The organism is Terriglobia bacterium (assembly GCA_032252755.1).
Lineage (GTDB): Bacteria > Acidobacteriota > Terriglobia > Terriglobales > Acidobacteriaceae > JAVUPY01.
Genome location: JAVUPY010000071.1, coordinates 1 through 57,671, shown reverse-complemented (window position 1 = coordinate 57,671; position 57,671 = coordinate 1). Strand labels below are relative to the sequence as shown.

Annotated in this window: 49 protein-coding genes and 1 pseudogene (1 of these 50 running past the window's edge); 17 read left to right on the top strand and 33 right to left on the bottom strand. The window is 56.4% G+C overall.

Translation table 11 applies throughout. From position 1 onward, the window contains the following. The 16 genes and pseudogenes from ROO76_18395 to ROO76_18320 form a co-directional block, all read right to left on the bottom strand. Positions 1-80 carry the start of an ABC transporter ATP-binding protein gene (locus ROO76_18395; protein MDT8070140.1) on the bottom strand. Its footprint begins 829 nt before the window's first position, so only the first 80 of its 909 coding nucleotides appear in the window; its start codon is at positions 78-80; the stop codon falls past the left edge of the window. Between the two features lie 179 nt (positions 81-259). Continuing rightward, positions 260-577 carry an ATP synthase F0 subunit C gene (locus tag ROO76_18390; GenBank protein MDT8070139.1) on the bottom strand — a complete coding sequence of 106 codons (318 nt, stop codon included), beginning with the start codon at positions 575-577 and terminating at the stop codon, positions 260-262. 100 nt (positions 578-677) lie between these two features. Continuing rightward, positions 678-1,406, bottom strand: a complete 729-nt coding sequence (gene atpB, locus ROO76_18385) for a F0F1 ATP synthase subunit A (GenBank protein MDT8070138.1) — start codon at positions 1,404-1,406, stop codon at positions 678-680. A 24-nt stretch (positions 1,407-1,430) separates the two neighbouring features. Then, complete coding sequence (locus ROO76_18380) at positions 1,431-1,907, bottom strand: ATP synthase subunit I (protein ID MDT8070137.1); 477 nt, start codon at positions 1,905-1,907, stop codon at positions 1,431-1,433. Continuing rightward, the gene (locus ROO76_18375) at positions 1,891-2,112 is read right to left on the bottom strand and encodes an AtpZ/AtpI family protein (protein MDT8070136.1); all 222 of its coding nucleotides are present in this window, start codon (positions 2,110-2,112) and stop codon (positions 1,891-1,893) included. The genes ROO76_18380 and ROO76_18375 overlap by 17 nt, the downstream gene beginning before the upstream one ends. A 117-nt stretch (positions 2,113-2,229) precedes the next feature. Continuing rightward, positions 2,230-3,807 (bottom strand): NADH-quinone oxidoreductase subunit N, encoded by a 1,578-nt coding sequence (locus ROO76_18370; GenBank protein MDT8070135.1) that lies wholly within the window; start codon positions 3,805-3,807, stop codon positions 2,230-2,232. Positions 3,808-3,825: 18 nt separating this feature from the next. Further along, the gene (locus ROO76_18365; GenBank protein ID MDT8070134.1) at positions 3,826-5,460 is read right to left on the bottom strand and encodes an NADH-quinone oxidoreductase subunit M; all 1,635 of its coding nucleotides are present in this window, start codon (positions 5,458-5,460) and stop codon (positions 3,826-3,828) included. Positions 5,461-5,481: 21 nt separating this feature from the next. Further along, entirely contained in the window at positions 5,482-7,863 is a 2,382-nt protein-coding gene (gene nuoL / locus ROO76_18360; protein ID MDT8070133.1) for an NADH-quinone oxidoreductase subunit L, read from the bottom strand. Between the two features lie 110 nt (positions 7,864-7,973). Beyond that, positions 7,974-8,279: an NADH-quinone oxidoreductase subunit NuoK gene (gene nuoK, locus ROO76_18355; GenBank protein ID MDT8070132.1), complete on the bottom strand. Its 306-nt coding sequence runs from the start codon at positions 8,277-8,279 to the stop codon at positions 7,974-7,976. Positions 8,280-8,281: 2 nt separating this feature from the next. Further along, positions 8,282-8,800, bottom strand: coding sequence for an NADH-quinone oxidoreductase subunit J (locus tag ROO76_18350; GenBank protein MDT8070131.1), 519 nt, complete (start codon positions 8,798-8,800; stop codon positions 8,282-8,284). Continuing rightward, entirely contained in the window at positions 8,797-9,258 is a 462-nt protein-coding gene (locus ROO76_18345; protein MDT8070130.1) for an NADH-quinone oxidoreductase subunit I, read from the bottom strand. Before ROO76_18345 ends, ROO76_18350 begins: the two co-directional genes overlap by 4 nt. Next, positions 9,255-10,535, bottom strand: a complete 1,281-nt coding sequence (gene nuoH / locus ROO76_18340) for an NADH-quinone oxidoreductase subunit NuoH (protein MDT8070129.1) — start codon at positions 10,533-10,535, stop codon at positions 9,255-9,257. Before nuoH ends, ROO76_18345 begins: the two co-directional genes overlap by 4 nt. After that, on the bottom strand, positions 10,535-11,683 hold the full coding sequence (locus ROO76_18335) for an NADH-quinone oxidoreductase subunit D (GenBank protein MDT8070128.1): 1,149 nt from the start codon (positions 11,681-11,683) through the stop codon (positions 10,535-10,537). Before ROO76_18335 ends, nuoH begins: the two co-directional genes overlap by 1 nt. Further along, complete coding sequence (locus tag ROO76_18330; GenBank protein ID MDT8070127.1) at positions 11,680-12,396, bottom strand: NADH-quinone oxidoreductase subunit C; 717 nt, start codon at positions 12,394-12,396, stop codon at positions 11,680-11,682. Before ROO76_18330 ends, ROO76_18335 begins: the two co-directional genes overlap by 4 nt. A gap of 127 nt (positions 12,397-12,523) precedes the next feature. Continuing rightward, on the bottom strand, positions 12,524-12,880 hold the full coding sequence (gene ndhC / locus ROO76_18325; GenBank protein ID MDT8070126.1) for an NADH-quinone oxidoreductase subunit A: 357 nt from the start codon (positions 12,878-12,880) through the stop codon (positions 12,524-12,526). Positions 12,881-13,086: 206 nt separating this feature from the next. Next, positions 13,087-13,460 (bottom strand): annotated as a pseudogene (locus ROO76_18320) (GxxExxY protein). Between the two features lie 186 nt (positions 13,461-13,646). Here ROO76_18320 and lysS point away from each other — a divergent pair. The 3 genes from lysS (at position 13,647) to ROO76_18305 (ending at position 17,328) form a co-directional block, all read left to right on the top strand. Next, positions 13,647-15,209, top strand: a complete 1,563-nt coding sequence (gene lysS / locus ROO76_18315) for a lysine--tRNA ligase (protein ID MDT8070125.1) — start codon at positions 13,647-13,649, stop codon at positions 15,207-15,209. Positions 15,210-15,334: 125 nt separating this feature from the next. Next, positions 15,335-16,825, top strand: coding sequence for a pyridoxal-dependent decarboxylase (locus ROO76_18310; GenBank protein MDT8070124.1), 1,491 nt, complete (start codon positions 15,335-15,337; stop codon positions 16,823-16,825). Positions 16,826-16,962: 137 nt separating this feature from the next. Continuing rightward, positions 16,963-17,328, top strand: coding sequence for a YbjQ family protein (locus tag ROO76_18305; protein MDT8070123.1), 366 nt, complete (start codon positions 16,963-16,965; stop codon positions 17,326-17,328). Positions 17,329-17,380: 52 nt separating this feature from the next. On the opposite strand, the gene ROO76_18300 is transcribed toward ROO76_18305, so the two are convergent. Then, entirely contained in the window at positions 17,381-18,058 is a 678-nt protein-coding gene (locus tag ROO76_18300; GenBank protein ID MDT8070122.1) for an SDR family NAD(P)-dependent oxidoreductase, read from the bottom strand. 188 nt (positions 18,059-18,246) lie between these two features. Here ROO76_18300 and lpxD point away from each other — a divergent pair, with 188 nt between their 5' ends. From lpxD to ROO76_18285, 3 genes are all read left to right on the top strand, one after another. Continuing rightward, complete coding sequence (lpxD, locus tag ROO76_18295) at positions 18,247-19,257, top strand: UDP-3-O-(3-hydroxymyristoyl)glucosamine N-acyltransferase (GenBank protein MDT8070121.1); 1,011 nt, start codon at positions 18,247-18,249, stop codon at positions 19,255-19,257. Positions 19,258-19,304: 47 nt separating this feature from the next. After that, positions 19,305-20,102: a response regulator gene (locus ROO76_18290; protein ID MDT8070120.1), complete on the top strand. Its 798-nt coding sequence runs from the start codon at positions 19,305-19,307 to the stop codon at positions 20,100-20,102. A 71-nt stretch (positions 20,103-20,173) separates the two neighbouring features. Continuing rightward, complete coding sequence (locus tag ROO76_18285; protein ID MDT8070119.1) at positions 20,174-20,527, top strand: hypothetical protein; 354 nt, start codon at positions 20,174-20,176, stop codon at positions 20,525-20,527. On the opposite strand, the gene ROO76_18280 is transcribed toward ROO76_18285, so the two are convergent. From ROO76_18280 to dapF, 4 genes are read right to left on the bottom strand one after another with little or no spacing between them, the layout of a single operon-like run. Beyond that, positions 20,505-21,233, bottom strand: a complete 729-nt coding sequence (locus ROO76_18280) for a 1-acylglycerol-3-phosphate O-acyltransferase (GenBank protein ID MDT8070118.1) — start codon at positions 21,231-21,233, stop codon at positions 20,505-20,507. The two genes, ROO76_18285 and ROO76_18280, sit on opposite strands and share 23 nt — an antisense overlap. Before the next feature lie 3 nt (positions 21,234-21,236). After that, a complete protein-coding gene (mpl, locus tag ROO76_18275; protein ID MDT8070117.1) occupies positions 21,237-22,652 on the bottom strand; it encodes a UDP-N-acetylmuramate:L-alanyl-gamma-D-glutamyl-meso-diaminopimelate ligase in 1,416 nt (471 codons plus the stop codon). A 13-nt stretch (positions 22,653-22,665) separates the two neighbouring features. Beyond that, the gene (locus tag ROO76_18270; GenBank protein ID MDT8070116.1) at positions 22,666-23,619 is read right to left on the bottom strand and encodes an LD-carboxypeptidase; all 954 of its coding nucleotides are present in this window, start codon (positions 23,617-23,619) and stop codon (positions 22,666-22,668) included. After that, on the bottom strand, positions 23,616-24,419 hold the full coding sequence (dapF, locus tag ROO76_18265) for a diaminopimelate epimerase (GenBank protein MDT8070115.1): 804 nt from the start codon (positions 24,417-24,419) through the stop codon (positions 23,616-23,618). The genes ROO76_18270 and dapF overlap by 4 nt, the downstream gene beginning before the upstream one ends. 234 nt (positions 24,420-24,653) lie before the next feature. Between dapF and ROO76_18260 the strand changes: the two genes are divergently transcribed. Beyond that, a complete protein-coding gene (locus ROO76_18260) occupies positions 24,654-25,718 on the top strand; it encodes an NADH:flavin oxidoreductase/NADH oxidase (GenBank protein ID MDT8070114.1) in 1,065 nt (354 codons plus the stop codon). A gap of 44 nt (positions 25,719-25,762) precedes the next feature. On the opposite strand, the gene ROO76_18255 is transcribed toward ROO76_18260, so the two are convergent. From ROO76_18255 to ROO76_18245, 3 genes are read right to left on the bottom strand one after another with little or no spacing between them, the layout of a single operon-like run. Further along, positions 25,763-28,882, bottom strand: a complete 3,120-nt coding sequence (locus ROO76_18255; GenBank protein MDT8070113.1) for an efflux RND transporter permease subunit — start codon at positions 28,880-28,882, stop codon at positions 25,763-25,765. After that, complete coding sequence (locus tag ROO76_18250; GenBank protein MDT8070112.1) at positions 28,879-30,033, bottom strand: efflux RND transporter periplasmic adaptor subunit; 1,155 nt, start codon at positions 30,031-30,033, stop codon at positions 28,879-28,881. Before ROO76_18250 ends, ROO76_18255 begins: the two co-directional genes overlap by 4 nt. 22 nt (positions 30,034-30,055) lie before the next feature. Beyond that, positions 30,056-30,685 carry a TetR/AcrR family transcriptional regulator gene (locus tag ROO76_18245; GenBank protein ID MDT8070111.1) on the bottom strand — a complete coding sequence of 210 codons (630 nt, stop codon included), beginning with the start codon at positions 30,683-30,685 and terminating at the stop codon, positions 30,056-30,058. A gap of 274 nt (positions 30,686-30,959) precedes the next feature. Here ROO76_18245 and ROO76_18240 point away from each other — a divergent pair, with 274 nt between their 5' ends. Continuing rightward, complete coding sequence (locus tag ROO76_18240) at positions 30,960-32,294, top strand: NAD(P)/FAD-dependent oxidoreductase (protein ID MDT8070110.1); 1,335 nt, start codon at positions 30,960-30,962, stop codon at positions 32,292-32,294. A gap of 154 nt (positions 32,295-32,448) precedes the next feature. Here the strand turns inward: ROO76_18240 and ROO76_18235 are convergent, their stop codons facing one another. The 3 genes from ROO76_18235 to ROO76_18225 are packed head-to-tail and all read right to left on the bottom strand — an operon-like array spanning position 32,449 to position 38,480. After that, on the bottom strand, positions 32,449-33,408 hold the full coding sequence (locus tag ROO76_18235; GenBank protein ID MDT8070109.1) for an alpha/beta hydrolase: 960 nt from the start codon (positions 33,406-33,408) through the stop codon (positions 32,449-32,451). A gap of 33 nt (positions 33,409-33,441) precedes the next feature. Then, positions 33,442-36,705, bottom strand: a complete 3,264-nt coding sequence (locus ROO76_18230; GenBank protein ID MDT8070108.1) for a carboxypeptidase regulatory-like domain-containing protein — start codon at positions 36,703-36,705, stop codon at positions 33,442-33,444. 41 nt (positions 36,706-36,746) lie between these two features. Beyond that, complete coding sequence (locus ROO76_18225) at positions 36,747-38,480, bottom strand: tetratricopeptide repeat protein (protein ID MDT8070107.1); 1,734 nt, start codon at positions 38,478-38,480, stop codon at positions 36,747-36,749. Positions 38,481-38,664: 184 nt separating this feature from the next. On the opposite strand from ROO76_18225, the gene ROO76_18220 reads away from it, so the two are divergent. The 3 genes from ROO76_18220 to ROO76_18210 all read left to right on the top strand — a co-directional run bounded on the left by ROO76_18220 (position 38,665) and on the right by ROO76_18210 (position 41,486). Next, positions 38,665-39,897: a hypothetical protein gene (locus tag ROO76_18220; protein ID MDT8070106.1), complete on the top strand. Its 1,233-nt coding sequence runs from the start codon at positions 38,665-38,667 to the stop codon at positions 39,895-39,897. 35 nt (positions 39,898-39,932) lie between these two features. Next, positions 39,933-40,409, top strand: coding sequence for a hypothetical protein (locus ROO76_18215; protein ID MDT8070105.1), 477 nt, complete (start codon positions 39,933-39,935; stop codon positions 40,407-40,409). 597 nt (positions 40,410-41,006) lie between these two features. Continuing rightward, complete coding sequence (locus ROO76_18210) at positions 41,007-41,486, top strand: hemerythrin domain-containing protein (protein MDT8070104.1); 480 nt, start codon at positions 41,007-41,009, stop codon at positions 41,484-41,486. 449 nt (positions 41,487-41,935) lie between these two features. On the opposite strand, the gene ROO76_18205 is transcribed toward ROO76_18210, so the two are convergent. Beyond that, the gene (locus ROO76_18205; protein ID MDT8070103.1) at positions 41,936-43,996 is read right to left on the bottom strand and encodes an alkaline phosphatase family protein; all 2,061 of its coding nucleotides are present in this window, start codon (positions 43,994-43,996) and stop codon (positions 41,936-41,938) included. Between the two features lie 389 nt (positions 43,997-44,385). On the opposite strand from ROO76_18205, the gene ROO76_18200 reads away from it, so the two are divergent. Further along, the gene (locus ROO76_18200) at positions 44,386-44,796 is read left to right on the top strand and encodes a response regulator (GenBank protein MDT8070102.1); all 411 of its coding nucleotides are present in this window, start codon (positions 44,386-44,388) and stop codon (positions 44,794-44,796) included. Between the two features lie 133 nt (positions 44,797-44,929). Here ROO76_18200 and ROO76_18195 read toward each other — a convergent pair whose 3' ends face one another. From ROO76_18195 to ROO76_18175, 5 genes are all read right to left on the bottom strand, one after another. Further along, positions 44,930-45,817: a metallophosphoesterase gene (locus tag ROO76_18195; GenBank protein ID MDT8070101.1), complete on the bottom strand. Its 888-nt coding sequence runs from the start codon at positions 45,815-45,817 to the stop codon at positions 44,930-44,932. 355 nt (positions 45,818-46,172) lie between these two features. Continuing rightward, positions 46,173-46,835, bottom strand: coding sequence for a response regulator (locus tag ROO76_18190; GenBank protein ID MDT8070100.1), 663 nt, complete (start codon positions 46,833-46,835; stop codon positions 46,173-46,175). A 1,421-nt stretch (positions 46,836-48,256) separates the two neighbouring features. Further along, the gene (locus ROO76_18185) at positions 48,257-48,451 is read right to left on the bottom strand and encodes a hypothetical protein (GenBank protein MDT8070099.1); all 195 of its coding nucleotides are present in this window, start codon (positions 48,449-48,451) and stop codon (positions 48,257-48,259) included. Between the two features lie 53 nt (positions 48,452-48,504). Continuing rightward, entirely contained in the window at positions 48,505-51,684 is a 3,180-nt protein-coding gene (locus ROO76_18180) for an efflux RND transporter permease subunit (GenBank protein MDT8070098.1), read from the bottom strand. Positions 51,685-51,717: 33 nt separating this feature from the next. Next, entirely contained in the window at positions 51,718-52,956 is a 1,239-nt protein-coding gene (locus ROO76_18175; GenBank protein MDT8070097.1) for an efflux RND transporter periplasmic adaptor subunit, read from the bottom strand. 78 nt (positions 52,957-53,034) lie between these two features. Here ROO76_18175 and ROO76_18170 point away from each other — a divergent pair, with 78 nt between their 5' ends. The 5 genes from ROO76_18170 to ROO76_18150 all read left to right on the top strand — a co-directional run bounded on the left by ROO76_18170 (position 53,035) and on the right by ROO76_18150 (position 57,589). Next, a complete protein-coding gene (locus ROO76_18170; protein MDT8070096.1) occupies positions 53,035-54,150 on the top strand; it encodes a sensor histidine kinase in 1,116 nt (371 codons plus the stop codon). Next, on the top strand, positions 54,147-54,785 hold the full coding sequence (locus tag ROO76_18165) for a response regulator transcription factor (protein ID MDT8070095.1): 639 nt from the start codon (positions 54,147-54,149) through the stop codon (positions 54,783-54,785). Before ROO76_18170 ends, ROO76_18165 begins: the two co-directional genes overlap by 4 nt. Before the next feature lie 207 nt (positions 54,786-54,992). Further along, entirely contained in the window at positions 54,993-55,364 is a 372-nt protein-coding gene (locus ROO76_18160) for a cupredoxin domain-containing protein (protein ID MDT8070094.1), read from the top strand. Positions 55,365-55,696: 332 nt separating this feature from the next. Next, positions 55,697-56,464 (top strand): hypothetical protein, encoded by a 768-nt coding sequence (locus tag ROO76_18155; protein ID MDT8070093.1) that lies wholly within the window; start codon positions 55,697-55,699, stop codon positions 56,462-56,464. A 711-nt stretch (positions 56,465-57,175) separates the two neighbouring features. Further along, complete coding sequence (locus ROO76_18150; GenBank protein MDT8070092.1) at positions 57,176-57,589, top strand: hypothetical protein; 414 nt, start codon at positions 57,176-57,178, stop codon at positions 57,587-57,589. Positions 57,590-57,671 lie beyond the last annotated feature (82 nt).

Here is a 57,671-nt window from a genome sequence, read left to right as displayed (position 1 = left end):
AGCGCACGAAGACGCCGGCGACGAAAACCCACACGGTAATCCTTCGTCACGTGTTGATACAGCAACACCGGCTCAGTCATTCGAGAATAGGGGGATACCTATTAGATGTCAGAAGCGGCTGAGGGCGCCACTAGTGTGTTGTGAGAGCCCGGAACGCAGATAACTGATTTATTTAAGCAATACTTAAGCATTTTAAAGCAACCTACAGAAAACAATAGAGCCCCGGATGTTCTCCGGGGCTCTTCTTGCAAACGAGTATTTAGACAGCTGGGACCTTGAGGAAGATCATGACCCAGATGAACAGCACGAGCGACTCGACGAATGCGAGACCGAGAATGAGCGCGAGCTGAATGCCGGGGCGGGCAGCAGGGTTGCGGGCGAGGCCTTCGCAGGCCGATGAGGCGACCATTCCCTGGCCGATGGCGGCGCAGGCCACAGCAATGCCGAGACCGATCGCGGCGAGTGCCCAGCTTCCGACTCCGGTGTTACCGGCGTTGGTCGTAGCGGCGGCACCTTGTGCAAATGCAGGCATGGCGGCAAACGCGAATGCCATGACGACTAGAACGAGTTTACGCATTGGTATTTCTCTCCTATAAATCGCCGCCAGTTGGTGGTTGACGTTCCATCCTGGGGGACGGATGCCCTCACGCTGTAACGGCGGAAAACTGTACTGCTTCTTAGTGCTCGTGGGCCGTTGCCTCCGCGATGTAAACCATCGGCAGGAGGACAAAAATATAGGCCTGGACGAACGCTACCATCGCGTGCAGACCGATGAACGCGATAGGCAGACCGAGCGGAATGAGCGAGAAGAACGCCATCGTCACCATTTCGCCGGCGAACATGTTGGCGAAAAGACGGATGGTGAGCGACATTACGCGTGCCAGGTGACTGAAAATTTCAATTGGGAAAATGAGGAATGCGAGCCACCATACGGGGCCGAAGAAGTGCAGGAAGTAGCGGAACCCGTTCATCTTCAGGCCAACGACGTGGTAGTAGACCCAGCTTACGAGAGCGCAACCAAACGGAACGTAGGGAAAGCTGGTGGGCGACTCAAAGGCGGGTACAAGTCCTATCAGATTCGAGAACAGAATGAAGATTCCGAGCGCTGCGAGATAGGAGTCGTACTTCTTGTGGTGATGTCCGATGATCTCGCGTCCCTGGTCGGCAATGAAGCTGTGAATCCCCTCAAAGAGATGCTGGATGAAGTTCGGTTTGTCGACCGACAAGGTGACTCGCAGCAGGACAAAGAGCAGGAGCGCGAAGAGAAAGACAAAAATCTGCATCGCAACGAAGTTAGCGATGGGTGCCTGCGGATGCGCCACGTGAATGCCTAGCGCCGCAAGCATGCTGTTTACAGGGCCAGCGAGCAGCTGATTGAGCAGAGCTGTGAAAGGAAGCTGATGCATTTAAATCTTCAGGTAAACGGTAAATTAGAGTCCGCGTCGGAGGGCGGTGAAACCTTCGTATCCGGCCTCGAACATCATGGCCGGAACGGGCATGCACAGACCCACCAGGAAGCCCGGTAGACTCCCCGGCCAACTTAGAAATATAGCATACCCGGCCAATCCTACCAATAAGATACGGGAGATGAAGCGGAAGACGATGGCTGTTCCCTTCTCTCGCGAGTGACCCACGACGATGCGCTCGCCGAGAGCGTTTACGGCCGATACCAGGGAGTGAAAATTCCAGTAAGCGAGCGCAGCGCCCACGAAGAAGGCTAACCCGGAATGAAACCCATACACGGCGAAGCAGGCGAAGGTGCCTGCTATCCCAAGAACGAGAGTTCCGCGCGTTATCCGTTGGATCGCAGCACCGTAGAACCGTTCGGCGGGTGAGTCGGGATCTGGCGGTGGCCCCGGGGTGTCGTCTGGCGCGAAATCTGGGCCGGCTTCAGTCTTGTTCGTCATCGCTTCGCAGGGCCATACGAATCATCGAGACGAACCCGGAGATCACACCGAAGATGACCCCGGCGACAACGATCCATTTCGTGTGCAGCCAGTAGTCGAGGCCGGTGCCGACCAGGTATCCGAGCAGGACCGCGGCCGGGAGAATGAACCCAATCTCGGAGTATCGAACGAGCGTGACCAGCGGGTTCTGTTTTTCTTGGGCCATGGGGAGAGATTACCGCAGTCAGACTCAGCAGTCACCATTCAGGTGTAGAGTGGCCGAAATAGAACAAGGCGCAAGGAGTCTTTCCCGGAGACTTCCTGCGCCTTAGCTTGGGTTCTGCTATCTGACCGCCTGCGCGATGCTGGTTACGTTTCCGGCCGCGCTCAGAGACCAGTTGACGAACTGCATGAAGGCGTTCGGGAAGACACCGATTCCGATCGTCCCCAAGGCCGTTACTGCCAGGGCCGTGGTCATGCCAGGCGTGAGGTGGATGGGTTCGGCATCGGCCGCCTGCTTCATGAACATGGCGTTGGCAACGCGCATGTAGTAGTAGAGCGCGACCACCGCGTAGAGGACGCCAACGGAAGCCAGCACGTAATGCCCGGTCTCCATGAGGCTGAGGAAGATGAAGTACTTGCCCCAGAAGCCCGCCAGCGGCGGAATGCCGGCCAGCGACAGCAGGAAGAAGAGCATGAGGACGGCTTCGACCGGACGCTTGAAGTAGAGGCCCGCGATGTCGTCGATCTCGTCGCCAATTATGTTGCGCCGCCGGAGCGAGGTGATGACCGCAAACGCGCCGAGGTTCATAAAGGCGTATACGAGCAGGTAGAAGAGAATGCCGCGAATGCCCGTCTGGTTACGAATATTGTCGCTGGCAACGAGGCCGAGCAGCATGTAGCCAACGTGCGCGATGGATGAGTACGCCAGGAGGCGCTTGAGGTTGGTCTGCGTAATCGCCGCAAGGTTTCCGCCGGTGAGGGTGGCAAGCGAGACGAAAACGAGCAGCGGCATGTAGAGGCTGCGGATGGGGTAGAAGCCGAACAAGAAAACACGGAGCAGCAGCGCCCATCCGGCGGCCTTCACGGCCACAGACATAAACCCAGTGATGCTGGTCGGCGCGCCTTCGTAGGCATCCGGCGCCCACTGGTGGAACGGAACGGCGGCGATCTTGAAAAGCAGTCCGGTTGCGGTCGTCAGCAGGGCGACGATGATGATGGGATCGTGCGGATTCTGGGCGAAACGATCCTGCAGTTTTTCGGCGATCACGCCCAAGTTTGTCGAACCGGAGAGCCCGTAGAGCAGTGACAGTCCGTAGGCAAAAATGCCAGACGAGAATGCTCCCAGCAGCAGGTACTTCAGGGCGGCTTCATTCGAACGCTGATCGCGCCGCAGGAACCCGACGAGCACATAAGTCGAGATAGCCATGAGTTCCAGGCCGATGAAGAGAAGAACGATGTCGTAGCCGCTGGCCATGCACATCATGCCGACGACGGAGAACAGCATGAGGGCGTAGAACTCGCCGTGGTCCTCGCGCTCGATTTCCAGGTAACGGACGGAGATCAAGATGGCGACCGCGGTACCGAGCAGGAAGAGGTAGTAGAAGTAGATCGCGAAACGGTCGAGCGCCATTGCCGGGTGGCCGAGACTGTCGATGAAGCCCGGGAACATATTGATGACAACGTCGGCCTTCTCAGCGCGCAGGAATTGCAGGTGTAGCTTTACCGTGGCGGCGAACGCGAAGGCCACACCACCGAGCGCCGTGAGGGCATTGATACGCTTCCATTGTTTAGGGAGCACGAGATCGATGATGAGGATGCCGAGCGCAAACAGCGTCAGCATGATCATCGGGAGCGATAACGCATAGTTCACCGCGTACTCACTGTTGTGCGCCAGAATCGAACTCAACCATCCGGTCACGATCGTTTCCCTTCCGACTTACTGCACGCCCGCGGCAAGCTTCGGCTGCGGTGCGGTTTGCGAATTTCGACTCACATCTGCTGACTGCGGCAGATGTGGGGCACCAACTGGCGCAGTCGCGTTTTGAATTCCATTTGGCGCCTGGACGCGCATGACGATCTCGTTCACAGGCTGCTCCAGAATTTGGAAGAGCGGCTTCGGGTAGATTCCGATAGCGAATGCCAGCACAACGAGCGGAACGAAGGTCGCAAGCTCGCGAGGCGTGAGATCCGCCAATTTCTCGTTTTTCGGGTTGGTAACCTTGCCGAAGTAGACTCGCTGATAGAGCCAGAGCAGGTAGGCCGCGGCGAGAACTACGCCGGGGACGGCCCAGATGGCCCACGCCTTGTTCGCCATGAAGGCGCCCTGCAGAATCGTGAACTCGCCGACGAAGCCGTTCAGCAGCGGAAGGCCCATCGAGGACAGGAAGACGATCAGCGTGATGGTCGCGTACACAGGCATCACGTTGCCGATGCCGCCGTATTCTGCGATTTCGCGCGTATGTCGCCGCTCATACAGGATGCCGACAATCAAGAACAGTGCGCCAGTAGAAATGCCGTGATTGATCTGCTGGATCACCGAACCCGAGATACCGGTCCAGTTGAGTGCAAAGATGCCGAGAGTACAGAAGCCGAGGTGGCTGACCGAGGAGTAGGCCACCAGTTTCTTCATGTCCTTCTGCATCAGAGAGACCAGCGCGCCGTAGATGATGCCGATGATCGACAGAGCGATCATCCAGTTGCGTACTGCCGGGTACTGAACCACGGCCGGGAAGAACGGCAGCGAGAAGCGGATCAGTCCATACGTTCCCATCTTCAGCAGGACGCCTGCGAGGATGACCGAACCGGCCGTGGGGGCTTCGACGTGCGCGTCCGGAAGCCACGTGTGGAACGGGAACATCGGGACCTTGATGGCAAATCCGAGGAAGAAGCCTACGAAGAGCAGGATGCCCGCGGTCGGACCGTAAACCTGCGGAATCTTCCAGGCGGTCTGGTAGAGGCTCGGAATATCGAAGGTGTAGATGCCGGTCTGCGCGTGATTGAAGAAGTACAGGAACAGCACGCTCAGCAGCATGAACACGGAGCCGAACAGCGTGTACAAGAAGAACTTGATGGCGGCGTAGAGTTTGCGGGGGCCGCCCCAGATGCCGATCAGCAGATACATTGGGACCAGCATTGCTTCCCAGAAGACGAAGAACAGGAAGAAGTCGAGCGACATGAATACGCCGAGCATGCCAGTCTGCAGCACGAGAAACCAGACGTAATATTCCTTGGTGCGGTCCTGGATCGCTTCCCATGACGACAGGATCGAGATCGCCCCGAGTAGCGTCGTCAGTATGATGAGCAGGAACGAGATGCCGTCAATTCCGAGGTGATAGCCCGCGCCGATAGTCGGGATCCAGTTGTTCGCGGCGCCTTCGATGAACTTGAAGCCGGGCTCGCTCTTCACCGCCCAGAACCACGGAATCAGCGGCAGGGACACGGCGAATCCTGCCATGGCGAAGATGTTCGCCAGCCAACGGATCGCGTTCTTGTTCTCCTTCGGAACGAAGAGGAGAATCAGCGCCCCCACAAGGGGTGTGAACAAAATGATCGAGAGAATATGTTGATACATAAAAGTTCTCAGTTCCTGTTCTCAGTCACCAGACTGAGCGTCGAGCTTTGGCCCATTAAAGGCTTGCTGCGTTTGAATGCGACCGACAATCCAGATCACGAGCGCCCCTACAACCAGCGCCAGGACGAACAGTACGATAGAAAGAAACCAATGCACGCTGAGCCACTGCCAGGTTGTTCCCGGAACGAAGTAGTACGACGATAGACCGACCAGTCCGAAGATCATGACCAGCGCGTACCATTGCACCAGTCCCCACTGGGTGAGTCGGGCCAGGTAACCGAGCCCACGCGTCGCGTAAGCCGAGCCGTTGACGAACAGCCCGTCGATGATCCACTTGTCCCATGCGTTCGAAAGCGTACCGCTGAACTTCGTCAGCCAGCCCGCGCCATTTACTCCGCCATCAATGACATTCGCGTCGAACACCCAGAGCGCATCGCCGAGTCCCTGCGCGCCGAGGCGAACGGGGCCGAGTTTGCGCCGGCCAGTGAAGAGGTAGTCGTAGAGTTCGTCGACCCAATACTTATTGAACAGCGTGCGATACACCGGCGGAGCCACCTCGTTGATCGGCTCCTTGTAGTCCTTGTCAGCGTCTTTGTAGAAGCGGCGGCCGAAGTACCAGCCGAGCAGCGCAGCCGCGATCGATGCGCCCATCAGGATGTACTCAAACGGCTCAATCTCATGCGCATTGTGCGGAGCACCCGCAGCAGCTTCGCCCTCTTTCGCAGCTTGGTTCACCGCAGCAGCCTGATTCGCGGCCTGCTCACCTTCGGTCAACTTCGAGGGATTTGCACCTTCAACCAGTCTCCCTTCCGGATTCGCTCCGAGGGCCTCAGCGGTTGTAGTCGCACCGTGAGCTTCGACGGCGAACACCGGTTCCAGGAACTTCTCGAACCGATTGCTTCCGCCGAGCGAAGCCGGTACTCCGAGATACCCGGCGAAGATCGCGCCCACCGCGAGGATCATGAGCGGCACGGTCATTGTCTTAGGGGACTCGTGGATGTGGTGCTCAACCTCGTGGCTCATGCGCGGCTTGCCGTAGAAGGTCAGGTAGATGAGCCGGAACATGTAGAACGCAGTCATCAGTGCTGTGATGAAGCCGATCGCCCAGAGGACTCGACTGCCATGCGGGCTGCTCCATGTCTGCCAGAGGATCTCGTCCTTGGAGAAGAAGCCTGCCAGACCAGGAATTCCCGCGATTGCCAAAGTTCCGATGAACATGGTCCGGAAGGTTGTCGGGATCTTCTTTCCGAGATCGCCCATGAACCGCATGTCCTGTTCGCCGCTCATGGCGTGGATGACTGAGCCGGAGCCGAGGAACAGCAGGGCCTTGAAGAACGCATGCGTGAAGACGTGGAAGACACCGGCAGCGAACGCCCCGACACCCAGCGCCAGGAACATGTAGCCGAGCTGTGAAACGGTGGAGTAGGCGAGCACGCGTTTTATGTCGTTCTGGACGAGGCCGATGGAGGCGGCGAAGATGGCCGTCACCGCTCCCACTACTGCGACGATCTCCATCGAGAGCGGAGCAAGCTGATAAAGGGCATTCGAACGCGCCACCATGTACACGCCGGCGGTGACCATCGTCGCGGCGTGGATCAGTGCTGAAACCGGCGTCGGACCTTCCATTGCGTCGGGCAGCCAGACGTACAGTGGCAGTTGCGCCGATTTACCGCAGGCGCCCACAAAGAGCGCTATGGTTGCCAATGTGATCCAGTGATCGCCGATCTGGTAATTGCCGACCGCAATGGCGTGGTTGATCTCGGTGAACTTCGCTGTACCGAAGTACCACATGAGGGTGAGGGTGCCGATCAGGACACCAGCATCACCGATGCGGTTGACTATGAAGGCCTTGTTGGCGGCGGTCGAGGCGGAGTGTTTCTGGAAATAGAAGCCGATCAGCAGGTACGAGCACAGGCCCACGCCTTCCCACCCGACGAACATCATCAGGTAGTTGTTACCGAGCACGAGCGTGAGCATGGCGAACATGAACAGGTTCAGGTACCCGAAGAACCGGTAGTACCCGCCTTCATGTGCCATGTAGCCGACCGAGTAGATGTGGATCAGCATCCCGATGCCGGTTACAAAGAGCAGCCAGATGCACGAAAGAGGATCGAGGAGGAAGCCGGCGTCGGCGGTGAAATTCGCGAGATGGCCGCCAACTGCCGTGAACGGGACGCTGCCGGTATTATCGCCGAGCCAGGTGTAAACCACTTTTTCGAAATGAGGCTGGCCGCTATGCGTGAACTGCCAGACCGAACCGCAGGCCCACAGAAACGCCAGCACCACCACGCCGACGCAAATCGCGTTCACCGCTTGCTTGCTGATGCGCCGCCCGAAAAAGAACATCGAGGCCGCGCCGAGCATCGGCAGCAGGGGGATGATCCAGATGTGTTCGAGAAACATCGTTTTATCTCAGTTCCCGGTTCTCAGTTCCCAGTCCGTCTCACTGGGTTCTTCGTTCCTCGTTCTTAAATGCTTCTTCTCGTACCCAGAACCTCGTACCTCGTACCCTCTCACCACTTCAGCAGATCCACTTCGTCCATGTTCACCGTTTCCTTGTTGCGGAAGAAGGCGATGAGAATGCCGAGCCCGACGGCGGCTTCGGCGGCCGCATCTGCCACGACGAAGATGGAGAAGATCTGGCCTTGCAGGTTCCAGAGCCGCGAAAATGCCACCAGGTTCAGGTTGACCGCGTTCAAAATCAGCTCAATCGACATCAGGATGATGACCACGTTGCGGCGGGTCAGCACGCCAATGACGCCGATGATGAACAGCGCCGCAGCGACAACCAGGTAGTGCAGTGTTGTGATCTCGCCCATAACTAAACTCTCTTCTTCGCCATGACCACGGCGCCGACGATCGCGACCAGCAGCAGCAGGGACGCGATTTCAAAGGGCATCATGTAATTCCGGTAAAGCTCGATCCCGATGCGCTGGGTGTTCGGGGCTTCGGGAAGATTCCTGGCAAACTCGACTGTAGTCGGGAAGATGCTCTGCCCGTGATGCAGCACATAGACCAACAGCGCACCTAACGCCACGGCCGCCAGCAGTGCCACAAACCATTGCTTGTTGAAGCGCTCTTCCAGTTCGGCCTTCTCGATGTTCACCAGCATGATCACGAACAAGAAGAGCACCATGATGCCGCCGGCATAGAGGACGATCTGGACGCCAGCGACGAATGGGGCGTAGAGCATGAGGTAGAGCCCAGCCAACGCAAGAAGCGTGAAAATCAGTGCCAGCGCCGAGTGAACCGGGTTGCGCCGCGTGATCGTAACGAGCGCACCGGCTACTGCGACAATCGAAAGGAAGTAGAAGAAAAAAGTTGTAGCTACAGGTGTCATCGCGAGTACACCGTCGGCGAGGGGCCTTTCTCCAGGCGCTCGCGGTCAAGAATGAAACCTTCGCGGCTGTACAGCGCCGCCTCGTAATCCTGGCTCAGCTCGAGCGCGTCGCTCGGGCAAGCCTCTTCGCACAAGCCGCAGAACATGCAACGGCTCGTGTCGTACGCGAACGTCCGCAGCTCTTTTTTCTTCGTGACCGGGTTGCGTTCGCTGGTGATCTTGATCAGCTTTTCCGGGCAAGCCAGCGCGCAAAGCTCGCAGGCAATGCACAGCGTCTCGCCGGTGTCCGGATTGACGTTCATGCGCGGCTGGCCACGATAGCGTTCGGCAATCTCAGGACGCTCCAGCGGATACTGCTCGGTGATGACCTCGTCCGGATGCTGGTAACGGAATGTCACCGAGAGTCCCTTAATGAGGTCGACGAGAAAAACCTTGCGAAGCAGAGGAGCGATACTCACCGCAACACCCCCAGAACGCTTTGGGTCGCCGGCGTAAACAGACCCACCAGCGCAACCAGAATCACCACGGCCAGCGAGATCGGCAGCAGAACCTTCCAGCCGACCTTCATAAGCTGGTCGAAGCGGTACCGCGGGAATGTTCCGCGATACCAGATGTAGAGGTACATGAAGAACGCGACCTTGATCGAGAACCAGTACATGTCGAGCACGCGGTCGCGAACGCCCGGGATGAGCAGTACGATCCCTATCAAACCGAGCAGGGCGCCGAAAGCCGCGAGGCCGAGCGTTTGAATTTTGAACTGTGGAATCCGCGGCATGCGAATGGTGCCGAGAAAACACATGCCCGCGAGGATCAGGAAAGTCAGTGCCGGAAAGAGGCCGAAGGCGATGTCCCACGAACGGCCGGGCAGCCAGTTGGGGAAAGGCCGCAGCCATCCGCCGAGCCAGAGCGTAACAGCGATCGAGCTGACGGCGATCATCGCCGCGTATTCCGCCAGGAAGAAGAGAGACCAGCGAAAGCCCGAGTACTCAGTGTGGAACCCGGCGACGAGTTCCGATTCGGCTTCCGGCAGATCGAACGGTGCACGGTTGGTCTCGGCAACCATGGCAATGGCGAAGACCGCGAACGCGACGAACCCCAACGGGAACATGCTGAAGATGAACCAGGTGTGCTGGGCCTGCTGCGCCTCGACGATGCCGAGCATGCTCAACGTGCCGACGCCGGTTGCGTTGAAACTCGTCATCATGACCGCCGAGATGATCGCCAGACCCATCGCCACTTCGTAACTCACCATCTGCGCCGAACTGCGCAGCGAGCCCATCAGGGGATAGTGCGAGTTCGAAGACCATCCGGCCATGATGATGCCGAGGACGCCGAGGGACGAAACGCCCAGCATGAACAGCACGCCGATATTCATGTCGGTGACGGCGTGGGTGCGGCCGAACGGAATGACGAGATAGGTTGTGAATGCCGTCATCATCACCGCAACTGGCGCGAACCAGAAGACTACCTTGTCGGCCTCATCGGGGATGATGTCTTCCTTAATCAGGAGCTTCAGGGCATCGGCGAAGGGCTGCAGAAGGCCGTGCGGTCCGACTCGCATGGGCCCGAGGCGGATCTGCATATGCGCAAGGATCTTCCGCTCCAGCCAGTTCATCGCGATGACGGCGATGGAAACGGCAAGGAAGATCACCAGGATGTAGATGGTGGCCCAGATGTAGTTCCCTGCTTCGCCGGGGGTCACGTTAGAGTGCAGATAGTTCAGAAAGGCGCCCATTACCGGTCCACCTCTCCCAGGACGATGTCGAGCGTTCCGATGACGGCGACGACGTCGGCAACCAACATGCCGCGCACCATCAGGTCGAGCGCCTGGAGATTGACGAAGGATGGCGGCCGCACGCGAATTCGATAAGGCTGCGTGGAGCCGTCACTGACGATGAAGTAACCGAGTTCGCCCTTAGGCGCCTCGATAGAGTGGTAAATCTCGCCGACCGGAGGCTTCAAAACCTTCGGAATCTTCGCCATGATCGGGCCGGTCGGAAGGTTCTCGACGGCCTGGCGGATGATGCGTACCGACTGCCGCATCTCCTGGATGCGCACGATGTACCGGTCGTACGTGTCACCATTCAGGCCGATGGGAATCTCGAAATCGAATTTGTCGTAGCTCGAGTACGGCTGGGCTTTACGAAGGTCCCAGCGAACGCCCGACGCCCGAAGCACTGGTCCGGTCACGCCGAGAGCGATCGCGTCCTTCCCGCTGATGAGGCCGACGTTCCTTGTGCGCTCCACCCAGATGCGGTTGGTGGAGAGCAGCGTTTCGTACTCGTCGATCTTCGGCAGAACGAAGTCGCAGAACGCAAGGCAATCTTTTTCGAAACCTTCGTACGTTTCGTATTGCGTGCCGCCGATGCGGAAGGCGTGCGTCGTGAGGCGCGCGCCACAGTACTTCTCGAAGATCTTCAGGATCTCTTCCCGATCGCGGAACGTATAGAACAACGGAGTGATCGCCCCGATGTCGAGCGCGTGAGTGCCGAGCCAGAGCTGGTGACTGGCGATTCGATTCAATTCCGTGAGGATCACGCGAATGTACTGCGCGCGGGGCGGCGCTTCGGTGTTCAGCAGCTTTTCGACTGCGAGGCAGTAGCCTAGCCCGTTCGAAACGGCTGCGACGTAATCCATGCGGTCGACGTAGGGATTGAACTGCGCGTAGGTGCGGTTCTCGGCGATCTTTTCGACACCGCGATGCAGGTAGCCGATGATGGACTCGGTACCGAGGACCTTCTCGCCGTCCAACTTCAGGATGACGCGAAGCACGCCGTGGGTGGACGGGTGCTGCGGCCCCATGTTGAGCACGAGTTCGTCGGAATCGAGATAGGTCTTGGTATCCGGTCCGACGGTATCAATATCTTCGTAGAAATCGCTCATTGGCCGCTCTCAATTCCCAGGTTGATCTGCACCCACTCCTTGTCCTGGAGCAGGATCGAGTAGTCCTTGCGCAGCGGGTAGCCCTTCCAGCCATCCGGAAGCAGGATGCGCTTGAGGTTCGGGTGTCCGGCGAAGACGACGCCGAACATGTCGAACACTTCGCGCTCAAGCCAGTCGGCGGTAGGCCATATATCCGTGACCGTCGGAACCTCTTCGCCTTCGGCGACCGTGGTCTTAACTCGCAGGCGCTCGTTCTTTGAGAACGAATAAAGGATGTAAACGATCTCGAACGGCCTCTCGTTCTTCGGGTAATGAACCGCAGTGAGATCGACGCAGTAATCGAACCCCTCGTCGTGCGCCAAAACGTGCAGGACATCGTGGACGATGTCGCTGCCCAGGACGAGATAGTTCTGCCCAACATAACTGAACGCCTCAACACCGGAGCCATAGGTCTGCTTCAGGCGGCGCGTTAGCTCGGTATCGAGTGACTGGGGCGTCGGAACCGGGGGCTTTGGTGGAGCGGCGGGTGGTTTCGGAGCAGCGGCGACGGAAGCAGCGGGTTTTGGTGCCGCTGGGCCAGGCTTTGGCGGCGCGACAGCGGGAGCGGCCCCCTCTGGCTTGGCTTCCTCTGCGGCAGGCTTCGCTTCAGCTGGTTTTGCCGGCTCCTGGGGAGTTCCTTCAGGCGGAGTACTGGGTTTAGTTTCGTCTGCCATTCTGGCTTATTCCTGGGTGGTTAGAGCGATCATCCCGAACGCTAAGTTATAGCAGCCACAAGGGCCTGCAGTGACGGTCGCCACTCACATTGCTTAGTGATCTTGATCACACTGCGATGGGCAGCGGCTAGACCCATTCCAGAGCGCCCTTCTTCCAGATCCACACGTACCCGACGATCAGGATTCCCAGGAAGATCAGCATTTCGACAAAGCCGAAGACGCCGAGCGCCTTGTACTGGACGGCCCAAGGGAACAGGAAAATCGTTTCCACGTCGAACACAACAAACAGGATGGCGACGATGTAGAAGCGAATGGTGTAGCGCTTGCGCGCCTGGTCGAATGGGTCAATGCCGCATTCGTACGGCATTAACTTGATCTTGTCGGGCTGGCGCGGCCGAACCAGCGCAAAAAGCGCGACGGTCCCGGCGCCCACCAGGAACGCGACCAGGGCAAATATGAAGATGGGGACATAATTCTGGGGCATGACCCTCGTTTCTCCCAACTGCAGAAGCGGTCTAACTGCCGAGAAAGACAGCTGCCTTCCGCCAGAAAGGGGCATACTACGCCCCAAACCGGCCGAGTTCAACGATACAAAGAGAGTGAACGGGGGGTCTGTGATTTAGGTCACTAAAACCCATGCACCACAGAGACACAGAGGCACAGAGGGACTGGATTCTTAAAAGCCTAAAGTTACCCGGGTACTATGCCGTCCTTGAGTACCGGGGAGTGGAAGTTTACGAGTAAACCTTTCTTGAGACCGAGCAGTTTCATGTAGGTCAGCAGTTGTGCCTCGTGAATTTTGGCAATGCTTTCCACAGCCTTCAGTTGGCACAAGACTTTCAGCCACAACAATGTCAGCGTAGTACGCGCACTCGAGATGAATTTCTTTGTAGACTAAAGGAATCGGAACCTGACGCTTGAATGACAGTGACCGCAAGAACAATTCATGACAGAGGCATTCCTCGTAGGCGGATTCCATCAACCCCGGGCCCAGTGCCCTATGAACCTCAAATCGCAGCCCCAATTACCTCATAGGTGAGAGGATCTCTCTCGTCCCACGACATTCAGACCAGCCCAAGACATGCACCTATTCTCATTCGTCTGGCGACCGCACTGCACAGCTTTTCAACATCGCTGCTGCGTATCTTCCCATTTTGGTTTTCGCCTGAAATTCTCTGCGCCTCAGTGTCTCTGTGGTGAGTAGGTTTTCCCGTCCTTTATAATCGACCGTTCCCCATACGAGGTCCCTCTTGTCCTTAGCCGACGATATTTACGCCATACGCAAAGAGAAGCTGAAGAAGATTGAAGCGCTGGGCCAGCCGGCCTACCCCTACAAGTTCACCTATACGCACACCGTCCCCGAGATCGTCGAGAAGTACTCCGCCAGCAACGGAGAGCAACTCGAGGCCGACCGGGTAAACGTGCGCGTTGCGGGCCGGATGATGACCCCACGTCTAATGGGAAAGGCTGGGTTTGCCCATTTGCAGCAGGGCGGCGAGCGCTTGCAGATCTACGTCAGGAAAGACGATGTTGGTGAAAAGGGATTCGAACTGTTCAAGCAACTACTCGACAACGGCGACCACATCGGCGTCGAAGGGTACCTCTTTCGTACGCGAACAGGCGAACTTACGGTTCATGTTAAAGAGATCACGTTCCTTGCCAAGGATCTACTGCCGCTGCCGGAAAAGTGGCACGGCCTGCAGGATGTCGAACTGCGGTATCGCCAGCGTTATGTCGATCTGATCATGAACCCGGAGGTGCGCGCAGTCTTCGAGAAACGCGCCAGGATCGTTCGTGCGATCCGCAACTTCTTCGACACCCGCGGTTTCATCGAAGTCGAAACGCCGATGATGCAGCCCCTATATGGTGGCGCCGCAGCGCGGCCGTTTGTGACGCATCACAACACGCTGGACATCGATCTCTACCTTCGCATCGCGCCCGAACTTTACCTCAAGCGACTTACCGTCGGGGGCCTTGACCGCGTTTACGAGATCAATCGCAACTTCCGCAACGAAGGCATCTCGACTCAGCACAACCCCGAGTTCACTATGCTCGAGTTCTACTGGGCGTACGCCGACTATCACGACCTGATGGATTTCACCGAAGAGCTGCTGAAGACTGTCGCGATCGAGGTTAACGGTATGCCCGTCGCGAGTTTCCAGGGACAGGAGGTCGATTGGAGCAAGTTCCGCCGCCTGAGCATGCGCGAAGCCATCCGCGAATTCTGGCCGGAAAGCGCCGGCCCTAAGCCCTCCATGGACGATTTCGCGAGTCACGACAAACTCGTGAACTTTGGTCGTGCGCTTCAGCAAGCTCATATCAATTTCCCGCTCGACGTCTCCGCACCCGACGGCCGCGTCATCGCCGACATCTTCGAGGCCGTCGCCGAGGAGCACTTGTTCCAGCCGACGTTCATTTACGACTTCCCGCTCGCCATCTCGCCACTTTCCAAGAACAAGCGCGACGAACCGGAAGAGTGGGTGGAACGGTTCGAGCTTTACGCCGGCGGAATGGAAATCGCCAACGCATTCAGCGAGTTGAACGATCCGGAGGAGCAGCGCAGGCGCTTCGAACAGCAACTCTCGGAGCGAGCGCGTGGCGACGAAGAGGCTCACCAGATGGACGAGGATTACATCCGCGCCCTGAGCTTCGGAATGCCACCAACCGGCGGCGAAGGGATCGGGATCGATCGGATCACGATGCTGCTGACGGGATCGAACTCGATTCGCGACGTCATTCTTTTCCCGCTGATGAAGCCGCGGAAGGCCGGAGAAGAAGAGGAAGAAGTGTTGAAATCCGAGAGCGGCGCGTAGCTTTTGCGTCCAAGGCGCTCCACAGGGACTCTAACAATTGACCGTCGCGACCACGCGACCACAACCATGGACTTCGATTCTTGGCCGCACCAGAAGAACGGAGATCCGGAACTGAGAACTGCTTCATGTCTTTCCAATTTGACCCGGGGACCCGTCGCAAGCTGGGATACCAGCTTATAGACGCCCTCAACGATTATTTCTCTTCCCTGCCCAATCGCAACGTGCAGCTTCCGCTGGATGAGCGGACCTTCGGGGCGCTCACGGACAAGATGCCGGAATTGGGTGAGAGCGCCGAGGCAGTACTGCGTGAAGCCACGAGCGAACTCATTGATAAAGGCTTTCACGTTCCCAGCGCCAACTACTTCGGGCTGATGAACCCGGCGCCGACTTACATCGCGGTGCTCGCCGAAGCTTTGGTTGCCGCATTGAACCCGCAGCTGGCGACGCTCGCGCGCTCACAACTGGCGTCGAAGATCGAAGCCGAGACGGTTCGCTGGATCGCCGAGCGAGTCGGCTGGAAGAAGGTTGGGGCCGGTGAAAATCCCGCGAACGGCCAGCGTTGCTGCGATGGAACCTTCACCAGCGGGGGCAATGAAGCGAATTTTACAGCCCTGGCGCTCGCACTAGCTGCGTATTTCCCGAACTCCGTAGAGAACGGGATTGCCAGTATCGGCGCGCAGCCGATTATCTATGCCTCTTCCGAGTCGCACCACTCGCTGGACAAGTCCGCCGGCCTGCTCGGTCTCGGCCGCAAGGCACTGCGCCGCATTGCAGTGGATAAGCGCGCCATGTTCGACGTGGACCAACTCGAGCGGGCTATTCTCGAAGACCGCGCCGCCGGAAAAGAACCTTTCTGCATCGTCGCGACTGCCGGCACCACCAACTCCGGCGCCGTGGACGACATCGTTGCACTCTCGAGGATCGCCAGGAAACACGATCTTTGGCTGCACGTGGACGGGGCGTACGGTGCGGCCGCGATCTTCAGTGACAAGCATCGCGACCTTGTGCGTGGCATCGAACTGGCTGACTCGATCACCATCGATCCGCACAAGTGGCTTTCAATGCCATTCGCAGCGGGTGTCGTGCTGACTTCACGGCCCGAGATGCTAGAACGGGCGTTTGCCGTGGTCACGCCCTATATGCCGCGCGTAGATGATCCCAATCTGATCGACAATTTTAAGGTCAGCGCGCAGTGGTCGCGACGCATGAACTCGCTGAAGCTCTGGCTGACTCTTCGCGTTCATGGTCGCCAAGCTTACGAAGAACTGATCGATCGACAGATGCGGCTCGCCGGACAGATGGCCGAGTGGTTCCGCAAGAGTAGTAATTTCGAGTTGGCGGTCCCGCCAAAATTAACGATCCTGAACTTCCGCCTGAAGCTGGATTTGCCGGAGCAGGAACTCGCAGCGGCCCATAAGGCCCTTATCGACGAGGTCACGCGAGATGGCAAGCTCTGGATCAGTCATACCAATGTCGCGGGTCGGAGCGTTTGCCGGATGATGATCATCAGCTACTTTACCGATGAGCATAATCTGAAGTTGCTGCAGGAGGCCCTGACACGGGCGGCTGCGAAGGTTGCACAGTCAGCACTCAACAGCCAGCCTTCACTGAAGTAGGCCTCTTGCGGCTCCCGAGACCAGGGCAACGCGCAAAGATGGCCTGAACCTGAGGCACCGCCTTCAGGGCCGCCCTTAATTGTTGCGTCCTTTCCGGGCCCGCTCCCGTATCCTTTCTGTACCCTGGGAGGGATACCATGGCCACATCGCAGGTGCCGGCATCCGGCGTGCATCCTAATTTTGTTACCACGGCATTCGACATCGACGGTTATGACATTGTGAAGAACCTTGGTGTCGTACGCGGAATCACCGTGCGCTCACGCTCCATCTTCGGCACCATTGGCGCAGGCTTGCAGACGCTTGCGGGCGGGAACATCACGATCCTTTCAGAACTGTGCGAGAAGACGCGACTAGAGGCCTTTGAGTTGATGATTCGGCATGCGAGCGAAATCGGCGCGAATGCGATTATCGGCGCGCGCTACGATGCTACTGAGATAATGAATGGAGTAACGGAAGTTTTGGCGTACGGGACAGCAGTGGTAATAAAGCAGAAAGCGCAATGAGCTCGCACCAACGCTGCCCACATCTGCGCTTTCGCCAGATGTGGGCTTCCCCTCATCGAGACACCGGTATTAACGCTCCATTGATCCGGGAGCCTTCAACGCCAGCCAGCAATAGCGCGACTTTTGCGACGTCGGCAGGTTGCACCCACTTCGACGGATCCGCGTCGGGCATCGCGGTCCGGTTCGCCTGGGTGTCCATGGTTCCTGGCAGTATCACGTTGGCGCTTATGTTCTTGTCCTGATTTTCCAGCGCGATCGTCCGATACAACATGGTCAGGGCCGATTTGAAAGTCGCGTAGGCGCCGAGCGAAGCATGCGGCTCCACGGCGGCAAGGCTGCCGATCGCGATCAAGCGCCCGCCACCGGACTTTCGCATGGCTTTGATCACTTCCCGCGCAATGTAGAACGCTGACGAGAGGTTCAGATCGCGCATCTTTGTCCATGTGACGTCGTCGGTTTCGTCAATTCTCGCAGCCGCGAAACCGCCCGTCACGTGCACCAGAACATCAATACGCCTGTACTTCCCCACAACCTGTGCAATCAGATCGCGGGCGGCCTGCGACTGCGTTATATCGGCTGGGTAAGCGGCAAAGTTTGGGCTGGCAAAATCGCCGTGGCGAATGCTGCGCGATACGCCGACGACGGTCGCCCCGGCATCCAGAAACGCGTTGGTGACAGCCATTCCAAGTCCGCCGTTTGCGCCGGTGATGAGTACAATCTTCCCTTTCATCGTTTGTCCTTGTTCGAGGAATCAACTCAGGTCATCTGACAAAAAACCTCATCAAAAGTTACAGAATCTTAAAGGAAAGCGGTAGCAGCTGATCTCCGCATTTGTTCCCGAGACTCTACGATTTCCCGCTTCTCCCTGGCAGGCGATCTGCGCTTTACCCGGCACTCAGCACCTAGTACCCTCTTTTTATGAAGCTCTCCACTATCGCCACCGCCATTGGCGCGCGTGTCGAGAATGCTCCTGACGACCTGGATATCTCGGGTCTGTCCGGCATTGAAGATGCGGGGCCGGAACACCTGACCTTTATCTCGAATGTGAAGTATGCCAGCCTCGCACAGAAAACTCAGGCTGCGGCGATCATAGTCTCCGAAGACTTTGCCATCGGGGGACGACCGGTGTTGCGCAGCGCGAACCCGTATCTCGCCTTTGCACATGCCCTGGAACTGTTTTATCAGCCGCCAAAGTATGGGCCCGGGATTCACCCCACCGCCGTCGTTCACAAGGGGGCCAAGATTGGCTCAAACGCCCACATCGGGCCCTATTGCGTCATCGACGACGAAGTCGCTATTGGTACCAACGCCGTACTCCTTGCACATGTAGTCATCTATCGGGGTGCCCAGATCGGCGACAACTTCTTCGCACACGCGCATTCGGTTGTGCGTGAGTTCTGCCGGGTGGGCAACAACGTTGTCCTGCAGAATGGGGTAGTGATCGGCGGAGACGGATTTGGGTTTGCACGTGACGGGGAAGGCTGGCACAAGATCGTGCAATCCGGCGTGGTCGTAATCGAAGATAATGTTGAGGTGCAGTCCAATGCGTGTATCGATCGCGCCTCTGTAGGGGAGACGCGAATCATGCGCGATGCCAAGATCGATAACCTTGTGCAGGTTGGGCACGGCTCTCGCGTTGGCGAACACAGCATGCTGTGCTCGCAGGTTGGTCTTGCCGGGTCCACCGAAGTAGGGACAAACGTGGTTCTCGCGGGCCAGGTCGGCGTTGCGGGACACTGCATTGTCGGCGACGGCGCTATCGCCACCGCGCAATCCGGCATTCCCAGCGATGTCGATGCGGGTGCCATGGTCAGCGGCTACCCGGCAATCGCCAACCGTGACTGGCTGCGAGCCGTAGCCGTGTTCAATAAGCTTCCAGAGTTGGCGAAAACTATCAGAAAGCTGGCAAAGAAGCTGGGCGAAGAATAATCTGTTGAGTGGGGTTTTAGTGCATCCAACGTTCCGGGAAAGAACCCATGGGTGAAGTGCGGTCGTTTGACTCGCGCAGTCATGATAAGCATCCGATTCGAGTTCTCCTGCTCGACGATCTGCAGGAGAACCTGTTGCTGCGCTCTGCCATCCTTCGGCAGAAGGGTTACGAGGTCGTGACCTCGGCCTCGATTGAAGAAGCGGAACGGAAGTTGCACCAGATCGACATCGCCGTACTGGACTACCATCTCGGAGCGGGTAAGTTCGGCACCGATGTGGCTGAGACGCTTCGTCAGAAACGTCCGCAGGTTCCCATCATCATTTTATCGGCGACCCTGGAACGGCAGTTCGGCGGGATTGCGGACATGCATCTCCTTAAGGGCTACAGTTCGGTTGACGACCTGGTTGCCGCGCTGCGGAGTTTCGAGGCCAAGAAGCGCGGCCAGCCTGTCGTAGTTGACTCACGTAATTTCTATTACTCCAAGATCAGCTTAGCAATGGGAGATGATGTAGTACTTGAGGTTCTTGACCGCCAGGGCAACTGGCAGTTTGTGAACCCGTACTACGCGGCACTTCACAAGAAGAAGAACGTGTGGTTCCCGGGCAAGAACCTATTCAACGATCTCGGCGAACTACCCCGGGAAGTGGAGGACGAGTGGCGGGATATCCTGCGTACCGTGGCCGACACCCACGAGACCTATATCGATCGGAGGGGGCGTGGCGGGACGCCACACTTGCCGGTGCAATCGACTCACTGGGACTGGAATGTCCTCGTCTTCCCGATCAAACTGCACGACGGCAGAGACGGCGTAGTGTTAACGGCAAGGCTGATCCAACGAAAATAACCTGTTATTGAAGTGCGTTTTTATTGGATGTGCATTTTTCGATTACCAGATTTCCCGATTACACTTGACTGATGCAACGCTTGCTCATTGTTGCCGCCCTTCTCGCCGCGGTCTTCTCTTTCGGTTGCTGGAGTCATAAGCAACAGTTTCATACGATCGTGATCAACAAGAGTGGCGTCCCCCTGCATTCGATTGAGGTGGACTACCCGGGTGGGACTTACGGGATAGAAGCCCTGCCAGCAGGCTCGTCTAACCACAAGTGGGTCTTCGTCAGCGGGCCCTGCACCTATCACTTGCGGTTCGTCGATGGCACGGGGAAGCAGTATTCACCGAAGCCAATCGACATCTCCAAGGGTTCGTGTCCACCGGGCATTACGCTTACGGTGGATTCGGCGATGAATGTCACTGCGGCCGCGACTCCATAGTAGAGCGATACTTCTCCGGCAGAGCGCTTTCGATATTCGCACGCACGAGCTCCATCAATTCTTCGCGGGACGCCAGGGCATGCGGATCTATCGGCGCGTGGAAAACAATCGTGATCTTCCCGGGTGTGATACGGAAATACCCCTTCGGCCAGATCTCGTGCGCTCCGACGATGGTCACGGGCACGACCGGAATGCCGGAATCCATGGCCAGGTGAAACGGGCCTTTTTTGAACGGCAGCAACTTGCCGTCCCGGGAGCGGGTGCCCTCGGGATAGGCCATCATGCTCAATCCGGTACGCAGTACTTCGATGGCCTGCTTTACACTTTCGACCGCCGCATCCCTGTTCTCCCTGTCCACAGCAATGAATTGCGCCTTCTGCATGGCGTGACCGAGCACGGGGATTCGAAACAATTCCTTCTTGACCAGGATGAATACGCGACGGCCGATCAGCGGCACGAACACGGGTGGATCGATATTCGACACGTGGTTGGCCATGAAGATGTAGGTCTGCTTCGGATCCAGTTGCTCGCGACCGATAACTTCCGAGCGGATGCCCACCAGTCGTGTGCCGAACAACGCGCCACCAACGGCGATCTTGTAGAGGAAATCAACGCTGCCGGTGATGAACATCGCGGAAAAGCCAACGAGACCCGCGACGACCGTGTAGAGTCCGAAGTAGACGAGTAGAAGCGCCGCGCGAAGCATCCGCTATCGCCCCGCGGCCATCGCCCGAATGCGCTCTGGCAGCTTTTCGTAGATGTTGCCGAAGCCGCCATTGCTCAGGATGGCTATGACGTCTCCCGCCCGCAACTCTGGCGCGATGGCGTCCACGATTTGATCCGCCGTCTCGAAGAACTGTGCCCGACGGTCCTGTTTGTTTACCAGGGCTACTACGTCGCGAATGTCCAGGCGCTCGCGTTCCGGAATGGCGTCGGACTTGAAGACACCGGCGACGACAACTTCATCCGCGAGAGACAGGCTGTTGGCCAGTTCCTGGTGAAAAACATTGCGGCGAAGCGTGTTGGAGCGCGGCTCCAAAATTGCCCACAGACGTCGGCCGGAATATCGCCCGCGCAAGGCTTTCAGTGTCTCGGCGATGGCTGTCGGATGATGCGCAAAATCGTCGATGATGGTTATGCCGTTTAGTTCGGCCTTGACCTCCAGTCGACGCTTTACGCTGCGGAAAGAGGCCAGGCCCGCGGCTATCCGTTCGGTCGTAATGCCATACGCCGAAGCCAGGGCTGCCGCCGCCGTTGCGTTCAAGACGTTATGCTGACCGGCAAGCGCGAAACTGAACTCGCCCCACGGTTGCCCCTCGCAAAGCACCCGCCATGAAGTCAGCTCTGGCTCGTAGCGCACGTCCTCGATCCGCCAGAAGGATTCAGCGAAGAAACCATACCTCTCTACCGGGCAAAACGCGCGCGCTACACATTCCGTAACGTTTGCTGTGCCATCCCATGCGATGATGCGCCCGCGCTTCGGGACCAGGTTAACCAGGCGCTTGAACGCCGTCTTGACCTCGTCGAGGCTCTTGTAGATATCCGCGTGGTCGAATTCGACGGAGGTGAGAATCACTGCGTCCGGAAAGTAGTGTAGAAACTTCGGCCCCTTGTCGAAGAATGCGGTGTCGTACTCATCGCCTTCGATGATGAACTCCGGCCCGTCAGTCACGGCAAAGCTGGAGCCGAAATTTTCAGCGATGCCCCCGATGAGGAACGATGGAGCTTTCCCAGCATTCGCAAAGATCCACGCCAGCATCGACGTGGTCGTGGTCTTGCCATGCGTACCCGCCACAACCAGCGACTGCTTTCCGCGAAGGAATTCTTCGTGGACCAGTTGCGCCATCGACTGCATGGGAATACGGCGGTCCAGCACGTACTCCAGTTCGGGATTACCGCGCGAAATCGCGTTGCCCACGATGACTAGGTCTGGGACGGGTTCGACATTCTTTTCGCCGTAGGGTTGCGCGACTGGAATACCGATTGAGCCGAGGAACTCCGACATAGGCGGATACGCTGCTGCGTCGGAGCCGGTGACTCTGTATCCGCGATGTTTGAGCATCCCGGCCAGTGATGCCATTGCGGTGCCGCAGATTCCGATGAGATGAATATGACGAGATGACATGAACAAGTTGAGCCTAGGCGATGGTCGCCGCTTCCATACTAAATCGAATGCGTTTCCTGCTCACTTCGAGCGCTGCCGCTACTCCGAATGGGAGCACGACGTTGCCAGACCGCACGTGCCCGCTGGGAAATCCGTACGCAATGGGGATATTGAGACCGTCCAGCACCCTGAGGATGATTTCTTTCAGCGAATAATCCTGGCCCCCGGGTTGGACACAGTCCAGCATTTCTCCGAAGATGATCCCCTTCACTCTTCGCAGCTTGCCGGCAAGTCGTAACTGCATCAGCATGCGGTCGACCTGGTATGGCTTCGCGCCAATATCTTCCAGGAAGAGCAGCTTGCCGTCCGTCTGAATTTCATACGGCGTTCCCAGAGACGCGACGAGAATAGACAGGCAGCCGCCATATAGGATTCCTTTTGCCTCCCCAATTCGCAGGCTTTCCACGGCACTGCCCGGCCCGAACTCCATTACGCAGCCCTGCCCTTCCATTACTGCTTCCCAAACGTCTTCATCCCAGCCGCCGACGTGCGCGAAGTCCTTGGTCACCATGGGGCCGTGAAATGCGACCATGCCGTTATCAACGAACCACGTCAGCAGCGACGTGATGTCACTGTAACCAACGAAAATCTTCGGGTTCCTCTTGAATTTGCGAATATCGAGCAGTGGCAGCAGGTGATTGCTGCCGTATCCGCCGCGAGCGCAGAGTACGGCCCGAAGGTCGTCGTTGTCGAACATCGCTTCGAGTTCGCCGGCGCGTCGTTCCGCGGAACCAGCGAAGAATATGTCACGCGAGAGAATTGAGTTCAGGAATACCGGTTCGTAGCCAAGATGTTGAAGATTGCGCGTTCCCGACTTCAGCGCCTTCTCGTCGATGTTGCTGGCGGGCGCGACAATTCCGACCGTATCTCCGGGCCGGAGCGCCGCCGGACGGAGGATTTTGGTTTTTCTCGTAGCACGGGCTGTCATAAGTAGAATTCGCCCTTGCAGAGAATTTTCGCCGGGCCTGTAAGTGTCACTTCGCCATTCTCCCACATCACGGTTTGCATTCCCCCGGGAGCCACGACGCGTACGGGCGACTGCACCTTTCCGGCGGCTATCGCCGCTACGGCGGAAGCGCAGGATCCGGTTCCGGACGACATCGTCTCGCCAGCACCACGTTCGAAGATCCGGATCTCGATTTCCTGGGGGCCAACCAGGTTCACGAGTTCGACGTTGGTTCCCTGCGGGAAATGCGCGTTCCGCCCCGCTGCCGAAGCCATGGTTTGCCAGCTGTCCTCGAACCAGTCAACGAAGATCACGAACTGCGGGTTCCCCATCGAGAGTTCCCGGCCGCGCACTTCGCCACTCGGAAGCTTGAGGGTGATCTCTTCTCCAAGAACGGGTCTTCCCATGGCAGTTTGAAACTCAAATTCGTTTCTCTCGCGACGAATGAGGGTCGCGATCTTGATTCCGGCGTCGGTTGCGATTCTCGGCGCCGTTAATCCCCGCTCGGATACCAGCCATGCCGCGACACAGCGTGTTCCGTTGCCGGAGAGTTCAGCCGGAGAGCCGTCGGCATTAATCAGGCTGATCCGGAGATCTGAGGTCATCGGCTGGTCTGATTCATATAACCACTCGACGCCGTCAGCGCCAATGCCGTTGTGCCGGTCACAAATAGCTCGCGTGAACGCAGCGGCGTCCCCCGGAGCATGTTCGCTGGAAATTAAAAGAAAGTCGTTTCCACACGCGGTGGCTTTGACAAAAGGTACGATGGAGCTCTTCTTCACTCGGCTTTGGCCCTCTTCACCTGCTGGGAGTGTTGTGTTCGGTTCGCAGCAATTACCGCATTCTCCAAAACTTATTGGCGAGATTCTAGCGTATACAGACCGAACGACTTACGGTTTTGAGGGTTGGCGAGTCATGTACCTGAGGGAAGCAGCCAAACAAGAGTCGACCGGCGTCTGTTCCGTCCACGGCGCGCCTACGCGCATGCCCGTCGGCCAATCATCTATATTCTTTTTATGCGTCTTTTCGAACCACTTGTCCTCCGAGACCTTCATCTCCCTAACCGACTTGTAGTTTCTCCGATGTGCCAGTATTCCAGCGAAGACGGATTCGCCAATGACTGGCATCTTGTACACCTTGGGTCACGCGCGGTCGGGCGCGCCGGCCTGATCTTCACAGAAGCTTCGGCGGTGCTACCCGAGGGGCGGATCAGCCCTCAAGATCTGGGGATTTGGAAGGACGAACACATCGAGATGCTGGCGCGGATTGTGCGGTTCATCGACGCCCAGGGCTCGGTGGTGGCGATGCAACTAGCTCATGCGGGATTCAAGGCCTCGACTTCGCCGCCATGGCTGGAGGGCGGGAGCGTCGAGGTGACAGATGGAGGATGGAGGCCGGTCTACGCACCCAGCGCGGTGCCATTCAGCGAAAAAAGCATTGTGCCCGAGGCACTGGATCACGCGAGGATTCAGCGCGTGGTGAAAGCGTTCGCGGATGCGGCCAACCGGGCACACGAAGCGGGATTTCGTGTCATCGAACTGCACGGAGCCCACGGCTATTTAATTCACGAGTTTCTTTCGCCCATTACAAACAAGCGCACTGACCAGTATGGCGGCGCGTTCGAGAACCGCACGCGCTTTCTCCGGGAGATCATTGGAGCCGTTCGCAAGGTTTGGCCGGAGCGACTGCCGTTATTCCTGCGGATTTCCTCGACCGATTGGGTTGAGGGCGGCTGGAGTCCCGAGGATTCGGTCGCACTCGCACGGATGGTAAAGCCTCTGGGAATCGACCTGATCGATTGCTCGAGCGGTGGTATTGCACCCGGCGCGAAGATCCCGCTGGGACCGGGATACCAGGTACCATTCGCCCGTAAGGTTCGGAGAGAGGGCGGCGTTCCGACAGGCGCAGTTGGACTGATCACCGAAGCGAAACAAGCGGAAGCGATCCTCGCCGAGGGCAGCGCCGACCTGATCCTGATGGCCCGCCAGTTCCTGCGCGATCCCTACGTGTCACTACATGCGGCAAAAGAACTGGGAGTAGAAGCGGAATGGCCGGTGCAGTACGTCAGGGCAAAAAACTAAGCCCACACGTATTCACGATTGAACACATGCGTGCTCTATCCAGATTACTTCGACCACACCGCTTCGGGTTCCTGCAGTTCGCGTCCCCGCCCAGCTTCCGACGTCGGCTTGGCTTTGCGCCAGTGCTGCAGGCGGTCGAGGTAGACGTAGATCACGGGCGTGATATAGAGCGTGATCAACTGCGAGATCATCAAGCCACCAACTACAGCTAATCCCAGCGGACGCCGTGATTCAGCTCCAGCGCCGAGACCGAGCGCGATTGGCAATGTTCCCATCAGCGCCGACATGGTCGTCATCATGATCGGACGGAATCGGATGAGGCAGCCCTCGTAAATCGCCGAGGCGGCATCCTTCCCTTCCTTGCGTTCCGCTTCCAGCGCGAAGTCGATCATCATGATGGCGTTCTTCTTCACGATGCCGATCAGCATGATTACGCCGACGAACGCATAGAGGTTCAGATCCATCCCGAACAACATCAGCGTAAGCAGCGCTCCCAGTCCGGCGGAAGGCAAGCCGGAGAGAATCGTGATGGGATGGATGAAGCTCTCGTACAAAATCCCCAGCACGATGTAGATGACGAGAATGGCAAGGATTAGCAGCCCACCGAGACCCTTAATGGATTGCTGGAAGACTTGTGCGGTGCCTTGGAACCCATAAGAGACCGTATCCGGCAGATTTTCCCGTGCCAAACGGTCGATCTGATTGACGGCATCACCGAGCGCGGCTCCTGGCTTCAAGTTGAACGAGATGGTCACGGCCGGTAACTGGCCCTGGTGATTGATGGTAAGCGGCCCCACGGTACGAGTTAGCTTCGCAACCGTGCTGAGCGGCACCAGTTGTCCGGTGTTCGAACGAACATACAGCAGCGAGAGCGCCTGCGGATCCAGTTGATACTGGGGCATCAACTCGACGATGACTCGATAGGTGTCGTTGGGCCTGTAAATCGTCGAAACTTGTGACTGGGCATACGCATAACCCAACGTGTTCTCGATCTGCTCCGCGGTGATGCCCAATGCGGATGCCTTGTCACGATCGATGTCGACATTGATCTGCGGATTTTTCAACTGCAAGTCGCTCGTGACGTCCTGTATCTGCTGAACGTCGCGCATCTTCGTTTCGAGCTTCTGCGCCGATTCGTACAGTTGAGCCGTATCCGGGCTTTGCAACGTGAACTGGTATTGGCTCTTCGAGAAGCGTCCACCGATGGGGATGATGTCGGGCATGACGGCGTAGGAGGTAATGCCCGGAATCTTCGCCAGTTTCTGGCGAAGCTGCTGCACGATGACCGACGCGTGAGGCCGTTCGTGTCGATCCTTCAATTGCAGGAACATGCGGCCGGTATTGTCGTCACCTGTAAAGGACATGAATGCCCTTACACTCGGGTTTTCACTGATGACTTTCGCTGCCGCACGCTGGTGCCGCACCATATCTTCGAAGGAGATTCCCTGAGCTGCCTCGGTGGAGACCCGGATCTGGCCGATGTCCTCGGTGGGCAGGAAGCCTTTAGGAACAACGACGAACATGTAAGCCGTAACACCGAGAATTGCAAACGAGAACATCAGGGTGGCAAAACTGTGGCGGATGACGTAACGCAGAGTGACGTCATAGAACCGTACCAAACCCTGGAACACCCGTTCCGTCCAATTGAAGAGTGCCCCATGATGCGATTCCTTCGGTGGTTTGAGGAATCGACTCGCCAGCATCGGTGTCAGCGTCAGTGAAACAACACCAGAGACGAGAATGGCTGACATGATCACGGCTGCGAACTCGTGCAGCAAGCGACCGATAACTCCGCCCATAAAGAAGACCGGGATGAATACAGCCGCGAGCGAAATGGTCATGGACAGAATGGTGAAACCAATCTCGCGCGAACCATTCAGCGCCGCCTCCATCGGCGCTTCTCCGTTCTCCATGTGTCGGACGATGTTTTCCAGCATAACGATGGCGTCGTCGACGACGAAGCCAACCGAGAGCGTGAGAGCCATGAGAGAAAGATTGTCGACGCTGAAGCCCGCCAGGTACATCACGGCGAAGGTTCCGACGATGGACATTGGCAAGGCCAGGCTCGGAATGATCGTTGCCGAGACATTGCGCAGGAAGATGAAGATCACCATGATGACCAGGCAGATGGTGAGCATCAGTGTGAACTTCACGTCATTGACCGAGTCGCGAATGGACTGCGAGCGATCGATCAGGATGTCCATGTTAATCGCCGCCGGGATTCTTTGGCGGAAGCCCGGCAGAAGTGCCTTGACGTTGTCGATAACCTCGATGGTATTGGTTCCAGGCTGCTTCTGGATTCCGAGAATGACCGAATGCTGGCCGTCGCGCCCGTGATACACCCAGTTATCGACACGCTCGTCCTCAACACTGTCTACAATCTGTCCGAGGTCGCCCAGACGAATGGGTTTGCCATCCTTGTACGCAACAATCAGCGGGGCATAATCGGAAGCTTTTGTGAGCTGACCGTTCGACTGTATGGTGAATGCCTGGTAATGCCCCCAAAGAGTACCGGTTGCCTGGTTCACGTTGCCGTGCTGGATGGCATTAACCACGTCTTCGATGCCGATCTGGCGGCTGGCCAGCTTCGCCGGATCGAGTTTCGCGTGTATTGCGTACTTCTGCGCGCCGAATACATTCACCTGCGAGACGCCGCTCACCATCGAGATGCGCTGTGCCATCACCGTCTCGGCATACTCGTCGATGTCGGAAAGCCGCATCGTTGGCGAACTGAGTGTCAGCAGCAGAATCGAGAAATCTGCCGGGTTTACCTTGCGGTAACTCGGCGGCGAGGGCATGTTCTGCGGCAGGTCATGCTGGGCCTTCGAGATCATCGACTGGACATCCTGCGCGGCAGCGTCGATATTGCGGTCCAGCGTGAACTGCAGGGTAATCTGCGTGGAACCGAGCGAGTTCGATGAGGTCATCGAGTCGAGACCCGCGATCGTCGAGAACTGCTTCTCGAGCGGCATTGCGACCGCGCTCGACATCGTGTCCGGACTGGCGCCCGGCAATGACGCCGAGACCTGGATAGTCGGAAAATCGACGACAGGAAGATCGCTGACCGGAAGTGCCCGGTAACCGACAATTCCGAATAACAAGATGGCCGCCATGACCAGGGTGGTCATGACCGGACGCTTAATGAAGATCTCGGCAATACTCATGACTGCTTACCCTGGGGTTCCACAAGAGATGTTGAGGAGTTCCACTCCACCTTCGACCCGGGCACGATACGAACCTGGCCATCGGTTACGACCGTCTCTCCGGCGTCGACCCCTTTACGAATGACGATCTCGGTATTGTCGCTGGGGCCAAGATCGACGTTTCGCGCCTCGACGGACTTATCGGCCTTCACAACGAAAACGTAGGGACCCTTCTGGCCGTTCTGAACGGCCTGCGTCGGCACCACCGTTGCATTCTTCTCGGTGGTGAGTTGCAGGTTGATGTTGACGAACTGGCCGGGCCAGAGGGTGCGGCGCTCATTCCCGAATTCTGCTTTCAGCGCGATCGTTCCCGTGGCGCGATCGACGGTGTTGTCGATAAATGCGACTCGTCCTTCTGCGAGCGGAACGGACGTTTCGGGCAACGTCGCTACAACCTTGAGCGAGCCTTGCGCCATGTACTTCCTGACCTCTTCGAGATTCTTTTCCGGGACTGTGAAATCGGCGTAAATGGGCGAGATCTGGTTGAGGATAACCATCGCAAGGTCATTCGCCTTGATGAGGTTACCTGCATGAACGAGAATATCGCCGGCGCGGCCCGTAATTGGCGAATAGATCCTGGTGTACTGGAGGTTCACCCGCGCGGATTGGACTGCTGCTTTATCGGCCTGGACCGCCGCGTCGTACTGAGCGGCTGAGGAGTCCATCGCATCATACTGCTGCTGCGCGACCACACCCTCTTTGAGCAAGCTGTGATAGCGCTTCTGATCCATGCGCGCGTTCGCCGCTGCGGCCTCATCTTTCGCAAGCTGGCCTTCGGCCTTGGCGAGATCTGCTTGAAAACTCCGCGGATCCAGCGTGAAAAGGAGTTGCCCTTTTTTTACATCCTGGCCAACCGAGAAGTGAACCTGCATGACTTCCGCCGTGACCATCGACTTGACCTGCACGGTTTGGACAGGCGAGACATTTCCGATAGCGGTGATGACGACTGGCATGTCGCGGCGAATGGCCTTGGCTACGGTTACCGGCACTGCACGGGACACATTATTGCCGGCAGCCTCGGTCTTCTGAGTGGAACACGACGAGAGGAAGAACAGTGAGATGAGCACTGCCGCGCCTAGCAGGCCAGCAAAGCTCCGAGCACGAAAATTCATATATGAAATCCTGATTCCCTACTTATGACGTAGTTTTGCTTAACATCCCTTCGAGCCAAATGTCGGTCATGCTTTCGGCGGCTGCATGCAGATCGAACGGATGGAACTTGCTGCCTCCGAACAAATCCTGAATCAGAGAGTGATAGACCACCATGCCGAGGAAACCGCGGGCGGCAAGTTGCGCATCCACGTGCCTGAACTGGCCTCCATCGATCCTCTGCTGGATAAAGTCGCCCAACAACTCGTAGTAATCGGCCACATAGCTCTGGAAAAAGCGCTGCGACAGCCTGTGGTTTTCCAGCGCGCTGAAGAACAACAACCGCGAGAGCGTCTGGTCTTTTTCGCGGCGACGCAGAATTGTTTCAGCGAGATCGGAAAAGGTCTCGCGAAGAGGCTTGCCCGCATTCAGGATATCTCGCATGAATTCCTTGGTCCCTGCGCTCTGGACTTTCGCTTCAATAACCGCCCAGTACAGCTCTTCTTTCGTCGGAAAATGGCGAAAGATGATGGCCTCATTGACGCGTGCACGGCGTGCAATCTCTCGCGTTGTAGCTCCCTCGTATCCCTTGCTGGCGAACAATTCTGTCGCTACCTGCAGAATCTGGTTTCTTCGATCTTCGGCGGAAAAACGCTGCTGTGTGATTGCGGGCATAATCGTGTAAGTATCTACTTACTCTAGACTTACACGCTGCCCGTGTCAAAGGATTGGACGACCTGAATAGGGGAGCGTAACTGAAAATTTTGTAAAGAAATATGATCGAAAAATCGTAAAACCAATCACGCCGACTGGTCACGAAATGGCATGTCATACCGATGTCGGCGGAAAGAACTTGCTGACCAGCGTTAGGCGGTACGCGGAGTCACCCTGAACTTGGCGAACAGATTTAAATTGTGAACCCATACCCTGGGCCGGCAATCAGATAAATGTGGACGCTCCATCCAGGCCGCATGTGGTCATCGTAGGCGGAGGATTTGGCGGACTTTATGCTGCCAAAACCCTCGGCAACAAGCCTGTTCGCGTTTCTCTCATCGACCGGAAGAATCATCACACATTCCAACCTCTTTTGTACCAGGTGGCTACCGCGGGTCTGTCGCCCGGAGAGATTGCGATGCCGATTCGCGGCATCTTGTCTAAGTATCGCAATATCGAGGTCCTTCTCGGCGAAGTAAAAGATGTCGACCTGAAGAACAAAATACTTCACCTGCCTCCGAATGAATTAGCCGGCGATCCCGGGGAGCGCGGCGAAATCGCTTTTGATTACCTGATTCTCGCGACAGGCGCTTCTCACAACTATTTCGGGCATACGGAATGGCAAGGCTTAGCCCCCGGATTGAAAACGATCGAGGACGCGACGGAGATCCGGCGTCGCGTCTTGCTGGCCTTCGAACTCGCGGAACGTTACGCGCGAATGGAGCGCCAGCAGAACCCCATCAATTTTGTGATCGTCGGTGGCGGTCCCACCGGCGTTGAACTTGCAGGAACGCTCGTCGAAATCGCTCGTCGGGTGCTTGCGTCCGATTTCCGGCACATTGACCCGAAACGAGCGCGCGTCATCCTGGTTGAGGCTGGCCCTCGGGTGCTGTCGGCGTATCCGGAAGACCTTTCTCACAGCGCAGAGCGCCAGTTGCGTCATCTTGGCGTCGAAGTCAGAGTCAACGCCATGGTGACGAATATCACACGTGATCACGTCGAGATCGGAACCGAGAGAATTCCTTCTGCGGTAACACTGTGGAGCGCTGGAGTTGCAGCGTCGTCCTTGGGGCGGAGACTAGGAGTTCCCACCGACCGCGCCGGACGCGTCCTCGTCGACCCGGACCTCACGATCCCGGGCTACTCCAACGTATTCGTCATCGGCGATTTGGCATCTGTGAAGGAAAAGAACGGAAAGCCGGTGCCGGGAGTCGCCCCCGCGGCAATTCAAATGGGAAAATTTGCGGGAAAGACGATTCTGAGCGACGTCCACGGTAAGCCCCGCAAAGCTTTTGAATACTGGGATAAAGGTAGCCTTGCAACGATTGGACGTGCTGCCGCGGTTGCGGATCTCGGAAAAATCCATCTCTCAGGATTCCTTGCGTGGCTGTCCTGGCTCTTCGTTCACGTATTCTTCCTGATCGGGTTCAAGAACCGGGTCTTGGTACTGCTGGAGTGGGCGTGGTCGTATATCACCTTCCAGCGCGGGGCTCGGCTGATTACCGGAAACAGCGACTACATCGTACGGGAAGATCAGGCAGTAGCGCACGAAACGCGGAAGGTTTCCTAGCGCCCTCGTGCGGAGGCTGCGGGCGTAGTATGCGTTTTTTCGGTGCCCTAAACTCGGAGTTGGGCACTAGCTCAAGCGGGAAGAAATCTCCGCCTGAGCTAGTGCCCAAGACTCCGGGTCTAGAGACCACCGAGTGTAACTCCCGGTGTGCCGGTCATTCGGCAGAGATTGTGCGGAGCCCTCCTGATTCCGGTCTCACGCTTGAAAGGAAGCTTTGCATCTGCGGTAGCGCCTGCGTTCGGCAATCGTATAGCGCGATGTGGCCGCACCCTTTCAGGATCACCAGCGTGCTCTGGGGAACCTGCTGATGTAATGCTTTTCCCCAAGACAAGGGAGTTAGCAAATCCTGCTCCCCCCATATGATTAGCGTCGGCATGTTCACCGATTGCAGCTTTCCATTAACAAAGTCGGTACCACTATTTCTGACCTGCAGGATACGCTGCATGACGTCGCGTTGGGCTTGCATGCGCCGCAATGTGTCTCGCACCAGAAATGGTCCAATCCAGGAGCGCTTGGGAGTCATTAGCTCGCGGAACGCTTCCACATCTTGGGGAAAAGCTGGCTGCGGCACACTCGGGTCAAAGATGATGCCACCGGAATCTGCTACGACAAGTCGTCGCACACGATCCGGCCAGAGCCGGGCAACATGCAGCGCAACGAATGCTCCCATTGATACACCGACCAGATCCGCTTGTTGAATGTTCTGGCTGTCAAGGAAATCATGCACAACTTTTGCCTGAAGAGCGGCGCGGTAATCCACGTCCGGGTGGTCGGAACTCCCGTGGCCCAGCAAGTCGATCGCATACACCCGGCCATGTGCGGTTAAGGTGGGCAAGTAATCGGCCCAGAACAACGCGTCGCCTCCCATGCCGTGCAATAACACAATTGGTCGGCCGGAACCCGCCGCGTAGTAGTGAATACGATAAGAGCCAGCCTGCGCGATGCCGCTGTGCGCGCCCGCCATGGCAAAGCGCGCCCTCGCGTACGCTCTTAAAAATGTTGTTGGACGATATAGAAACCACGCGGCCATCAGCAAGGCTGCGACAAATGTGTAGTAACAAATGGTGAATAACCGTTTCGGTCGGACGACACGCGCCGGAGCCTGTGCTGCCATAGAGCACCCCCTGTCGGAATGTGAACTACCGGCCTAGAAAACCAACCTCAGTCCAAACTGCACCTGCCGTGGGTCAAACGCCGCTTTGAAACCCAATGGCGTGGATGAATCAAGGCCCTTTACGCCGCGGACGTTGAATGGACCAGTCAGATAGTTGATGGAATAAGGGCCGACATTGAACGGCTGCGGATCGCAAACGCCTCCGGTTGGCAACGGCTGCGGGATAGCCTGCGGCAACATGCAACCGCCGGGGAAAGTGTCGTTCAGCGCGCTGAAGTTGGTACGATTGAGGATGTTCGTGCCCTGTACCAGGAAATCTAGCCGTCGCCCCAAATCGCGATCAAAGTAAAACGACTTCGTTATCCGCAGGTCCAATGAATAGAAGTTCGGACCAATGCCAGTGTTGCGCGCGGCGATCCAGGGCCGTGCCCACAAGGGCGTACTTCCAGCGCCGTTTTGCAGGCCGGGCACTCGGACCGTGAATGGAATGCCGCTCCGCAGGAACAGGATTGGTGAAAAGGTGCTGTCGGCCAGCACATGCGAAACAAAGTTGCCACCGGCCTTGAATGGTGCTTCATAGACGGCATTGGCAACGAAATTGTGCCTGATGTCAAAAGTCGAAAGACCCCACTCCCTGCCCACGCGGGTGGGTCTGAAAGGCCTGAAATCACCGTTGAAATCAGTATTGTCGTCCATAGCCTTGCTGAAGGTGTAGTTAACTTGGAACTGCAGCCCACGAGCAAAGCGCCGGTTCAGCGAAGCCAGCATGCCATGATAAATCGAGCTGCCGATGGATTCCGAAGTCAATCGCTCCATCAACGTTGGATCGATTGGGGTGTAGATCGGGCCGATGAAAGGATCGACGATTCCTGTTTCTCTCATGTTTGTGTCGAGCGGAACGCTCAAATGGACGCCATGGTACATCTGATAACCGACCTCTATAGCCATGTTGCTGCCCAGTTCCCGTTGCACGCTGAGGCTCGCCTGAACGGAGTAGGGGTTCTTGTATGGCTGCATTATGTCGTATATGACTCTGCCGGGCTGGCCGGGTCCTATTTGAAAACCGGCGGCCTCGACCTGCGAGGCGCTTAGCCGGGGGAAAGGCGGCTGCTGCGCACAGCGTTCAGGTTCCTGCGGAGTACAGCCTGACAACATTGCCCAAAGCGTCAGGATTCGAGTGTCAGCAGCGGACAAGGTGCCCGCGACCCAATTGATGTGGTCGCCCTTTTCGGAAAGCAGGTTAGAAACGTAACCAATGAACAAAGGAATAGGTGCCACGAAAATCCCGCTCCCACCGCGTATGACTGTCTTCTGATCGCCACCAGGATTCCAGGCAAACCCCACACGAGGTGAGAAATAGATGTTCCGCGGCATCGGTTGGCTCGGCGCGTCTACGTCCACCCGGCCGCCGAGATCCAGTGTCAAGTTGCGCGTGATCTTCCACGAGTCCTGCACGTAGCTCCCGAAATAGTGTTCCCAACCCGTGGTCTCAGGATTGCCAAAGCCTTGCATGTAGAGTAGCGGCAAGCCGAGATTGAACGTCTGGAGAGCCGTCAAATTGGTGGCGGAAACTCCGGTCGCAGGCAGACCGTGCGCCAGATTAAAACCAACCAGGGGAAGGAAAGCGGGCGAAGACGGCTGAATCACACCGCCTACAATGGGAATGGCGCTGCCGACAAAATAGAAACTCCCTCCGAAATACAATTCATTACGGATCACATAGGTGAATGGCCGATAGGACGCTCCGAATTTGAGCGTGTGCTTACCCCAGATAGCAGACAAGCTGTCTTCAAACTGGAAGCGGCGTTGGTGGAGTATGAACGGCTCCCCAACTTCACCGCCGAACTGCCCCAGGCCCACGATCTTGACATAGGCCGTGTGCGGCGAAACTGGCGGCGATTCCAGGCTGCTCATCGGTACGACTTGCACCCGGAGCTGATTTAGGACCTTCGGAGTGAACGAATGGCTCCAGGCGCCCAGCAGCGTGTAATCCCGCCAAAAGCCGAGGATGGCATCGTCGGGTGCGTTGGAGGGATCCAGCATGAACATCCGGCTGGAATCATCGTGCTGCCAGGAAAACCGGGCTGTGATGCTATCGTCAGCTGTTGGTTGATGGTCGAGACGTGTCACCCCATTGTTAAACTTTTTCCAGTCGTTGAATGCGCCCGTGTTGGACCCCAGCATGAGCATCGTGTTGGGAAAATTGGCAGGATCCAGCAAGAATTGCAGCTGCCCTGCTGTGGCCTGCAGGAGCGGATCGCCGGAAGCCGCAAGTTGACTCACGTATTCCTGCTGCGCAACATTCGCACGAATTCCCTTGGCAGCGTCTGTATTGGCGTAATTTCGGAACTGCGGCTTGTCGCTCTTGGTGAACTCGTAGGCCGTAAACATGAAGAGCTTGTTCCTGACCAATGGACCGCCGAGCGTGAATCCCGTGACAAAATCCTGCTGGAACGCTTTCTTATCGGTCCGTGGAGCAAAGTAGTTTGTCGCGCTGATATGCTCGTTGCCGAAGTACGCGTGTGCGGCGCCGCGCCACCTGTTGGTGCCGCTGCGGGTCACGACGTTGACCGCAGTTCCGGCCGTGAAGCCAAACTCCGCCGCAAAGGAACTCCTGTTAACTTGGAATTCCTGCACCGACTCCACGGGCACGTTTGGTGTACGCAGTTGGCCAGACCCAAGATCGTTTTCGCCCCCATCTATAGTGACCAGGTTGCTACGGCCGTTGCTGCCGCCGATGGAGAGCCCGGTGCTCTGAAACCCACAAAAACCGGGAGCCTGAGCGCGCGGCGCCTCCGAACTGGAGACCCCGGGAAGTGTGAAGACGGTATCCGTGAACAGACGGGTGAGGTTCGGTAAGTCCGCGAGCTGTCGTCGGTCGATCGTATTGGCCTGCTGCGTTCGCTCCATCTGAACCAGCGGAACCATCTCGGGGACATCAACGGCGTCGCGTGCGGCTCCGAGTTGCAGGCGCACGTCATGATTGGCACTCTCACCTACCGACACCACCACCATAACCAGGGCAGTCGCAAAGCCGGGCGCCTCCACTTGCAACCGATAGGTGCCGGGCATAAGCGATGCAAAGCGATAGGTGCCATCCACACCGGTCTGAATAATCCTGGACCAACCTGTGTCTGGGCTGCTGATAGTGACGCGCGCACTCGTTACCACCAGACCCTGCGGATCGAGAACGGTCCCCTTCAAAGTCGCCGTCGAATAATCAACCTGAGCGAGGACAGAGGTGGCTCCGGCAAACGCGAATACCAGAACTGCCAATATGAACCTTGTCCTGCACATACCCACCTCCTCGGGGGAAGTTGTGGGTCGAAAAGGCACAGCTAGTCTTGCAAGTTCATCTTCCTCAGCAACGCCGCGAAGCGCGGGTCGGAGCGAATCGGGTCGAGGTGGGGATAGCTCTTGATCGGTGTCATCATCGGGTCGAACTGCTCGATGGCGCGCTCCATCCAGGCGAAGGCGTCGTCAATTTCACCCAGCCCGAGGTGCGTCCAGGCGAAGCACGAAGCGGGTACGTAGGCGTGCTCCACCGTGACATGCCGCCGGCTGAGTAGAGCACGGGCTTCACCGACGTTGCCGCTTTGCGCTAACGCCCAGCCGAGCCACGTCAAGGTGCTTGAAACGGGGAAGACGGCGAAACTTCTCCGGAGCGCCTCAACGGCCTCATCGAGTCTGTGCTGCATGCAGCGAATCTGGCCGAGTAGGGCGTAAGCGAACGCGAAATTCGGGTCCATTTCGAGCACCTGGAGAACGACTTCCTCCGCACGGTCGTACTTGCGCGACAACCAGAGCACAACCGCAAGCCAGGAGCGCAAATTGAGGTCCATTGGGTTCAACTCGAGAGCGGTTTCGACTTCGGCCACGGCTTCGTCGAGCCGGCCCATGGGCATGAGCCAGCTCAGCGCCCGGCGGAATCGGACTACCGAGGATAAGGGGTTCAGCGCCAGCGCCACGTCCATTTCGCGTTGGACTTCCGCCCAGTTGTAATCGGGTACTTTGCGAAACTGACCGAGCAGGGAGTGGGTTTCGGCCAAGGTATTATCGATCTCGACGGCCCGGAGGGCTGCCCACAGTCCCTCCGAAAATGCTTCTCGCGGCGAGGTCAACCCCACGAAACCAATCCACCAGTAGGATTCGCCGAGCCCGTCGTAAGCCAGCGCAAACTGCGGATCGCGTGCGATAGCCTTCTCGAAAAAATCTTTGGCGCTTGTGACGTCCGCGTAGATGCGGTAACGGCCCTGGAGATAAAGGTTATAAGCCACCACATCTTCGGTCGGCTTTCGCTTGGCCGAGACTCCTGCTGCGAAACGTACGCGGTCGGCGGCGACCGGGACATGTGTGGCGAGCGCCTGCGCAATGGAGCCATAGACGGTGAAAATGTCGCGCATGTCGGCATCGTACTTCTGCGCGAATACGTGCGCCTGATCGCTCGTCTGGATCAACTGCACATTGATCCCAACCTGATCGCCTTCGCGCCGAACGCCACCTTCCACCACGAAGTCGACGTTCAACTCGTGTCCGATGCGGGCGATATCTTGGTGGCGGCCCTTGTAGTACATCGCCGTGGTGCGGGCGATAACCGCCAGCGCGTCCGGCGCTATGCGCGCGAGGGCGGTGATCAGCTCGTCCGTGATCACGTCGCTGAAATACTCCTGCGCGGCATCTCCACTGAGATTGATGAACGGGAGGACCAGCAATCTGGCCCTCTTCGGTGGTCCTGGCTCTGCCGCTGGTTGGACTCGTTGGACATTGCCAATGAAGCGGTAGCCGAACTTTCGCGACGTCTCGATGAAACGCGGATGCTCGGCCGAGTCGCAAAGCAGTTCGCGCAGGCGAGCCACAAGGATGTTCAGATTATTGTCGAAGTCGACGAAGACGTCGTCACACCAGAGACGACGACGCAAATCTTCCCGAGTGACCGCGCAACCGGGGTGTTCGAGAAGGCAGGCGAGCACCTGAAAACATTGGTACGGCAACTTGATCGGAATTCCCCGTTTTCGCAACCGGCGGGCGTCGAAATCAAGTTCAAAGCCATCGAAGCGGACAAGGTTGGGCACTGTCCAGCCCCTGCGGTAGTGGCCAATCTGAGATTACCCCCATCCTAGGTGCTGGTCAATGGCTAACCGGCTTTCTATCAGCCAAATAGGACGCAAGGAAAAATCAAGGCTCAACAAAGCCGCCGTCTATTCAACTCTGCAGCCGGGCGGAGCAGAATGCCAACCGCGTATGAGGAGGTGCAAAATGAAGCTTCGCTACATCGCGATGATTACAGTTCTAATCGCGGTACTGGTAGGCATGAGCGCCGGACAGGCGCCAAGCCTGGTGCCGCTGCCGGCCACTCTAACGGGTGAACTGAATGGCGTGCCTTACCAAATTAGAGTTCCGGCAAATTGGAATGGCACGCTCCTCGTTTACGCTCACGGATACAGTTCAGGCCCGATACCGCCCAAACTGACGCTACTGCCCCAAGATGAGACTGTGTTGCTTGCCCGGGGCTTCGCGCTGGCCGCGTCAAGGTTCGGAGGTACTGGATGGAATATGAAGGAGGGCATGCAGAATACCGCAAACCTGACCGCTGCTTTTCGTGACATGGTGGGCCGTCCCCAACGCACGATCATGTGGGGTGGCTCGATGGGCGGTTTAATGACGCTTGGGATGATTGAGAAATTTCCCGGTCTGTACGACGGCGCCATCGCATTGTGCCCTCCCGCTGCAGGTACGCCGCGCCGTTTCGATCTGGGACTCGATATTGCACTGGCCTATGCGGTTGCCTTCGAATGGAACCAGCAATGGGGCACGCCGGGCGACATTCGTGATGACCTCAACTTTTCTGTCGAGGTACTACCGTACCTCTCGCCCGCAACTACGAATGATCAGATTGGGAGATGGGAGTTCATCCGTCTCGTCAACAAAATGCCGATAGACAGCTATTACGCTCCCCTGAACTTCAGGATTAGCAACATGAACTTCGCCATGGCAGTTCGGGCCGAGTTGGAGCACCGCGCCGGCGGCGCGGTAGCCACAAACATAAACCGTGTGTACACGCTCAGCAGTGACGACAAGTTGTATCTGATGAACCAATACGGCTTGGATGTCGAACCGTTGCTGGCGCAAATGAATGCGCAGACTATTTACGCCCCCGACCCCAATGCCCGTAATTATGCCGAGCATTACGTGAATCCCACCGGGCGAATCACTCGACCGGTTATTACCTTACATACCAAGGGCGACTCGCTTGCTATTCCTGGTCACGAAAGCGCGTACCGTGTGGCGGTGGAGCAACAGGGGAACGGCAACCTGCTGGTACAGCAGTTCACAGACGGCGTGGCGCACTGTTATTTCACTTCCGAACAGGACATTGCTGCGGTAGATGCCATGATGCATTGGCTGGACAGCGGCAACCGGCCCGATGCGTCCTTTTTTAGTGCCCCAGGTTTTCTAGAGGAATTTGTTCCTGAGCCATGGGCCTGGTAGTCGGCATGTCCATGCAGCTAGAAAGGAGATTGGTTATGCGTAGTCGAATCGCAATGATGCTTACCCTGGCCATTCTGGTCTGCCCCTTGTTTGTAGGAACCACATTCGCCGACCAGAATAGCTGTACGATAGCTACCGTTAAGGGAACCTACGGTTACGTGGGTTTTGGAACCGTACTGGCGACCAACCCGTTCGGCGCTCCGGCAGGATCATACTCCTCGACCGGGACGCTCACCTTCGACGGCAAAGGAAACCTCCTCATCGTCGACACTGGGCGAGTCGATAATCTGTTCACTTCGCCCGATACTCAGTATCCCAGCACATATACGGTCTCCAATGACTGTGTCGTGACATTCACGATCACAGCCTGGGCCGAGCTTGGGCTTCCAGGCCCGCACTACAAAGGCGTCATTGTCAACAACCGGAAAGAACTGCGAGCGATAAGCTTGGTTCCGGGATATATCGTCAACTACGTGAACACAGCCAAGATCACGGCCGAGGATAGTGACTAGGCCCACGGATGCAGTTGTCGCGACTTGGCAATGGTCGCTCGACCAGTTCGAGCGACTCTTGCTTGGGCCTCTACTATCAACTTTTAAAAACGGAGCATGACGCGAGATACTCATGTGGGAGTTGGATTTTTCGAGCGAAGCGGAAATTCTAAGTGCTTGAAAACTTTGGCTGCCCCCCAGGGATTCGGGCAGCATTACAAAGCGTTCATGGTGGTATCTCAGGACTGGTTCTGAACCCAAGGCAGGCTGAGTAAGATTCGGCGCGATCCTTGCGAGATGGGAGCGGTCTCGGACCGCTCCCTCTTAGTTGGACGATTCAGGAGAACATGCGATTCCGTTCCCGCGGGTGAGGATCCAAGGGACGGTTCCCCAATCCCGCCCGCGTTTTAGATGTCCAAATCTCATTAGTTGCACACTCAATGCTTGCTTCGAGTTTTGGTCGGACCAGTTGCACCACGCCCTGGTGGCAGAAACCTCGATTCAACGACGCAGATCCGGTAGGAACCGATTCATCGCGACTCCCTTGCGTCTCCCCAATCAGGTCTATCACAACCCGTGACCCTGAGTCCCCATCCTACTGCGCCAGGGAGATCCACCATGGACGCACTCAAGCTTTTGAAACAAGGCCACGACAAGGTTAAAAAGATCTTGTCGCAACTCGACGACACTACAGAGAAAGCTGTCAAAACACGCACGACACTCTTTGAGACGGTTAAAAGAGAGCTAACAATCCACGAAACGATCGAAGAGGAGATCCTGTATCCAGCCTTTCAAGAACAGGCCAAGCTGAAAGACATCGTGCTTGAAGGATACCAGGAGCATCATGTGGTCGATCTAGTTATGGGCGAGTTGACCGGTGTGTCTCCCGAAGAGGAACAGTGGGGCGCAAAACTGAGCGTGATGAAGGAAACTGTCGAGCATCACATCGAAGAAGAGGAAGGTGAGATGTTCAAGAAGGCCCGACAGCTGTTCGATCCAACAGAGCTCGAGGCGTTGGGTACTCGATTGGAGGCCCGCAAGACTGAGTTGGAAAAGGAGTCGCCAGAAGACCTGCAAGAAAGCCGCGACGCTGCATAGACCTCGCAAAACAACTACGGTCGCAATTGCCGGCTATTCGGAAGAGGAGCCAGCGTTTCCGAAAACGTCTGGAGCCCGGTTGCAGCGGAACCTACACTCCAGGAGGAACTCAGTACAGCTTCTGTCTGGGAACGTTGGCTGGCCGGCGTGGATGATGCATAGGTGGCCTGTCGCGGCATATATGGCTAACTTGTTTCTTGGCCAGTGACTCAAGTGTGTACGCGGTAAGCACCATGGAACATTTTGTGCAGACGCTTTCGTGCTTTGCACTGTCATCGTCTGGTTTCATCGTGAATGCGCTTGTTTCCATATTTCCACCTACTCGGTCCCCTGGCAGCGATGTAATCGCTCGAACGCAGGGCGGGATGGGCTCATTCATGCTTCCAATCAGCAGACAGGATTGCAAGCGCTTTGAGTCTACCCATAGGGTCATTTCGCCCTCTCGTGAATTACTGATGAGTTGGCGACGCTTCAAATTTCTTGTTGCATGCATCCGGTAGGGCGATTTCATTGCCATCTATGACGCCATTACCGTTCTTATCGCCATACGAAGTGATCGGAAGCGGACACGCGACTGGTTGCACCGGCAGTTCGGGCGGGACGAGCAGGTGCGGCGTGGAAAAGTCAAAGAACTCGGTCATATCATCGGCCCCAGCATCGCGATCCGTGAGTGGTTGCAAATTGAAACGGGTCTCGATCAATTTCAAGATCGAGGTGAATTCGCGATCGGTGTGCGAAACAAAGTGCGGCTTGACCCATGGCGAAATGACAAGCAGAGGCACACGAAAACCGCTGTAGGTGAAGTTGTCGTACTTTCCGCCGTCGGTGCTGACGCGCAGTGGTAGGGTGGCATCAGGAGCCGGAACAGAGTACGGAGCAACGTGGTCGTACAGACCTCCGCCTTCGTCGTGAGACAGGATAAAAACTGAAGAAGGCCATGCAGGGCTGTTCATCAGGGCGCGGATGATCTTCTCCGCACTCGCGACGCCCCGCTGCACGTCGTGGCCTGGATGTTCATCAAGCGCGGTCGTGTCACCATCTTCTCCCGAAGAATGTTCTATGAAGATGACCTGCGGCAGGTCGCGATCGGCCGTTGGCCGCGACAGAATGTCGTAGTAGTTCTTGATTTGCCAGGCGTTCGTCATGAACCGGTCCCAATCGCAATCGGCGCAGCCGCCGACTTTTGTGTAATTAGCAAGAAAGACGCTTCCATCCTGGTAGTAGTAGCGCCAGGTTATGCCGGCTTCGCTCAAACGACGAAAAATCGTCGGGACCTCCGCTGGGAAAGGATTGGAGGGACGGATCATCCCGCCCGACGTTGCCGACAGCAGGTAGGCTCGGTTCACGATCGTTCCCGACATCACCGAAGAGTGAAAGTGATCGCTCGTCGCGAAACGGGTGGCAACTTCGCAGTAGAACGGAATATCGCTGCAATCGTAGTAACCCATAGTCCGTGTAGAGTGCGGGTCGATCTGGGAAGGAACCGAAGGCGTGGGTTGCTTCATCCACGCATCCATCTTGAACTTGCTGTTCTGATAGTTGGCGTAGAAATGGCTCTCGTTCCAGGCCGGACTCAGGTTGTCAGTACGGACGGAACGTTGATGATAGGGGTGCACCGCATCGCCGTAGTAGTCGTACATCACGATGTTGGGATTTAACCCATCTAAGTCGCTGGAGAGTCCCTTCGACTGTTGGTACTCGCCGAGCATTCCGAAGTAGTTGTCAAAGGTGCGATTTTCCTGGACGAAGAAAATGATGTGCTTGATATTTGCCAGGCCAGTGGCATTGCCGCCCAGCAGGGTCACAGTCGCGGTAGCCGTCTTGGTCGCACCCGCAATGTCGGTAGCCGTTGCAACGTACGTGGTTGAACCTGTCGGCGACACTTGCAGCGTGCCGCTCGTGTTCACCGCCCCAATCTCCGGAGCAATCTGTACTGACACGGCGTTCTGGGAATTCCAGGTAAGCACGCTCTTACCACCGGCTGAAATCGTGGCGGGCACGGCCGTTAAACTGATCGCAAGTTGGGAACTAGGGGTGAGCGTAACCGTGGCATTTGCGGTCGCCGTCCCTCCGGCGCCTTTGGCGGTTGCAGTATAGGTAGTGGTAGCCACGGGGCTGACCTGGGCCGTACCACTCGCCGAAGTGAACGTTCCGACGCCTTCATTAATTTCGACGGATGTCGAATCTGTTGCATTCCACTGTAAGGTCGAACTCTGCCCTGCCATCACTGTCTCGGGTGAGGCGGACAGCGAGATTGTCGGCTTCCCCATCGTGACCGTAACGTTGACAGACTGAGTCTTTGAGACAGCATTCGGCGCTGTTGCCGTCAGGGTGTACATGGTGGTTTGCGTTGGCACGACTGTGCGCGAACCGGAGGTCGGTAATTCAACGCCGTCATCGTCGTCATTGATGTTTGGCGTAATACTCACCGATGTGGCATTCGTCGTCTTCCAGGTCAAAGTCGTGTATTGCCCATTGGTAAGCGAAGTCGGCGCTACAGAAAATGCCACTGTGATCTGATTCTTGTCGGCCGGAGGGGAACTGGTAGTGTTTGTTCCGCAACCACTGAAACCAAAAGCTGCCAGTATGAGAATTGCCAAAGCGCGGAATCGCATTAGTCCATTCATAGCCACCTGCTACTGTGCGAGTCAGATTCCTGGTTCCTGAACGGAGTTGGTGCGCTCCATCACTGGTCAACGTGATAACTCGAAGGGGTCTTATCTTCGGAACAGGAAAGAACATATCAGCGCGGAATCGAAGTTCTTTCGGCGCTCCGGGTGAAGACATCGGGAGTGGGTGCCTGCGGCTGACCGGGAATGAATGCAGTTTAGTGAGCAATTTTGAACAGACAGGTCTCTTCACCACTCCCTACCATTTTGGTTCGATGAGGAGACTCGCTGTGGCTATCCCCACCTTGTTGTGCATCGACGACCGCACGCAAATGTTAGAGCTTCGCAGATCGACTCTTGAAGCCCACAATTATTCCGTCAAAGTCGCATCGAGCGGCTATACGGCTCTGAAGGTATTGGAAGAAACGCCGGTTGCTGCGGTTCTTCTTGAGTACAAGTCTGAAGGAATGGACGCGGAAGCGGTGGCCTACCAAATCAAGCAACTCTTTCCGAAGTTGCCGATCATACTCCTTTCAGCGTACTCCGAGATGCCAGAGCGGATCATGTGGCTGGTTGATGAGTACGTGTTGAAAAGTGAACTCCCGGATGGGCTGTTTCGGGTGCTCGAACAAAAGGTTCGCCAGCCCTGGTTCGCACCAAGTCCCAACCAATGGCGTAAGGCGAGCGCTATAGCAGCGTAAGCAAACCATTATTAATTTAACTATCCGGCTGAAACCTGGGGACGCACGTGACTCAATGGGCCATTGGATCAGAGGGTGGAGTCACGACCATCCTGTTACCAACATCTCTCCTGCTAATCCAAGTTCACTTGTGCTATTTCGAGAAGTCGATAGTCTTGATGGGGGCCGATATTCCCTGCTGGTAGAAACTAACTTTGACTGCCCGTCCCGAGACGTCAACAGTGGCGAAACCATTTACCGAATCGCACCACTCGGTACGTGCCGGCGAATCGCAGGGATAACCAGGGGCTCCAGCAGTGCCCGCCACAATCTCCTCGAAGTCATGAGTCAGGCTCGGCAACCGCGTCGTGTCCATGTGCGTGTAGGCCAGCACGTGTTCGTGACCATGGAAGCTGGCGGACACGAGGGGATGCTTGTTCAGCACTTCGATCAGTTTCTGCGGCGCGTAACTGCCTGACGCCCCGGTGAACTCGCAATGCACACTCTCTACGCAGAAAATCGGGCCGTGAAAATATATGAACGCGTGAGTGAGACCACGTACCTCGGCTGCCGCGAGGTCACCATCGAGCCAGGAAATCTGCGCGGGCGTGATTACGTCTGCATCTCCGGGCACATCGATTGCGACAAAATGCGAGTTCTTATAATCGAACGAGTACGTTAAGTCCGGCGTGAACGCACTATAATGCGTCGCTCCGACAGCCCCGGCGACACTCGCTAGTTCGTAGTATTGCTGCCATCCCGAGGTGTCCAATGCATCGTGGTTGCCGCGAACAAAAAAGGTCCTGGCCGAGACGCCATTACTTGAGTTGCCGTCGATTGCGGCCAGGAAGCTGTTCGTTCCAGCGATGGTAAAGCCCTCCGATTCTCCGTCCCCGGCATACAGCGTGAACGCCGGATTGAGTGTCAACACTTGTGCGGATAGGGCGGCCAGCGTAGTGTTGCCGCCTCGCGTATCTGCCCATGCGACAAAACGGAAGACAGATTGAGTTGGCGGAGTCGGAGGAGGTGCGGGCCCCGACATGCTACTCCCGCAGCCAGGCAGCAGCACGAGAAGAGGCAGAAGCCCCAGCAATATGAGCGTGGGAACTGCAAAGCACGGCCGCACTGAGGGGGACGACTGTTCCTTGTGGATCATGTGCCCCTTTCGAGCGTGATCACAGCACAGTGGCAGGATTCGCCCGCCGGCTCCTTCATCGAAGATGAAGCACGCAAAGATTAGGCAGAATAATGACAAATCCAGCAACTCGCGCATGGCCAATAGAGAACGCTCGGCAAGTTGGTAACAGTTCCTACTGCTTACTTAGAGGCAGTCATCAGGTTCACAGGACAGGCTCCGGCGAACACAGCATAACGCCAGGAAAAGCCCGTTCCTTTTGTCAGGCTCTCTCAGCTCGCGCCTGTTGGTTGCTCGCTTGTGCCGGCTGAGGCTTGTTGGGCGAACGAACCGTGAGCGAGAAATCGATGATGTATCGGACTGGGTTTGCGCAGAACAAGCAGGGAGTAATCTGGATATCCCCGACATCTTCGCGTAGTACGCTCAAGGGAAACGACCGCAAGCATTCCGTGCAAGTCAACACTATAAAGGGCACACCATTCGAATCATGCCCGTTCCGTGGGATCCACACGGGCGCCGATTGTTGTTGATGCGTTGCCGCACGCTGCGCCGAAGTTTGAATCAATTCAGCAATCATCCGCAGGAGTTCTTTTGGATGGTGGAGACCCTTGGCGTAGAAAGCATCGGCAATTACCCCTCCCGGGACAAGGTCGCCAGAATCGTATGCACCACTCATAGCGGCAACCGAGATTTCAGGAAAACGCCGGCGCAGGACGGATAGTAACTCGAAGCCCGACATGTGCGGCATGTTCAGGTCGGAAATGATCACATCGGGGACAAACGACTTGAGTTGCAACAGGGCGTCAAAGCCGTCAATCGCAGTGCTGACCTCGTATCCAACGCCGGTCAATAACATCCTCAAGCTTTCGCGAACACTGAGTTCGTCGTCAACGACAAGGATTCGGCCTTTGGATGATTCGCTCATGACTGGAATCCTCCTCGAAAGGTATCGAACGCGAAAGTTAGGCAGAACGATATCATTTTCGGGAACTCACGTATGGTCAAGATTGAACACTCAAGCAAATAACCTGGAATTGGAGATATCTCATTGTGGTCAATTCTGTACAGCCACAGCGTCCCCTCTTGGGGCAAAATCCAGTGTCTAGGAATGTGGGATTCGACGGCCAGCGAGAGCAACCATCAATTCTCTTGCAGAGAGGCTCCAAAGATGCCGCAAATCGAAGAACAGAAGAAACTGCCCACCCGTGTTACTTACCGGGGAATCACATACACGATCTGCAGAAGTTGCCATGAAGTGATTGGAAGCGGAAAGAACGAGGCGACTTTGCTAGCCGTCGAGAAATTTCACAACTGCGCCGCAATGAAAGAAGAAATGGAGGATGACTATGCCATGCGAGCCTACAATGCCAAACGAGGTGCGTGAGAGTGTCGCTCGAGTGCACCGAGGATATTACTCTATAGGCAGGAGGCGAACGCTCTCGCCGGCATATCTCTTCTTCGGCAACGCGATTGTGTGGAGATGTGACCAGTGTCCCAGAATGTTCTTCCTTTCCCTGGATGACGCAAGATCCCTTGAAATACCAAGATACATATCGACAGAGTTCGACTCTCATTCTTGCGTGACGCCGGAGGTTGTCGACACTTCTTCAATTGATCACGATTGCGAATGTGAAGTCATTAGAATCACGCGCGGCGTTCACAGCAGAAATCCCAACTCCACCTATAGAACCGACCGGGACCCAGGTTAGGAATGTCGCGTTCGGACAATCTGCATGCTTGTTTTGCAGAAAGACTGCAAGAAACGTCATTGTTTTTGCGAGACGTTAGTTCGCCGAAGCCCACCGCAAGGTATGAAGAGATAATCGTCGACAATCACAAGGTGTGAGTGATTTGTCCGCTGTTGTGCCTTCCCTGCATTCTCTTCTGCAGAAATAGCAAAGACAATCGCACCTACTATCCTGTAGGCGCTAAGGTCCGGCCCCAAAGAAGCGGGAGTTTGCCATGAACCTGTTGTACTAGCGCGGCTTGGTGTCCATTGGGTGAATATGGCAGAGAGCTCCGTTCAGAATTGAGGGAACAAATAGACTTCAGAGAAACTCGTTAAATACATCTAACTTCCTGTACGTGAAGAACTTGCCTGAATATCTGAACTCGAGTCCCTTCTTCGGCGCCAATTTATGATTGGGAGTCGTTTGCTTAGGATTGGGAGTCGTTCGCGTGAGTTGATCCGGTGCCCAAAGGCCCGCGCGATCATCTCCGAAGCGCTGGACGAGCTACACGATGCCGAACACCGTTGTGCGTGAAGAGGCGTTTCAGCTTGCGTGGAGCCAGATCGTAAGGGGTTATTCCCTGCCGGTCTGGCTCCACCGTGAATAGCCACCAAGCCTAACGTTGGCTTTGTGGTTTGCCACTCGACTTGGCACAAGCGGCAGCATTGGATGATGTCAGCATCACCAATACTGCCGCTTGCTGTTTCTCGATTGCTTCGACAGCCTTCTGCTTGGCCGCAGTGCGGATGTGGGTGTAGTGGCGGACCATGTCTGCCGACAAATGCCCCACGACTTCCACGACTGGTGCCACGAGGACTGATGGTCCGTCATGTAGGAACGCACTATGCATCGTCGTCGGGTGCGTTAGTCAGCGGAGATATCTAAGTTCGGTGACGAACCCAGGGTGAGCTCGGCTTCAACAGGATCTTTCGAACGTCGAAGCAGAGCAATAGCCTTAGCCAAGTAAACGTAATAAATCGGGGTCATATATAAGGTCAGGAGTTGCGAGCACAACAGGCCGCCAACCACCGCTACTCCGAGTGGACGCCGCGCTTCCGAGCCTGCGCCGATGCCGAGGGCGAGGGGCAGAGCACCAAATATCGCCGCAACCGTCGTCATCATAATCGGACGAAACCTGACGAGTGCTCCATCCATAATGGCTTCTTCAGGGGACTTCCCCGCGTATCTCTCTTCGCGCAACGCACAATCGATCATCATGATCGCGTTCTTTTTAACGATTCCCACGAGGAGGATGATTCCGACAAAGCTATACAGGTTCAGTTCCAGTCGAAAAAGAAGCAATGCGAGGAGAGCACCAATTCCAGCCGAGGGTAAACCCGAGAGGATGGTAATGGGATGAATGACGCTTTCGTAGAGAATTCCCAGAATCACATAGATGACACCGACGGTAGCAATGAGCAGCCACATCAGCCTCGATGTCGATGAAGTGAACGCCTGCGCAGTGCCTTGAAAACCATGTGTAATGGTTGCTGGCAGGATCTGACTTGCTACTTCTTCTACCTCGCGTGTCGCACTGCTAAGAGAACTGCCGCGGCGGAGGTTGAAACTCAAAGTGACCGACGGTAATTGCCCAAAGTGCATGATCGTCAGGGGCCCACGCGTTAGCTGTATTTGCGCCACTGATCGGATGGGAACTAGGGCTCCGGATGCTGAATGTAAGTAGAGCGTCGACAGAGCGTCAGGATTCGTCTGAAGACTGGGATCCATGTCCAGCAGTACTTTGTATTCATCGCTCGGCCCATAGATAGTCGAGACTTGCCGCGGTCCAAACGCGCTGTACAGCGACTGCTCTGCTTGCTCCGGACTCACTCCGAGCGCCGCTGCTTTGTTCCGGTCGATCTGAACGTTCAACTGTGGACTGTTTATTGCAAGATCGCTGGTTACGTCCTCGAGCTCAGGAATACGCCGAAGGGCGCGTTCCAGAAGTGGCACGTAGTAATAGAGTGCGTGCAGGTCCACGCTTTGTAATGTGTATTGGTATTCACTTTTGGTCAGCATGCCGCCGATGCGGATTGGGGGGAGGATTTGCAGGAAGGTCTTGATCCCGGGAATCTGCGTAAGCTTTGGTCGGAGCTCTTGAATAATCGCATTTGCGCCAGGGCGCTCTCCGCGCGGCCGCAGGTGCATGAATATTCGACCCAAATTGTTGGAGGTGTTGATTCCGCCACCGCCTACGGTCGACATGCGACCCTGGGCATACCCGCTGTTGGCAATAACGCTATCAACCTCCTTCTGGTGCATGATCATGTCCTGGAACGAAATCCCTTCGGCGGCTTGCGTAAACGCGAACATCTGACCAGTATCGACGGTCGGCAGGAATCCTTTCGGAACGCCGTTCACAAGGACGTCAGGCATTCCATGCGGCATGAATCGGGCGACGCCACCAGGAATACCGAATGCCAGCAAGAAAGTAACCGCCAGCAAGAGGATTGACAGAAATAGAGCGCTCAGTTTGTGCCGCATCACAAAGCCCAGGGAGCGACTGTAGATTCGTAAAGAGCGCTCGAACACGGTGTCGGCATTATCGAGGGTTGTTGACAACGTGCCCGTTCCCAGCAGCCGACCGCACAGCATCGGCGTCAATGTCAGAGACACTATCCCGGACATGAGAATCGAAAAAGCGATAGTAATTGCAAACTCATGCAGAAGCCGTCCGATGACCCCTCCCATGAACAGCACCGGAATGAAAACAGCCGCCAGTGAGAGTGTCATCGAGATGATCGTAAAAGTGATTTCGCGCGATCCTGTCAGTGCAGCCTGCATGAGCGGCATGCCTGCTTCGATGTGGCGGACAATGTTTTCGAGCATGACCACGGCGTCGTCGACCACAAACCCGACCGACAGTGTCAATGCCATTAGCGAGAGATTGTCCAGGCTGAAGCCAAGCAGCCACATGACGCCGAACGTACCCACAATCGAAACGGGAATCGATGTTGCCGCAATGAACGTTGCAGCGAGCCTTCGCAGGAAGATGAGGATAACAAGAATGACCAATCCGATCGTCAGTAAAAGTGTGAATTTGACTTCACTGAGAGATTCACGAATCGAACTCGATTCGTCATAGAGGACATCCACCTTCACGGCCTGGGGAAGCTGCCGCTGAATTTCGGGCAACAGCGCCCGGATCTTGTCAGTAATCTCGACAGTGTTTGCGCCCGGTTGCCGCATGATGGTAAGGACAATCGCGGGTTCACCATTGAACCAGCTGGCGAGCTTTTCGTTTTCGACACCGTCAACCACGTTCGCAACTTCTCCGAGATGGACGGGGCCGCCATTGCGATATGCGACGATGAGCTGGCGAAACTGCTTTGCAGTTGAGAGCTGCCCGTTGGCCGTGATTGCGTAAGCTTTTCCGGGAGTGTTCAGCGCACCTATCGGAAGGTTGACGTTGCCGGTTTTGATGGCATTTGCGAGATCGTCTATGCCGATTTGCCTGGAAGCGAGCGCATACGGGTCCGCCCGGACACGGAGGGCGTACTTGCGCGAACCGTAAACCTGAGCCTCGGCGACTCCTTTGACCATCGACATTCGTTCCGCAATGCTCGTCTCCGCAATTTCGTCGACGTCGGACATACTGAGGGTGGGTGAATGAACTGCGAGGTAGAGGATCGGGGACTCCGCAGGATTCACCTTTTGATAGGTCGGGGGAGTTGGCATTTCAGCGGGAAGCTGTGGGATTGCGTTCGCAATAGCCGATTGCACATCTTGAGCGGCGCCATCAACGCTGCGACTAAGATCAAGCTGGATGGTGATACTGGTACTGCCGAGGGAGTTCGTTGAATTCATCGAATCGATGCCCGGCACCGTTGAGAGCTGTTTCTCCAATGGCGTCGCCACAGCCGAAGCCATCGTCTCGGGACTGGCACCTGGAAGCGTTGCGGTGACCTGAATTGTCGGGTAGTCGATATTGGGAAGGTCGTTCACCGGAAGCTTTCGATACCCAGCAATTCCAAACACCAGGAGTGACGAAGTAAGTAGCGTCGTCGTGATCGGCCGCTTCAAGAACAACTCCGGGATATTCATCGCGCCCTTACTCCATTTCGAACAAATCGGTCCTCAATAGCCGACATTTGTGTCGGCTGTCGCGTCGGGGGCTCTTTTGACTTCAACCAGGCGGTTCGGCTCGAGACTTACTTGGCCATCCGTCACTACGAGTTCCCCAGGATGCAGCCCTGTGCTGATGACGGAGTACGCCCCTTGCGTGCGTTGCACGTGAATGGTGCGGTTCTCGGCCCTCTTCTCATGATTCACGACATAAACGTATTCGCCTTGCTGTCCTGACATGACCGCTTGAGATGGAACCACCAGTGCTTGTTTTTGGATTGATAGCCGGAGCAGGACATCTAACTGCTCACCCGGCCACAATCGCCGATCGCGATTTGCAAACACTCCCCTCAGTCGTATGGTTCCCGTCCCGCGATCAATGGAGTTGTCAATAAAGGACACATATCCCCTGCTCTCCTGGGAAGGGCCTTGGTGAGGCATGGATACAAACACTGGCAGCGGACCTGAGGCTAGGTGCTTTTTTACTTCGGGGAATTCACCTTCAGGGACAGAAAATTCAACGTAAATTGGTTCGATTTGATTAATGACGACCAGCGGAGAGTCGTCGTTAGCTTTTACCTGGTTGCCGGGCGCAACGAGGAGAACTCCTGTTTTTCCATCGCATGGAGAATATATGTCGGTATAAGTGAGTTGCACGCGTTGCTCTTCTACCGCTGCTCTCGCCGCGTCGGTGCTTGCCTTCAGCGCCTCTGCTTGTGCTTTCGCCTCGTCATAAGCGTCTTTCGAGATGATTCCGCTCTTGTAAAGTTCCGTGTATCTCGCGGCCACTGTTTGCGCGCGAGTGAGTTGGGCCTGCTCCTTCTTTAACGAGGCTTTTATCTGCTCGAAACTCGCTAGAAGCTGGCGGTCGTCCAACCTAAACAGCAGTTGCCCTCGGCGTACTTCGTCTCCTTCTTTGAACAACACTTCTTTCAGCTGGGCAGACACCTGGGATTTGATTCCGACTGTGACACGGGCTTGAACGTTGCCGATCGCGTGAATCTCAACCGGGAGGTCACGCAGGATCGCGGCCGAAGTCACGACGGGGACAGGGGGAGGAGCGGCACCAGGCGAATCAGGACGAGAGCAAGCTGAGTCGGCGCAGCAGAAGAGAATCAGGGATATCGACAATATGAGTGAGAATGGGCTGGATCGGCCTGACACTGGATAATAATGCCCACTCGAAGGTAGTGGGGCCCAGTGCCAGAAGTCATGTATTGTGGGCTTCGCGGAAAGTATGACTTTCGGCATATCTATGGCCGGAGCAGTTGTGTCACAATGCCGGTCGTGTGGGTTAATGACTTAGTTTCACAGCGCAAACACCAAGCCATGCGTTGGTCAGGGATGCTCATCTGGTTCTTTCTCGGGCTCCCCGCGCTCGACCCGTCCACGCGTAAAGGTGACGAGATCCCCATCTCCTGGATATGGTGGCTCTTCTGCTTTCTTTGTCTCGGCATCGCCTATTTCTTTGGCTCGACGAATCGCAGACTCCCTTCCTGGGCACGACTCGCCGCGCTTGGCATTCAGAGCCTGAGCGTGGTTGCAATGACCCTTCTGTTTAGGAACTACTTCAACGGTCTGTTACTCGTTCTCGTCGTGTGGCAGTTGGCACTTTACGTGGATGAACGGACTACGATTGTGTGGTCCATCATTCAGACCACTGTTGTAATTGCCGCTCTCGAACCGCATTGGCACATGGGTTGGCGTTGGGCCATGAGCAGCTGTTTGGTCGGACTCGAGATATTCGCATTTGTGGCAGGCCAACTGCTTGCACAAGAAGCTGCTGCGCGAGATGAGTTACTGCTCCTGAGTGTAGAACTGGGTTCAACCCGGGAGCTGTTGAAAGAAAGCACGCGGGTAAGTGAGAGATTGCACATCGCTCGTGAGCTGCACGATGTACTCGGACATCACCTGACCGCTCTCAGCCTTCAACTCGAGCATGCGGTTCATATCACGGCGGGTGACGCGAGGCAGGAAGTGGAACGCGCTCAAACATCTACCCGCCAAATGCTGTCCGATATACGCGGTATTGTCGAGAACATGAGAACTGAGGCCGGGCTGGACCTTGCGCCCGCACTCAACTCACTGAAGCAGCGCATGGTTCGCCCACAGTTGCATTTGGACGTACCGCCACAGTTCTCAGTCCAGGACGGATCACGTGCTCATGCAGTTCTGCGTTGCGTGCAGGAAATCGTTACGAATACCATCAAACATTCCGGCGCCGACAATTTGTGGGTCACGATACGCCTCAAAGACGATGTTATCGAAGTTTCGGCTCAAGATGACGGAACTGCGCAATCAACTCCGCGAGCCGGTGCGGGACTGACTGGGATGCGCGAGCGATTCGAGTCCTTCGGCGGGCGCGTCGAGTTTCGCAACCAGCCCGATCTCGGTTTCAGCGTTTCCGCGTGGCTACCGCTTCAGCGTCAGGACAGGATTGCATGATTCGGGTATGCATTGTCGAAGACCAGACTTTGGTTCGGGAGGGTCTGGCCCGCCTACTTTCCCTCGCGCCAGATATCGAAGTTATTGGCGAAGCGGCCGACGGTGATCAAGCCCGGCAACTCATTCTACGGACTTCACCCGATGTCGTGTTACTCGACGTCCGAATGCCGCGTGCTAGTGGCTTAGAAGTGCTGCAATCATTTCAGAGCGGTACCAACATGCCGCCTTGCATCCTTCTAACTACTTTTGATGACGATCAGGTCGTCTTACAAGGTATTAATCTTGGCGCAAAAGGGTATCTGCTGAAGGATGTGACCCTTGAACGACTAACGGACGCAATCCGTCGAGTTGCGGCTGGCGAGACTATTTTCAGTCCAACCCTCACACTTCGACTAATTCGAGAACTAAATCCGACTTTGAAACGGGCCAGCCAACACACGGACGAATTTCTTACCGATCGTGAAGAAGAAGTCCTGCGTCTAATGACGGGAGGCTACACGAATCGAGAGATTGCCGATGCACTGGCGATCTCGGAGGGAACTGTGAAGAACTACGTTTCCAGTATTCTCTCGAAACTTGGTGTCCGCGACCGGACGCGCGCCGTGCTGAAGGCGATCCAGGAAGGGTACCTTTGAGTCACAAGGGCATTTAGAAACTAAGGCACTCTTACGTGAATCGTTCTTAGCTGGCGATCTAATCGAGAAAATAAAGCGACTCAGCCCTCTCCTTTTGGAGCAACTCGCATTTCCCAGTATTCTCGAAACTCATGCGAGCCTTCCGTGACTATTGGCACTATTGCGCTGCCGATGCTTTTTTTATGGTCTCCACCTGGGAGGTCTCACATGCAGACATTCAGAACTGCGTCGTTTGTCGCAATTACAATTATCGCCCTAGGTATCACTCTCGGCGCTGAAGCATGGCCGTCACGCAACATCAGAACGCGAGCGATACACGTCAAAGCAATGAAGTTCAGGTTTGTCCCGAATAGAGTTACCGTCAGAAAGGGCCAGACTCTCAAGCTTGAACTGACTAGCGCAGATGTTGAACATAGCTTTCGTATCTCAACCTTGGGTATGAACTATCCAATTGAACCGGGTAAAAACACAGAGGTCATTCTTACCCCCGCATTCACAGAAGAGCTTCATGCCGACTGCGGAACATTCTGTGGAGTGGGACATAAGAAAATGAACTTCACAATCGACGTGGAGCCATAGTTACCCAGCCGATAACGATCGGTACTTCCAAATCAGATCTGCTCGGGTTCGACTCCAGGGCCCGCGCACTGCTCGAAGCTCGCCATGCGTTCCTTGCACCCGTTCAACGTTCTCGGCACTAGTCGCCTACGTAACGTATATCGTAAACAATCCGGGGTTGCTGGATAGATTATGGGAAGGGCCTGTTCCCAACAGTAATCATTTCAACGGCGTTGACAAGGTAGAGCTTTTGCGGATAATTCGTGTGAACTGTCTCTCCGAAGAGCACGGCCCCTGTTCGGATATGCACACCCCCTGAGACGGTTCTTCCCAAGTTCACTGGAGGTAGTTCGATGAAAACTGCATGTATGGCAGTGCTGTTAGCGCTTGCCTCCGCAAGCATGTTCGCGCAGAGCCCATTCGACGGGAAGTGGCAGCTTAACCAGCAGAAAAGCGATATGACCGGTCATACGATGAAGATCGAAGACGCGGGTAATGGAGCGATCAAATTCGTCGGCCCGAATTTCACCACGACGGTGAAGACGGACGGGACGAAAGCCCAAACGCCGGCGGGGGCCACTATGGCCATGCAAAAGAAGAGCGATGACAGCTATCACGAGACCGACTGGATGAAAGGAAAAGAGATCAGCCAGTCGGATTGGACGCTCTCGAACGACGGCAAGAATCTTACCATTCACGAATATGGAACGAACCCGAACGGAGAAAAGTTTGATAACACCACTGATTACAATCGGCTGTCCGGCAGCGATGGCCTGATCGGAGAGTGGAAGACTTCCTCAGTGAGAATCGGCACCCCGGAGTGGTTCACGATGAAGCTGTCCGGCGACGAGCTAAATTGGGAGATTCCGGCGATTAAGGGAATGCTGAAGGCGCCGCTGAATGGGAAAGACGTTCACCCAAGCGGTCCCACCGTTCCTGAGTCGCTCACCCTGGCCATCACGAAGAAGGACCCTCGTACTCTGGATGTGACGGAGAAGCTGCAAGGGAAGACTATCTTTAGCGGCACGTATACCGTCTCGCCTGACGGAAAAACGATGACGGTTGAAGGTAAGAACGCGAAGGGAGAGGCTACGAAGCAAGTCTGGGAGAAGCAGGGCTAAAACCATCGCCGGATCGGGTCATCTAGTCGGCAGATTCGATGACCCTTTTGAACCAATGGCAAATAACCAGAATCTCCCACCAGCGTCGGTCGGGCATCACTTCCTTCGATAGTTGGAGCACAGGCCGCCCTCGTCGTCTGCGGCCACACTCACATGCAGGGGCGCGATGTCCGCTAGCGGACAATCCTCCGCTCAACTCCTCGGTGCTCACTCAATGCGCAGCAAGACTGGCTTTGATCTGCTTGACCAGTCCAACTTATAAGCATTTGCAGACGCGTCCTGCGCGATTGTCCTTACCGTCATGCGGCACACAACAGAGATTCTGCGCCGCGAAGCGGATGCATAGACGGTCTTTCGTGGGGAAGACCAGGAACTCATTGCAAAGGACCTTGCCGCAGACTGGTCCGATGTTCCGGGGACTGATTACAACCTGTGTCGCTCCATCGCGCAGTACCAGACGGAAGATGTCCTGCCCGCTGAGCACCGACGGCGCTGCGGATTCCTAACTCCCGCGTGCGCTGTTCGACGAGATGCGAGACCTACGCCGTAAATACCAACTGCGGTCAGGATGAGCGCGAGCAAGGTGAAACCCCCGATTCGCACCTGTACGCTCAGCCATGTCCTATCGAACATTGCAGCAACGCCGCCCATACCGTACTCTCATCACAATTGCCCTCGATCAAATCCTCAAAAGAGAAAAGGGATAACCGCATGAAAGTTACGCGGATATTAGTGGTTTTGTTCGTATTGACGGCGGTGCTCTTCAGTTTGACGGCGTGCGGCAATGGCGGAGGAAGTGCTCTTAATCCGAAGTTCCAACCGCAAGTTGCCAACCTGGCAGACAATTTTCAGTTTCAGTCGACAGCTGTGACGAACGTTACTGAGACACTGACTTACAAATGGACGAACAGCGGTATCGCCGCGACCGTGGATCAGGCGACCTCAGTAACAACCGGGCAAGCGGTCATTGCAATAAAGGATGCTGCAGGGGTTCAGGTCTACTCCGCTGGCCTGCAGAACAACGGGACCTTTGACACCGCCACCGGGCAGACGGGGAGCTGGACAATCATCGTGCAGTTGACCAACTACAGTGGAACGATCAATTTCCGAGTGCAGAAAAAATAGGTCCTATCAGATACGAGAGTTCCAAATCATCCGCGCGAATGGGCACTTCTCCGGCATAGCGCGGGAACCGGCACTTCCTGGA

Bases quoted from the DNA above. Each gene is read 5' to 3' on its own strand.
- ROO76_18390 (MDT8070139.1), bottom strand. From the start codon at position 577: ATGCGTAAACTCGTTCTAGTCGTCATGGCATTCGCGTTTGCCGCCATG.
- atpB (MDT8070138.1), bottom strand. From the start codon at position 1,406: ATGCATCAGCTTCCTTTCACAGCTCTGCTCAATCAGCTGCTCGCTGGC.
- ROO76_18380 (MDT8070137.1), bottom strand. From the start codon at position 1,907: ATGACGAACAAGACTGAAGCCGGCCCAGATTTCGCGCCAGACGACACC.
- ROO76_18375 (MDT8070136.1), bottom strand. From the start codon at position 2,112: ATGGCCCAAGAAAAACAGAACCCGCTGGTCACGCTCGTTCGATACTCC.
- ROO76_18365 (MDT8070134.1), bottom strand. From the start codon at position 5,460: ATGTATCAACATATTCTCTCGATCATTTTGTTCACACCCCTTGTGGGG.
- nuoL (MDT8070133.1), bottom strand. From the start codon at position 7,863: ATGTTTCTCGAACACATCTGGATCATCCCCCTGCTGCCGATGCTCGGC.
- nuoK (MDT8070132.1), bottom strand. From the start codon at position 8,279: ATGGGCGAGATCACAACACTGCACTACCTGGTTGTCGCTGCGGCGCTG.
- ROO76_18350 (MDT8070131.1), bottom strand. From the start codon at position 8,800: ATGACACCTGTAGCTACAACTTTTTTCTTCTACTTCCTTTCGATTGTC.
- nuoH (MDT8070129.1), bottom strand. From the start codon at position 10,535: ATGGGCGCCTTTCTGAACTATCTGCACTCTAACGTGACCCCCGGCGAA.
- ROO76_18335 (MDT8070128.1), bottom strand. From the start codon at position 11,683: ATGAGCGATTTCTACGAAGATATTGATACCGTCGGACCGGATACCAAG.
- ROO76_18330 (MDT8070127.1), bottom strand. From the start codon at position 12,396: ATGGCAGACGAAACTAAACCCAGTACTCCGCCTGAAGGAACTCCCCAG.
- ndhC (MDT8070126.1), bottom strand. From the start codon at position 12,880: ATGCCCCAGAATTATGTCCCCATCTTCATATTTGCCCTGGTCGCGTTC.
- ROO76_18310 (MDT8070124.1), top strand. From the start codon at position 15,335: ATGTCTTTCCAATTTGACCCGGGGACCCGTCGCAAGCTGGGATACCAG.
- ROO76_18305 (MDT8070123.1), top strand. From the start codon at position 16,963: ATGGCCACATCGCAGGTGCCGGCATCCGGCGTGCATCCTAATTTTGTT.
- ROO76_18300 (MDT8070122.1), bottom strand. From the start codon at position 18,058: ATGAAAGGGAAGATTGTACTCATCACCGGCGCAAACGGCGGACTTGGA.
- lpxD (MDT8070121.1), top strand. From the start codon at position 18,247: ATGAAGCTCTCCACTATCGCCACCGCCATTGGCGCGCGTGTCGAGAAT.
- ROO76_18290 (MDT8070120.1), top strand. From the start codon at position 19,305: ATGGGTGAAGTGCGGTCGTTTGACTCGCGCAGTCATGATAAGCATCCG.
- ROO76_18285 (MDT8070119.1), top strand. From the start codon at position 20,174: ATGCAACGCTTGCTCATTGTTGCCGCCCTTCTCGCCGCGGTCTTCTCT.
- ROO76_18280 (MDT8070118.1), bottom strand. From the start codon at position 21,233: ATGCTTCGCGCGGCGCTTCTACTCGTCTACTTCGGACTCTACACGGTC.
- mpl (MDT8070117.1), bottom strand. From the start codon at position 22,652: ATGTCATCTCGTCATATTCATCTCATCGGAATCTGCGGCACCGCAATG.
- ROO76_18270 (MDT8070116.1), bottom strand. From the start codon at position 23,619: ATGACAGCCCGTGCTACGAGAAAAACCAAAATCCTCCGTCCGGCGGCG.
- ROO76_18260 (MDT8070114.1), top strand. From the start codon at position 24,654: ATGCGTCTTTTCGAACCACTTGTCCTCCGAGACCTTCATCTCCCTAAC.
- ROO76_18255 (MDT8070113.1), bottom strand. From the start codon at position 28,882: ATGAGTATTGCCGAGATCTTCATTAAGCGTCCGGTCATGACCACCCTG.
- ROO76_18250 (MDT8070112.1), bottom strand. From the start codon at position 30,033: ATGAATTTTCGTGCTCGGAGCTTTGCTGGCCTGCTAGGCGCGGCAGTG.
- ROO76_18245 (MDT8070111.1), bottom strand. From the start codon at position 30,685: ATGCCCGCAATCACACAGCAGCGTTTTTCCGCCGAAGATCGAAGAAAC.
- ROO76_18235 (MDT8070109.1), bottom strand. From the start codon at position 33,408: ATGGCAGCACAGGCTCCGGCGCGTGTCGTCCGACCGAAACGGTTATTC.
- ROO76_18230 (MDT8070108.1), bottom strand. From the start codon at position 36,705: ATGTGCAGGACAAGGTTCATATTGGCAGTTCTGGTATTCGCGTTTGCC.
- ROO76_18220 (MDT8070106.1), top strand. From the start codon at position 38,665: ATGAAGCTTCGCTACATCGCGATGATTACAGTTCTAATCGCGGTACTG.
- ROO76_18215 (MDT8070105.1), top strand. From the start codon at position 39,933: ATGCGTAGTCGAATCGCAATGATGCTTACCCTGGCCATTCTGGTCTGC.
- ROO76_18210 (MDT8070104.1), top strand. From the start codon at position 41,007: ATGGACGCACTCAAGCTTTTGAAACAAGGCCACGACAAGGTTAAAAAG.
- ROO76_18195 (MDT8070101.1), bottom strand. From the start codon at position 45,817: ATGTCGGGGCCCGCACCTCCTCCGACTCCGCCAACTCAATCTGTCTTC.
- ROO76_18190 (MDT8070100.1), bottom strand. From the start codon at position 46,835: ATGAGCGAATCATCCAAAGGCCGAATCCTTGTCGTTGACGACGAACTC.
- ROO76_18180 (MDT8070098.1), bottom strand. From the start codon at position 51,684: ATGAATATCCCGGAGTTGTTCTTGAAGCGGCCGATCACGACGACGCTA.
- ROO76_18175 (MDT8070097.1), bottom strand. From the start codon at position 52,956: ATGCCGAAAGTCATACTTTCCGCGAAGCCCACAATACATGACTTCTGG.
- ROO76_18170 (MDT8070096.1), top strand. From the start codon at position 53,035: ATGCGTTGGTCAGGGATGCTCATCTGGTTCTTTCTCGGGCTCCCCGCG.
- ROO76_18165 (MDT8070095.1), top strand. From the start codon at position 54,147: ATGATTCGGGTATGCATTGTCGAAGACCAGACTTTGGTTCGGGAGGGT.
- ROO76_18160 (MDT8070094.1), top strand. From the start codon at position 54,993: ATGCAGACATTCAGAACTGCGTCGTTTGTCGCAATTACAATTATCGCC.
- ROO76_18155 (MDT8070093.1), top strand. From the start codon at position 55,697: ATGAAAACTGCATGTATGGCAGTGCTGTTAGCGCTTGCCTCCGCAAGC.
- ROO76_18150 (MDT8070092.1), top strand. From the start codon at position 57,176: ATGAAAGTTACGCGGATATTAGTGGTTTTGTTCGTATTGACGGCGGTG.